At 54.2% G+C, this 42,672-nt stretch carries 36 protein-coding genes; 5 read left to right on the forward strand and 31 right to left on the reverse strand.

Translation table 11 applies throughout. The features are described from left to right. Nucleotides 1–61 precede the first annotated feature (61 nt). The 13 genes from DEP07_RS14265 to DEP07_RS14325 all read right to left on the reverse strand — a co-directional run bounded on the left by DEP07_RS14265 (nucleotide 62) and on the right by DEP07_RS14325 (nucleotide 15,679). Nucleotides 62–1,243, reverse strand: a complete 1,182-nt coding sequence (locus DEP07_RS14265) for an MFS transporter (protein ID WP_173595934.1) — start codon at nucleotides 1,241–1,243, stop codon at nucleotides 62–64. A gap of 161 nt (nucleotides 1,244–1,404) precedes the next feature. Continuing rightward, nucleotides 1,405–2,385, reverse strand: coding sequence for a helix-turn-helix transcriptional regulator (locus DEP07_RS14270; protein WP_167470247.1), 981 nt, complete (start codon nucleotides 2,383–2,385; stop codon nucleotides 1,405–1,407). Nucleotides 2,386–2,434: 49 nt separating this feature from the next. Further along, nucleotides 2,435–2,731, reverse strand: a complete 297-nt coding sequence (locus DEP07_RS14275; RefSeq protein WP_122963346.1) for a hypothetical protein — start codon at nucleotides 2,729–2,731, stop codon at nucleotides 2,435–2,437. A gap of 26 nt (nucleotides 2,732–2,757) precedes the next feature. Next, the gene (locus DEP07_RS14280; RefSeq protein WP_122963347.1) at nucleotides 2,758–4,422 is read right to left on the reverse strand and encodes an SWIM zinc finger family protein; all 1,665 of its coding nucleotides are present in this window, start codon (nucleotides 4,420–4,422) and stop codon (nucleotides 2,758–2,760) included. A 2-nt stretch (nucleotides 4,423–4,424) separates the two neighbouring features. After that, nucleotides 4,425–7,895, reverse strand: coding sequence for a DUF4132 domain-containing protein (locus DEP07_RS14285; protein ID WP_122963348.1), 3,471 nt, complete (start codon nucleotides 7,893–7,895; stop codon nucleotides 4,425–4,427). A gap of 26 nt (nucleotides 7,896–7,921) precedes the next feature. Then, nucleotides 7,922–9,061 (reverse strand): VWA domain-containing protein, encoded by a 1,140-nt coding sequence (locus DEP07_RS14290; RefSeq protein ID WP_122963349.1) that lies wholly within the window; start codon nucleotides 9,059–9,061, stop codon nucleotides 7,922–7,924. Next, the gene (locus tag DEP07_RS14295) at nucleotides 9,046–11,427 is read right to left on the reverse strand and encodes a DUF5682 family protein (protein ID WP_287102636.1); all 2,382 of its coding nucleotides are present in this window, start codon (nucleotides 11,425–11,427) and stop codon (nucleotides 9,046–9,048) included. The genes DEP07_RS14290 and DEP07_RS14295 overlap by 16 nt, the downstream gene beginning before the upstream one ends. Next, nucleotides 11,388–12,488, reverse strand: coding sequence for an ATP-binding protein (locus DEP07_RS14300; RefSeq protein WP_173595930.1), 1,101 nt, complete (start codon nucleotides 12,486–12,488; stop codon nucleotides 11,388–11,390). The genes DEP07_RS14295 and DEP07_RS14300 overlap by 40 nt, the downstream gene beginning before the upstream one ends. Before the next feature lie 96 nt (nucleotides 12,489–12,584). Beyond that, on the reverse strand, nucleotides 12,585–12,995 hold the full coding sequence (locus DEP07_RS14305; protein WP_274875285.1) for a DUF2268 domain-containing putative Zn-dependent protease: 411 nt from the start codon (nucleotides 12,993–12,995) through the stop codon (nucleotides 12,585–12,587). Between the two features lie 52 nt (nucleotides 12,996–13,047). Further along, a complete protein-coding gene (gene kynA / locus DEP07_RS14310) occupies nucleotides 13,048–13,908 on the reverse strand; it encodes a tryptophan 2,3-dioxygenase (RefSeq protein WP_122963353.1) in 861 nt (286 codons plus the stop codon). A 193-nt stretch (nucleotides 13,909–14,101) separates the two neighbouring features. Next, a complete protein-coding gene (locus DEP07_RS14315; RefSeq protein WP_229049908.1) occupies nucleotides 14,102–14,380 on the reverse strand; it encodes a hypothetical protein in 279 nt (92 codons plus the stop codon). A 144-nt stretch (nucleotides 14,381–14,524) separates the two neighbouring features. After that, nucleotides 14,525–14,980 (reverse strand): DUF2716 domain-containing protein, encoded by a 456-nt coding sequence (locus DEP07_RS14320; RefSeq protein WP_122963644.1) that lies wholly within the window; start codon nucleotides 14,978–14,980, stop codon nucleotides 14,525–14,527. 87 nt (nucleotides 14,981–15,067) lie between these two features. Further along, nucleotides 15,068–15,679, reverse strand: a complete 612-nt coding sequence (locus DEP07_RS14325) for a DedA family protein (RefSeq protein WP_173598757.1) — start codon at nucleotides 15,677–15,679, stop codon at nucleotides 15,068–15,070. Between the two features lie 253 nt (nucleotides 15,680–15,932). Between DEP07_RS14325 and DEP07_RS14330 the strand changes: the two genes are divergently transcribed. Both DEP07_RS14330 and DEP07_RS14335 read left to right on the forward strand, forming a co-directional pair. Then, a complete protein-coding gene (locus DEP07_RS14330; protein WP_122963355.1) occupies nucleotides 15,933–16,430 on the forward strand; it encodes a cation:proton antiporter regulatory subunit in 498 nt (165 codons plus the stop codon). Between the two features lies 1 nt (nucleotide 16,431). Beyond that, complete coding sequence (locus tag DEP07_RS14335) at nucleotides 16,432–17,685, forward strand: cation:proton antiporter (RefSeq protein ID WP_122963356.1); 1,254 nt, start codon at nucleotides 16,432–16,434, stop codon at nucleotides 17,683–17,685. Between the two features lie 111 nt (nucleotides 17,686–17,796). Here the strand turns inward: DEP07_RS14335 and DEP07_RS14340 are convergent, their stop codons facing one another. From DEP07_RS14340 to DEP07_RS14355, 4 genes are all read right to left on the reverse strand, one after another. Next, a complete protein-coding gene (locus DEP07_RS14340; RefSeq protein ID WP_287102637.1) occupies nucleotides 17,797–19,422 on the reverse strand; it encodes a SagB family peptide dehydrogenase in 1,626 nt (541 codons plus the stop codon). 27 nt (nucleotides 19,423–19,449) lie between these two features. Then, entirely contained in the window at nucleotides 19,450–21,390 is a 1,941-nt protein-coding gene (locus DEP07_RS14345) for a TOMM precursor leader peptide-binding protein (RefSeq protein ID WP_287102638.1), read from the reverse strand. Next, nucleotides 21,347–23,344: a putative thiazole-containing bacteriocin maturation protein gene (locus tag DEP07_RS14350; protein ID WP_287102639.1), complete on the reverse strand. Its 1,998-nt coding sequence runs from the start codon at nucleotides 23,342–23,344 to the stop codon at nucleotides 21,347–21,349. The genes DEP07_RS14345 and DEP07_RS14350 overlap by 44 nt, the downstream gene beginning before the upstream one ends. A 193-nt stretch (nucleotides 23,345–23,537) precedes the next feature. Continuing rightward, nucleotides 23,538–23,816, reverse strand: coding sequence for a heterocycloanthracin/sonorensin family bacteriocin (locus DEP07_RS14355; RefSeq protein WP_122963360.1), 279 nt, complete (start codon nucleotides 23,814–23,816; stop codon nucleotides 23,538–23,540). Nucleotides 23,817–24,043: 227 nt separating this feature from the next. Between DEP07_RS14355 and DEP07_RS14360 the strand changes: the two genes are divergently transcribed. Further along, nucleotides 24,044–24,679, forward strand: coding sequence for a TVP38/TMEM64 family protein (locus DEP07_RS14360; protein ID WP_167470248.1), 636 nt, complete (start codon nucleotides 24,044–24,046; stop codon nucleotides 24,677–24,679). A 146-nt stretch (nucleotides 24,680–24,825) separates the two neighbouring features. On the opposite strand, the gene DEP07_RS14365 is transcribed toward DEP07_RS14360, so the two are convergent. Both DEP07_RS14365 and DEP07_RS14370 read right to left on the reverse strand, forming a co-directional pair. Next, nucleotides 24,826–25,050, reverse strand: a complete 225-nt coding sequence (locus DEP07_RS14365) for a DNA-binding protein (RefSeq protein WP_173595924.1) — start codon at nucleotides 25,048–25,050, stop codon at nucleotides 24,826–24,828. Nucleotides 25,051–25,071: 21 nt separating this feature from the next. Beyond that, nucleotides 25,072–26,019, reverse strand: coding sequence for a helix-turn-helix transcriptional regulator (locus DEP07_RS14370; protein ID WP_287102641.1), 948 nt, complete (start codon nucleotides 26,017–26,019; stop codon nucleotides 25,072–25,074). A 110-nt stretch (nucleotides 26,020–26,129) separates the two neighbouring features. Between DEP07_RS14370 and DEP07_RS14375 the strand changes: the two genes are divergently transcribed. Both DEP07_RS14375 and DEP07_RS14380 read left to right on the forward strand, forming a co-directional pair. Continuing rightward, entirely contained in the window at nucleotides 26,130–26,945 is an 816-nt protein-coding gene (locus DEP07_RS14375; RefSeq protein WP_242771559.1) for an alpha/beta fold hydrolase, read from the forward strand. 62 nt (nucleotides 26,946–27,007) lie between these two features. Further along, nucleotides 27,008–28,012: a phosphotransferase gene (locus tag DEP07_RS14380; protein ID WP_287102642.1), complete on the forward strand. Its 1,005-nt coding sequence runs from the start codon at nucleotides 27,008–27,010 to the stop codon at nucleotides 28,010–28,012. Nucleotides 28,013–28,235: 223 nt separating this feature from the next. Here DEP07_RS14380 and DEP07_RS14385 read toward each other — a convergent pair whose 3' ends face one another. The 12 genes from DEP07_RS14385 to DEP07_RS14440 all read right to left on the reverse strand — a co-directional run bounded on the left by DEP07_RS14385 (nucleotide 28,236) and on the right by DEP07_RS14440 (nucleotide 42,574). Further along, nucleotides 28,236–28,847 (reverse strand): DUF4304 domain-containing protein, encoded by a 612-nt coding sequence (locus DEP07_RS14385; protein ID WP_122963367.1) that lies wholly within the window; start codon nucleotides 28,845–28,847, stop codon nucleotides 28,236–28,238. Between the two features lie 575 nt (nucleotides 28,848–29,422). Beyond that, a complete protein-coding gene (locus DEP07_RS14390) occupies nucleotides 29,423–29,767 on the reverse strand; it encodes a hypothetical protein (protein WP_122963368.1) in 345 nt (114 codons plus the stop codon). A 33-nt stretch (nucleotides 29,768–29,800) separates the two neighbouring features. After that, nucleotides 29,801–30,376 carry a hypothetical protein gene (locus tag DEP07_RS14395; RefSeq protein WP_287102643.1) on the reverse strand — a complete coding sequence of 192 codons (576 nt, stop codon included), beginning with the start codon at nucleotides 30,374–30,376 and terminating at the stop codon, nucleotides 29,801–29,803. A 116-nt stretch (nucleotides 30,377–30,492) separates the two neighbouring features. Further along, on the reverse strand, nucleotides 30,493–31,971 hold the full coding sequence (locus DEP07_RS14400; RefSeq protein ID WP_122963370.1) for an Lsa family ABC-F type ribosomal protection protein: 1,479 nt from the start codon (nucleotides 31,969–31,971) through the stop codon (nucleotides 30,493–30,495). Nucleotides 31,972–32,309: 338 nt separating this feature from the next. After that, entirely contained in the window at nucleotides 32,310–33,683 is a 1,374-nt protein-coding gene (accC, locus tag DEP07_RS14405) for an acetyl-CoA carboxylase biotin carboxylase subunit (protein ID WP_173595917.1), read from the reverse strand. Between the two features lie 14 nt (nucleotides 33,684–33,697). Beyond that, nucleotides 33,698–34,165 (reverse strand): acetyl-CoA carboxylase biotin carboxyl carrier protein, encoded by a 468-nt coding sequence (locus tag DEP07_RS14410; protein WP_242771564.1) that lies wholly within the window; start codon nucleotides 34,163–34,165, stop codon nucleotides 33,698–33,700. Nucleotides 34,166–34,181: 16 nt separating this feature from the next. Then, a complete protein-coding gene (locus DEP07_RS14415; RefSeq protein WP_217021813.1) occupies nucleotides 34,182–35,732 on the reverse strand; it encodes an acyl-CoA carboxylase subunit beta in 1,551 nt (516 codons plus the stop codon). Between the two features lie 21 nt (nucleotides 35,733–35,753). Further along, nucleotides 35,754–36,800: a methylmalonyl Co-A mutase-associated GTPase MeaB gene (gene meaB / locus DEP07_RS14420; RefSeq protein ID WP_122963374.1), complete on the reverse strand. Its 1,047-nt coding sequence runs from the start codon at nucleotides 36,798–36,800 to the stop codon at nucleotides 35,754–35,756. Beyond that, nucleotides 36,797–38,983 carry a methylmalonyl-CoA mutase gene (scpA, locus tag DEP07_RS14425; protein WP_173595915.1) on the reverse strand — a complete coding sequence of 729 codons (2,187 nt, stop codon included), beginning with the start codon at nucleotides 38,981–38,983 and terminating at the stop codon, nucleotides 36,797–36,799. The genes meaB and scpA overlap by 4 nt, the downstream gene beginning before the upstream one ends. Beyond that, the gene (locus tag DEP07_RS14430; protein ID WP_287102644.1) at nucleotides 38,980–41,103 is read right to left on the reverse strand and encodes a methylmalonyl-CoA mutase family protein; all 2,124 of its coding nucleotides are present in this window, start codon (nucleotides 41,101–41,103) and stop codon (nucleotides 38,980–38,982) included. Before DEP07_RS14430 ends, scpA begins: the two co-directional genes overlap by 4 nt. 28 nt (nucleotides 41,104–41,131) lie before the next feature. After that, on the reverse strand, nucleotides 41,132–41,689 hold the full coding sequence (gene accB / locus DEP07_RS14435; RefSeq protein WP_217021810.1) for an acetyl-CoA carboxylase biotin carboxyl carrier protein: 558 nt from the start codon (nucleotides 41,687–41,689) through the stop codon (nucleotides 41,132–41,134). 237 nt (nucleotides 41,690–41,926) lie between these two features. Continuing rightward, nucleotides 41,927–42,574: a TetR/AcrR family transcriptional regulator gene (locus tag DEP07_RS14440; protein ID WP_167470249.1), complete on the reverse strand. Its 648-nt coding sequence runs from the start codon at nucleotides 42,572–42,574 to the stop codon at nucleotides 41,927–41,929. Between the last annotated feature and the right edge of the window lie 98 nt (nucleotides 42,575–42,672).

Here is a 42,672-nt window from a genome sequence, read left to right on the forward strand (position 1 = left end):
CATGCTGGGCGCACCAAAAAAAAGAGAGATTCGCAATCGAACCTCTCTTCATGAACAGTTCCTAGGAGACGCTGGCTGGCTGACCTCCGCGATGCTTGGCAAACACGAGCAAAGCAACGCACGCCAGCGACAGCGAGCAAACGAGATACGGAATGGACATCTGCCAGCTGTACAGCATCGTCCCCGCCAGCGGGCCGACAAACGAGCCGACACCCTGCGCCGCCCCTGTGTAAGAAGCCACAGCCGACTGTTCTTCCGCCGAAACGGCCAGAGACGCTGCCGTAATATAGCCGGGCAATGTAAATCCGATCCCGATTCCGTGGAAAAGAAAAGCGACGATGTACCAGGCCGGAGCGAGCATAAACAAAGTAAAGGCGACAAACAGCGAGCTCAACCCGATTTTCAGCAGGCGGGCGGGCTGCCATCTGAGATAACGCCCAACCAAAAGCTGCACGACAACGACAATCACACCCGCAACAGACAGGCCGACACCGATCGATTGCGCCGCTGCCTTATCGCTTAATTGAAGCTGATCTTGCATGTAAATCCCGCACGTTACTTGCAGCATGATCATGACGGTGGACAGCAACAGGCCGATCAAGATGTACAAGCGAATGCGCGGATCGGTCATCGAGAGCTTGACCGCTGCTTTCTTCACCTGACCGCCCTTGCTATCCGGCAAAATGATCCCGCTCAAAATAGCGACAACGACAAGCAACGCGGTCGATACATACATCGGGGAAGTGAACCCGATCGGCGTCAAAGCCGCCCCGAGAGCTGGCCCGAGAACAAAGCCCATCCCGCTCGCCCCTCCGAATAACGCCATGCCGGAAGCGCGATTTTGCGCCGTCGTCCATTCCATCAAGTAGCCTTGGGCCATCGTCGGAATCGCCCCGAAGAAAAAGCCGCCAACAGCGCGCAGCGCGAACAACTCCCAATACAGGACAACCGCATTGCCGGGAGTTGCTTTTGCCCAGTCAGCGAGTAAGGCAAAGCTCGCCAAGGTCAGCGTATACCCGAGAATCGCAATGACCATCAAGCGCTTGCGATTGGTGCGCGACCATTTCTCCCATAAAAAACTGCCGACGATCCAGAACAATCCGGTAATCGTCACCAGACTGCCCGACTGGATTTCGCTAAAGCCCAGCGTTCGCGCCAAAAGTCCCAAAATCGGATTGAAGGTAGCGATCGACGTCATCGCGACTAGGACGGTAGCGAAGATCATCCAAAAATGTTTTTTCAATCTGCTTCTCTCCTCTCATTCCTTTGCAAGCTGCAACGACTTGACGCTGCCGCCCATCTGATAGTGATTATCACTCGCGAAGCCGTCGCGCCTCTACCTGTAGCGGTTGTTTTTCTGCCTGCAAAAGAAGAAAAACAACCCGAACGTCGCTCGGGTTGTTGTTAGGAGAACTGCCGTCTTACGTATTCACTTGGGTTCATGCCGTATTGCTTGCGAAAAGCTGCCGTAAAATTGCTCGCATTGCTGTACCCGACAGCAGCGGCTGCCTGCCCGATGGTGAGCTGTTCCGTCTCCATGAGCGCCAGCGCTTTTTCCATCCGCGCCTGCCGAACCTGTTCGAAAATGCTCATGCCGTACATCTCGCGAAAGCCTTGCTTGAGCTTGCTCTCATTCATCCCCGCCATGCGGGACAGCTGGCGAATGCTGTACGGGTTCTCCAAGTTTTGCACAATCGTTGCCTGCACGCGAGCCAGCATCTCCACATCCTGCTTGCGCAAGTTGACGCTGCTGCGCGCTTTTGCCGTGCCGGGACTTTGGCTGACCAGCGCGATGATTTCCATCGCCTTGCTCTCCATGTACAACCGTTTGAGCGGCCCCTGGTACGTGCAAAAGAACATATCGTGGATGCATTTCTGAATCGCTGGTGACGTGTCATAAGGCTCTACGCCGCCCTGATGCCGATTCAAAAACGCTTCGAAAATCGAGCCATCCTCGCTTTGTTCGGAATAGCTGAGAAAATGCTCGGGACTCATGCGAATCTCCACGTGCTGGTTGCGAATCCCCGCTTTTCGTTCCAGGTACACCTTCTCGTCTGCCAAAAAGACGACGCTGCCTTCCTTGCTTGCGATCTGCTTTTCCTTGCCGTTCCAGGCGCAATACGTCTGGCCGCTCAAGCTGTAATTCAACTCCAGCAGCTGGAAGTTTTCCTGAATCGTGTACTTCATGTCTTCTTCCAGCAACAAGTCGGTCATGACGATCTCCATGCCAGGGCGAATCCGCAGCCGAGTGATGCCGCCCGAGCCGATATGCGCGGGAGCGATCGCCTGTTGTTCCCAGGAACGGTCAAGCAAAGTCGCCTGCATGGACGCCAGAAACTGCGGGAAATATTCTTGCATATCCGATAACTGTATATGGAATTTCATCGTCATCTATCCTTCCCCGTAACGGAAGGGAGCGGCTGGTCGTGCCCCTTCAGTCTGCCACTGCTTGTGACAGAGGCTTTTTCATCATGTTGACGTATTGTACCATATACAAATATCGTTCGGTCAACAACTCAACTCCCGCTTTTGCGTCGCGCATATAGTGGCCGCCCGCCTCGGCCAGACGTGCGATCAGCTCGGCAAGAAAGTCCATCCCGTATTCCCGCGCACTCGCTTCGAGGCGGGCGAGCGTTGCCAGGTCAGCAGACTCGAATTTGCGGATGCCTTTGAGCAGCATGCGCTCTACCCAATCTTCCAGTTTTTCGCGAAAAGCAAAAATCTCCTCCATGTGCGAATCCTCACACTCCACTGCCGTTATAAATCAAGCTTCAAGCTCGTCAATGATTTGCCTTGCAGCATGCTGATCGGGTACAGCTCATCCCCTCTGACTTGAACAAGCCAATACACGTCCCGCAGCTCCAGCAGCCGCTTGTTGTTTTCCAGATAGCGAATCGTTTTGTCGAACTCGCCCTGGTACGGAATGACAAGCGGGATGCTCTCGCCGTCGTGCGCTTCGACCGTAATGATCAGCTGCTGCGTGGCTGCTTCATAAAACACTTGCAGAACGGACTTCGTTGGGAGCAAAAAGACGTGCTCTGTCGCCTGCTCAAACAAGACGCCTGCTCCCTCGCCCATGCGCTCGGCCAAATCGCGGCACAGCGTCTCGCCCAGATCGAGTTCCTCGATGTTTTCCCTCGGCAACACGACAAGCTTCGTCTCATCGCTCGATGACAGCCGCTGCTCCCGGTTCGTCTTCGCACTCGTCAGGCTCACCTGGGAATGGGACAGCTCCTCCATCGTCACCAGTCCGCCCCATGGCGCCTTGCTTTTGTAGCTCGTCGCATACGTAAAGCTCGTTCCCTCGTAATAGACAGGCCGGGCCTCGGTATACGTGTAAATGCGTTTGTCTGCCAGCGAGAAAAAGTAATACGTCACACCCTTGTAGCCGGAGCGCGTCTCCCATGGATTGGCCCCCAGCGCGTACAGCGTCAGGTGCGGCACTGTGTGGTATTTGCTTTTAAAGCTGCCCAGCAGCTGTTTTTTCAGCTCCGGACGCTCGCTTTTTTCCAGGGCAGCCAGCCCCAGGTAGACGCGGGCCAGTCTGTCTAACAGCACGTCTTGCGAAAACTTCACGTGGCGCTGGAAAAACAGGCCAAGCTCTCCTTTGATCCCGCGCAAATCTTTTTCCAAGGCAGGCAAGTTCCCGTTATGGGCCGCAATCGCCAAAAGCTCGAAGCGCGTACAAACCGTCTCCGGCAGCTTCGCCAATCCGATTCCGAGCACTTCGGCCAGCAAAGCTCTCGCCTCCGCCGCCACCTCTGCGTCATAGCTGACATCCGTGATGTCTGCCTGCAACGCTTCCCGGTCGTCGATCTCATGGACGAGACGATAGCGCAAGAGGCATTCCAGCTTGTGAATGCAGTTGCCTTTTGCCTTGCAACTGCACATCGCCCGGCTCAGATCGGCTTCCTGGTCGAACGAAACTTCGACCTGTTGAAGCTGCAGCGTCACGGTCAAAAAGGACGTTTCCGCAACTTCCAGCGCCTCGCCGTACTCTAAGCGGAACAGCACTTCCTCGATCTGTGCCGCGGTAAAAGCCTGCAAAAAATCGGACGGATGAAGCTGCAACAACCAGCCAAAGTCAGGCTTGAATACGGCAGGCTCATCACCCGCGTCACCCATGCCAGCTGCTGGCTGATGCTGTGTGGCGTAAGCGACGATCGCCAGGATGACATGCTTGCATATTTTATCTGACGGGCACGAGCAGGAAAAACGCTCGATGTCTCCGTACAACAGGCACACGCTGTCATCCGACAGCGCGCACCTGACATGATCATCCATGAACTCATACGAAACCGTAACGCCCTTCTCGATTTCCTTGCATGCGCGATTGTAAAGGCCCTTGTTGGCATACTTGATCAAATATTCCTCGTTGCACAGTCCGATCCATCGCTGAAAATCGCTTTTGAAATCTGCCATGATTACTTCCCGGTAGCACGCACGACATCGTAGAGCGTTTCACTGAAAATCCGCGCCGGAAGCGTCGCCAGCTTCAAACGGTCGATCGGCTTGAAGTACATGTACTTGTACTGGCTGTCGTCATTCGGGTAAAAAGCGAGGCTCTCCAAAGTGACGTCATCCATGCCGTCGTAGTACGAAATGCTCGCTCCGCTGATTTTCAGCTCGGCCACGACATTGCCGTACAGCTTGTAAAACTCGTAGTAGAAGCCCGCATCCTGCGGAGTGCCTTTGATCCAGCCGTATTTCTCCATCGTTTTGGCAAAAGCGGTTGGCGTGTAGGCGCCGTCCGGGAGCCGCAGCACTTCGTCCGCTTTCAGTTCTTCTTCTGTCGGCAGGAACAGTTCGCGGTTCAATTGGTCAAACGGCTGGGAAATTTCGTAATCTTCCAGCTGAGTGCGCCAGCCTGCCAGCGTCTCTTCGTCCAGCTCCAGCGGATGCACCAGGCCGATTTGCGCTTGTTCTGGCAACTCGTATTCGTCCTCGTCAACGGTGTTGAACGTTCCGTCATCCATATAGCGGAAAGTGGCCGCGAGCGAACCGTCCTCGTAAACGCCCCAGATCAGGCCAATCGCGAATTTTTGCATCAGCACATTTTCCACAAACAGGCGGTTCCACGCTTCTGTCGTCCAGTAGCGCGACTTGGACAACGATTCTTCCAGTCGCAGCGCCTGCAGCTTGACCATGCTTTTCAGGTCTTTTTTCAACTGGGCAAAAGTCGCTCGTGCCTCTTCCGCCAGCTGCTGATCGTCTTTTTGCGTCGGAGCAGGCAAATTTTTGACCGCCTTGCCCGTGCTGTCGTTGGTCACTTCCAGCTCCAGCTCGTTGCTGACTTTTACCGTAAACGTGCGTTCGCCATAAGAGAAAACTTGCTTGCCGGACGCATCGAAGCCAAGCTGGGTAACCAGCCGATCTTCCAGTTCTTCCGCTGAAATTTTCAGGTTGGCCGCCGCCATGCCCAGCGCTTCCTCTGCCGCAGAGCGGACTTGCTTGTTTTTGATCGTCCGTTTGATCGAATCGATCTGCCGCAGCGCTGCCAAATCTTCCGAGAAGGACAACGCCCGCACTCCTTCTGCGGCGAGCGCTCCGCGGGAGTAGTCCGTCCATTCCTTGATCATCTGGCTGATCGTATCGACCGTCCGTCTGTCACCGAGCGCAATCGCGAGCGGCATGACCCATTTTTCTTTTGCCACCGCTCCCTGGTCGAGCCACGCACGAAGCACTTCGGCAACAAAATCGGCGGCCGACGCGGCGGTGAACTGAGCTTTCAGCAGCAACACGTGCGGAGATGGGGCCGTTGGCGATTCCAGCGATTGCGTCAAAATGTACTCGATCAGCTCTTTGCCCAGCTCGTTGCCTTGCTCGTCGCGCAGTTGCGGGAGCAGTTCGATCGGCAGCCATTTGATCCGGGCGAGCTTGCGCTTGTCGATCAGATTGCCCAAGTTGGCGATGCTGGCATCTGGCCCTTGGCCGTCTGCCTCGATCAAGTTTTCGAGCAGCGCCTTGAATTTGCTGTTTTTCTCCTTTTGCAACAGGTCCGCAAAAATGTCTTTGCGGTTATCCAAGGTGCGAATCGCATCAAGCGCCCACTCCTTGACTTTCGCTTTCTTTTCCGTGGTGTACACTTCTACGCACAGTTCCTCGTCCTTCGCGTGCAACAAAGCCGCATTGGCGAGTCCCGTCACTTTTTTCGACGAATCGGACAGACCGAGGCGAATGGCCTGGTTGCGCACCTCGCGCGACACAGGCTGGTTGGCGTCCAGAAGCGTTTCCAGCACAAACAGGCGAACTTCTGTATCAAACTTGTCGAATGCGTCGAGGCATATTTGCGGATAGGCGCGAACGAGCGACTGATAGTGCTCTGCTTTGACTTCTACGTGGTAGTAGAGAGAATTTTTGATCGCCAAAATTTGGTGAACAAGCTGTTTGATATCTGTCTCAGGATCTTGTTCGTACATGCCTACCAGCTTGATCAAGTCGTTCTGGAAAGCATGGACGTAGCACATATGTCCAACCATGCGCCCCGACTTGCCGACGAATTTGCTCATCGCCGCCGTGAGTCGAGCTACAAAAGGATGCTCCACTGGCAAGAAGCTGAGCAAAATCATTTGCTGTCTGACGCGGTCGAAATCTTCCAGATGGACGTTTGCCAGCGCTTCTTCCAGCGTGTCTTTGCCCTCCAAATAATTGGCCAGCTTTTGCGTTCCTTTCATCCGGCGCAGCGCATCCAGCGCAATCGCTTCCAGCGTCGTGTCCGCAGTGGACAGGTCGACTCCCTGATCGGTCAGCTTTTTGTACAAATACCCTTTCACAATCGGAATCGCAGCGATGTCCAGGGCGCGTCTGGATTTGCCGAGGTCAGCCAGCACGACCTTTTCCAGCTGCTCCCAATTGGTAGGCGGCTGGAGCAAGTGGCTTCGCATGGCTAAAAGCAAGTCGTATGGCTCCTCCATCTTCACGAGCTCGCGCAGGCGGACGTCGTGATCCAAAATGTCGAGCGGGTACAGCTCGAACATCACTTGCAAAGCCGCGAGCAGCTCGCGGTCGCTCTCTTCAGGCTCCGCGAGAAACGCTGTCATTCCGCCCTTGACATGCATCCGGTAATACGCCAGGCTGAGCATGATTTCGAAGTAGCGCTTCAAATGCCTCTGATTAAGCAAAGAGCTTTCCGGTGTAGATTCATCCGGGAAATGCGTCTCGCGCAATTGCGCTTTTTTCTCCTTGCAGTACGCCGGATAGAGCGACTCGCTGGTCAACGTGTTGCTGTTGACTGGCAGCACGGCAACTTTTTTGGCCATTTGCCATATTTCCGCGACGTATGCACGGGTATCGCCCGTCACCAGGTGGTAGTAAACAGGCTCAAGCTTCTCTCCCAATGATTCCAGCAGGTTTGGCGAGATAGCGTAGGCGTAGGCGAGCAAAAGGATGTGCTTGGAGCGCGCAAAGACAGAAGTGTAGTCCCGGCTGATGCTTGCCCGGTAGTCTTCCACCGTTTTGCGCAAAAACTCGCGGAACAACGGCATACCGAACTGCTCCACAGTCTTTTTCATCGCGTCATACGATTTTTGCTCGACAGCCAGAAGCTCTTGCAGGCGGCTTGCATCCACGTCGACGTCGCGCAACTCAATCGCATCCAGGAAGCAGCGCTCCATGACGTTTTGCTTTTCGTAAAAGCGGTGGCTGGTCTTGTACAATACTTCCGCGGCACGATAAAAAGCGGTCTCGTCTCCGCGCTTTTTCAGTTTGTCCAACTGCGGCATGAGCGCATATCCGTAATAGCGCTGATCTTCGACAATCGGCGGGCATTCGTTTGTCTCTTGCGTCAAGTAGTCCGAGATGCTGTCGATCAAATGAGCGTTCTGCGGGCTGTCTGATTTGTAGCGCTCCAAAAATGTCCCAATGATCGGATGGGCGTCGAGTTTTTTCAGTACCATCTGGCTTCCTCCCTTGTCTTCCCCGTTTATTTGATGATCTTGCCAATCCATTGCGATAGCTGGTCAGGCGTAAGCGCAGCGACGTGCGCGCCCATGTCCGCAAGCACGCGGGCAGCATGCTTGTTGTATGTAGCGTTTCCGTTGAAATCAAGCGCGGTCAGCACGAGAAACTTGCAGCCTGAATCGATGATCTCTTTGCTTTGGCGGTACATCTCTTTGATCGGATAACCTTCCTCCAGGTCGCTGACCAAAATGAAGATCGTCTTGGACGGATTCTCCAAAAGCGACTTGCCGTAGCGGAGCGCCTGCGCAATGTGAGTCCCCCCGCCCAGTTGCACGCTCATCAGCACATCGACCGGGTCATCCAGCCTGTCGCTCAAATCGACGACCTTGGTGTCGAAAATGACCAGGTTCGTTTTCAGCGCCGCCAGCTTGTAAAAAATGCTCGCCATCACGGCGCTGTAAATGACCGAGTCCATCATGCTGCCGCTCTCGTCGACGACGATCACGATGTTCCATTTGTTGTGGTGCTGGATGTTGCTGTGAAAATACAGCTCGTCGATCACAAAGCGCTTGTTGGCCCGGTCGTAGTTTTTCAAGTTTTTGCGAATCGTTTTGTGGACGTCCAGATTGCGCATCGTTTTCGTGTAGCCGCGCCGGAAACGGTTGCGCTTGCCCACGATGCTCGTCTGGATTTCCGCTTCCAGTTGGCGGCGCAGCTCCTCGACGACTTTGCGGACGATTTCCTTGGCGCTTCTGACGACCTCGCCCTTCATCCTGCCCTTGAACTGGAGGATGTTTTTCAGCAGGGTCATGTTTGGCTCAAGGCTTTCCAGCACTTTTTTGTCTGTAAGCAGCTCGGTCATGTTGTAGCGCTCCAGCGCCTGCTTTTCCAAAATTTCCACCGTTTCTTTCGGGAATAGCTTGCGGATTTTTTGCAGCCAGGTCGGCACCGTCAGCGTGGAGCCTTCCCGGCCGCCTTCTTTGCGGTAGCCTTGCTCTTCGCCGTGCTCCCGGCCGTACAGGAAATCGAGGATCGAATCCAGCTCGCGGTAGGCAAAATCGGAGCGGCTGTAGTCACCGCACTCTTCCAGCGCATCTTCTGCCTGCGCGCCTAACAGAAGCCGCCAGCGGTTCATGGCTTCCCGCTTCAAATGAGGTTCCATCTGGCAAACTCCCCCCTGATCCTGTCGTCAAGCAACCGCGCCCGCTGCAAAACTGGCTCGGCAACGGCTGGAGCCGTCATTTCTTCGGCTGTCGTCTCGAACAACGCCCCGACTTTTTCCGCCAGCATGCTGATTTCCATTGGTCCGAAAAACGCGAAAGCCAGCCGAAGCTGCGGCACAAGCTGCAAAAAACTGTCGTAGTCGAGCCTGATAATCATCTGGTTCAAATCGGACAAGATGCTGTCATCGTCAAACAAATAATCCCGGCCGACGAGGAAAACACCGTGCAAGTAGGCGGCGGTGTGCTGCATCTTTTCCGGTGTGCCGAACATGTAAGCCCGTGCCCTGACGCTGATCTCCCCGCGCTCCAAGGCACCAAGATTGCACAAAATCGCGGCGGCGGCCCCTTCCAGCATCGCTGGCAACGTCGGAACCGCAAGCAGCGTCTCCAGTTGGTCGAGAAAAATGTCACGGGAAGCTTCCGCCTGTTTTTGCTCGCTGATCATGTACAAAAATTTGAACTGCTCGGCGATTTCCGGGCATTCGTCAGGGTTGGGGCTGCTCAGCTCGGAAATTTTCGCCACAGCCTGGTAGTACACCTCATCGACAAGCGACTCCAGCCGTGCCGTGTCTGTCAATCCGAACAAGCGCCTTTGCTCGTGCAAAATCGAAAGTGTTTTCAACGTTTTGCACAAGGACAAAAAGTGTCCGTCTTCCCTGACTGCCGACACGACAGCTGCAAACAACCGCTCGCCAAGCTTCTCCAGTCCCATGACAACCGCCATGAGCAGCCATTTCGCCAACATGTGGCTTTGGTGCTGCGGCAGTTCCATCATCATTTCTTCCAGCTTTTGCGCCGCCGCTTCTTTCACGGTTCCGCCGTAGACAGAAGCCTCGATCAACCGCGCCTCCACGTAGGAAGAATAGCTGTAGCGCCACGTCTCGCGCACGAGATTGACGTACTTGTCGTTCAGCCAGTCCGGCCCGGCTTCCTTCGTGCAAAACTCCGTGCCCAAAAAGTGGACACAGTGCAAAAAACGGCTCGCTTCCCTGTGCGATCGCTTGGCGTACAATTCCAACACTTTTTGGTTGCGCCCCGTTGTCGTAATCGTCAGTTTGAACGCTTTGCACGTTTCCTTAAAATCGCGGACAATCGGGACGTCGAGGTCGTTGGGCGCCACTTCGCCGATGCCTTCGCCTGTCATCAGCTCGCGCAGTGTCTCGATCGGCTTCGCGGTGGCGATGGAACGCTCGCCTTTTGTAAAGGCAGACAGCACGGAGTCTTGCAGCTCATACGCCCCGCCCTCCGACTTTTCGCGCATCACGGCAAGTCCGCTGATCAGGCTGTACGCCTCAATCGCATCTGCCGTCGAGACGATCTCGCCCTTTTCGCGCAGCCGCTTCACGAGTTGCGCCAAGTACGACAGCGCGCTTTTTGAAAAAGGCGTCTGCTCCTTTTTCCCCATGGCATTCCATACTGTCTCGTAATAGTGGACGTACGGCATGCCGCTGGCGTAGCCATTCAGCTGGTCGGCTTCCTGGTAGGTGTACACCATCGGATATATTTTTTCGTCTTTGACTTTTTGAATCTTGTAAGCCGTCTTTCGGCTCTCCAAAAGCCCGTATGTATGAAACCCGCCCGTCACCACGAGAATTTTTTGATATTTCTCTTTGGCTTCTGCAATTTTTTGGCGCATATGCGCTTCGCGGATCAAGTCTCCCTCTGCTTCGAGCGTGGCGTCGTCGTAACATTTTCGCGACAAATAGCAGTAGGCGAACACGTCTTTGACAAACTCTCGCGTCGGCTTGCGAATGCCTTCGACCTCGAAAACCCGCTCCCACAGTTCGTCGAAGTTGCGGCATCTCATCGTTTCGCACAGCCGGGCAATAAATTGCGACCCGGCCAGCATCCGCTCATCGTGGTAGGAGAGCTTCTGGTTCTGCTTTTTCAGATCGTGTCCGTCTTCCATGCTCTCCAGCCGACTGCCGTAGCCAAGATCGATGAAAGCGGCGGGAATCTCCCTGCGCTTTGCCTCGACGAGGGCCACATACTCCGGCGAATAGGTGAGAAACGGGAAATAGCAGACGTATTTTTTCTCGCCCGAAGCGTAGGCGTAGTAGATGCTTACGGGCGGCTTCGTCTGCTCAGCCGTCAATATCGGGATGAGATGGTTGCTGTTGTCCGGCCCTTCGATCAAGATGATCTGCGGCTCGTATTCCGCAATCGTCTTTTGCAGATGAAAGGCGCAAGCAGGACTGTGGTGCCTGATCGGAAAATAGACGACCTGCTTCGCCAGATCGTATACTTCCTGCTCGACCAGCCTGTTTATTTGATCCATTTCTTCTCGTTGTAGTACGCTCCCCATAGGCCCTCTTCCTTTGCCCGTTCTTTGACCACCTTCGTGAAGTACGTTTTCAGCACGCCAGCATCCTTCTGGTTCTCCTTGACGACAGCTCCCTGCAAATTTTGCACGAGTCGCTCCATCGTCATCGGCTTGCCTTCGTAGTAATGAGCGGTCATCGCGCTTTGCACGTACACCGATACAGCTTCAGCCGTGCTCATCACCGATTGTGGCGAGTCGATTTTGTAGCCTTCCTTCGTCTGCCCTGTGCGCAGTTCCATGAAAGTCGTCGCCAAAATTTCCACGACATCGCGGTCGATCTCGATATCCACGCCGCTGCGCTGCAAGATCATTTTCGCCTGCGATTCGATAATTTGCGCTTCCATTTTCACGTGATTGATCGGCGCAATCGTCTCGAAGTTGAACCGACGCTTGAGGGCGCTGCTCATCTCGTTGACGCCCTTGTCTCTCAGGTTGGCGGTGGCGATAATATTGAATCCGGGCTTGGCAAACAAAATGCCGTCCGCAAGCTCGGGAATGTTCATGACTTTGTCGCTCAAAATACTGATCAACACGTCTTGCACTTCAAAAGGGCAGCGAGTGATTTCCTCAAACCGGGTAATAATGCCTTTGTTCATCCCCGTGTACAAAGGCGATGGAACCAAAGCTTGCAAAGAAGGACCTTTGTCCAGCAGCATGGCGTAGTTCCACGAGTATTTGATCATGTCTTCGGTCGTGCCTGCCGTACCTTGAATCGTGTTGGTGCTCGTGCCGCTAATGGCAGCAGACAGCAGTTCGCTCAGCATGGTCTTGGCTGTTCCCGGTTCGCCGACCAGCATCAGGCCGCGGTTTCCAGCAAGTGTCACAATCGCTCTTTCGATCAGGGCATCGTCGCCGTAAAACTTCTTCGTGATCTCGATTGCCTCTCCCTCGTAGGGAAGCGGTTTGTCAGCACCCAAGATAAAGTCGCGGACCGCTCGTGGCGACATTTGCCAGTTTGGCGGCTTTGCTCCCGTATCGTTGGCCCGCAACGCATTAAGCTGCGCTGCGTACAAGACTTCCATAGGCGGCTTCATCGTTTCCATCCAAATGCCCACTCCGTTTCCGCTTTTTGTCGTGCAATCATTTCTCGACGTTCTTCTGAAAATGGGACTGCGACTGCTTACAGTCCACAAAATGGCTCATCTAAAAAATAATAAGCAAAATGATCTTGGTAAATGAAGGGTATTTGTGCCCAATATTAGGAAGAATATGTGAAAATTTGCGCTTGGAGTCCTGTTGCGCGGTAATTTGGGGTGGGATGTTTGCACTTCGCGGAGCAGCTCTTCCGGTGAGGTCGCGGTCCATTGCTCTACTGTCAAGTCGGGATGATCATGTAAAAACGTCTGTACCAGCCTGTAGCCTTCGCTGTAGCCGAACACTTGCGGAATGCCATCCTGGCCGCCAAACATGATCTTTTGCTGCAACGCAAGCTGGGTGGAGTCCAGATGCTGTAGCATGGTGCGCCTGCTTTCTACCTGTTCGTCGTCCGGGAAGGTATCGATGATATTGAAAAGAGCCGTTTCAATAGAAACAAGCGTGACCGAACACATCTGTCCGCACGCCTGTATGGTGTAGCCTTTTACAGTTCTCTCCTGGTTGGTCCTACAGCTGCGTGCGCAAGCTCCACAGCTCAGGGAAGAAACGATGGTCCAGCGCTCTGCGCAAATAGCCGACGCCGGAAGAACCGCCCGTTCCCTGCTTTTGTCCAATAATCCGCTCCACGGTCGTCATATGATTGAAGCGCCACTGCTGCTGCTGGCTGGCGATATCGACAAGCTTTTCCGCCAGCTCGTACAAATCCCAATATTGATTCACATTGCGGTACACGGTCAGCCATGCTTGCTCGACACTATGATTCGGCTGGTACGGCTGCGACCAGTCGCGTTCCAGGCACTCGGCGTCAATCGGCAAGCCCCGCGCCGCCATCTCCTTGATCGCCGCATCGTAAATGCTGGGAGCATGTAAAACCGCGTCCAGCTTGGCATGAAGCTCAGGCTGATGCTCGTACACAGCCAGCACATGGCCGTTCTTGTAGCCAAGCGTAAATTCGATCAGCCTGTTTTGAAACGATTGAAAACCGGACGAATGCCCCAACTTGTCGCGGAACTGCAAGTAATCCGCAGGTGTGAGCGTCGAGAGCACGTCCCACGATTTGATCAACTGCTGCTGAATCCGCGACACCCGGGAAAACATTTTGAAGGCAGGCTCCAGCTCGTGCTTCGAAATACAGTCCATGGCAGCGCCCAATTCATGCAAAATTTGCTTCATCCACAGCTCGCTTACCTGGTGAATAATGATGAACAGCATCTCGTCATGATGAGTGGAGAGCCGCTCCTGACTCGCCAAAATCTTGTCCAGATGCAAATAGTCGCCGTACGTCATTTCTTTTTGAAAATCGGTATGGATTTCCTTTTCCAGCGAGGTCTTGTCTTGTTCGTTGCTTTCGTGTTGGTGGGGATTCATCTGTGATGGCCTCCTTTTTTGGGTGGAGAGGGAATGGATGTGATGTATGCGCTTTCATAAGTTGTGTTTAAATTCTGATAGCACTATGTTTTATTTCTTCTTGGGCGGGTTTGTTCCTGCTGGTTTTGGCGGATTTTTGCCGAGTGGACTTTCTGGAGGTACTAGGTAGCGTGCGTCTTGCAAAAAATTGGTCTTAGACGTTACAGGAAGCGATAAAACCGTTTTTAATGAAGCGAGTATCTTCCATAAAGAAGAAATCGGCATAAAACTTCATTTTCTTGGCTGTTTGCAGTTTATTTAATCTGCCAGTTATCATTCGCTTGATTCCAAGAGAGCTACGTTCGCCAGCCGCGTGAACTTCTACGTAAATCTCCCAGTAATCATAGTTTGGAAAATCCTCTTCCCAAATTTTCGAGATTTGTTTACCTTCTCGCGCTAATCGAATTATTTTTTCAGAATCTCTTTGATCCATTCTGATCCCTCCAAGGAGTCGTTTCTGTATCTCTTGTACTATTCGTTGAATATTTCCAAATACCTACATCATTCGACTGATATAAAACGACAAAACCTCCTGATCAGATGATCAAGAGGCATGGTAAGACCTGCTGCGCACTAGCTACCCAAATATAGTTGGTCGATCAGCTTCAAACTGATGAATGAGCGTCTCTCCAAACAAACTAATGGAATGTTCCCAAGGGTGCCCTAAATATCCCCACTTAAAATCTTTTTGCAAAAAGAAACAATAGTCCCCATCTGGGTAAAACCCTATCCTTGCCCCGACATCGCCGCGCTCCCGATGCGGATAATAGAGGTAGCATTGGTGCTGCCAATCCAGTGCGTAGATATATTCTTCCGGCACAGTGATCGCTCTTAGACAGCTAATGCACTTTTCCTCAAGATCATCGATATCTGCATCCGTATATTCAGTAACATCATAAGTAACGAAAGGGGACGGTAACCGAAAGGAAGGCCAATCACTGCTATGGATACTTGGTTTAAATTTGAAATCCTCGTACATTTTATCCCAAGCCAGACGATACTGATCACTCGTCATAGGAATCCAACTATTCATGTTACATCCCCCCAAAATCGATTCTCCCGCAACAACAAGAAAAGTGGCTCTTAACCAACAACCAAACAACTCCCCAAACCCAACCACTCACCCTCCACCCCGACGCTTCCGCACAAACACCACCAAAAAACCCACCCCTACTACACCAATCCCTATGTACACAAACTTCGAATACACATCCATCACGTGCAAAACCTGCTCCCACGACTCGCCAAGCAGCGCCCCCACCAGCACCAGGGCAATATTCCACAGCAACGTCCCGATCGTCGTAAACAGCAAAAACAACGGCAAGCCCATCCCGGTCATGCCAGCCGGGATGGAAATGAGACTGCGCACGAGCGGAATCATCCGGCAGAACAGGATCGTCCAGTAGCCGTATTTGTCAAACCAGGCGTCCGCCTTCTGGATGTCTGTCTTCTTGATCCGCAGCAAGTGCCCGTACCGCTCCACGACCTTTTCGATTTTGCTCACATCCAGATAGCGGCCAATTGCGTACAGCAGGACCGCCCCCAGCACCGAGCCCAATGTCGCCGCCAAAATGACACCAGGCACCGTCAAGGTCGTGCGCGTCGTCATAAAGCCGCCGAACGTCAAAATGACTTCTGACGGGATCGGCGGAAACACGTTTTCCAGCGCCATCATCAGGAAAATGCCCAGATAGCTGTATTGTTCAATAAAATGCGTCAGCCAGTTTTGCATGCTACCCCTCTTTTATCTCATCCGAAGCTTTTTCTTCAAGTATAGAGACGATTTCCTTCCAGTTCAAATGGAAAGCGAACCGAAGGAAGCAAAAGTTTGCCCGCCTGAATCAGACCTCAAATGAAATGTGTCATATTTTTTGCAAACTGTTTCGAAATGTAGACTTTTCGCATCATTTAAGTATATGATTATATTAGCAAACAATTATTTGTTTGTCGAAATTAGTGGATTCCACTTTTAGGAGGCGTACACAATGTTGAATATCAGGGAATCGGATTTGCCGGGAATCGGGCGCAAATACCAGGTGGAGACAAGAAACGGCGACAAGCTGATTATTATCCTCCACGACGACGGACAAAGGGAGATTTACCATTTTGACAAAGACGACTGGGATGAAAGCATCTCCATGGTCACTCTGGATGATCAGGAATCGCGCCAGCTGGCCGGAATTATTGGCGGGATGACCTACAAGCCAAAAGCGCTGGAAACGATTGAGATGGCTCTCGACCAGCTCGTGATTGAATGGTACAAAATCGAGCCGGGGGCCGCGTGCATCGGAAAATCCATCGGGGAACTGGACATTCGCCAGCGAACAGGGGCTACGATCATCGCCATTATCGAGAAAAACCAAAAGCAAAAAGTGAGTCCGGGACCGGAATGCGTCCTGACGGCAGGCGTTACGTTAGTTGTGGCAGGCGAGAGAGGGCAGGTGAAAGTGTTAAAATCTACACTCATAACAGGGGGGGCTTGATTTGGAACACATCGTCTTTGAAATTGGTCTGGCTATCGGTTTAATCGCAATTGCCGGGTTTATCTCGCAAAAACTCCGCTTTTCCATCGTACCGTTCTACATCCTCATCGGCATGGCCGTAGGGCCGCACGCCGCCTCGATCGGCTTGATCGATTTTCGATTTATTGAAAGCGAACCGCTCATTGACTTCATGGGTCGGATGGGTGTTTTGTTCCTCTTGTTTTACGTCGGGCTCGAATTTTCGGTTGGCCGTCTGATCAAGGCAGGACGCTCTATTGCGATCGGCGGCACTATCTATATAGGCATCAACTTTACGCTTGGTCTGCTCTTCGGCTACTTTGCCGGGGTTCCGTTCAAAGAAATTCTCATCATTGCCGGAATTACGACCATCTCCTCTACCGCTATCGTGGCAAAAGTGCTGGTCGATCTCAAACGGACCGCCAATCCGGAGACGGAAATGATTCTCGGAATGATCATGTTTGACGATTTGTTCCTCGCTGTTTACTTGTCGATCATGTCCGGTCTCGTGCTCAGCGGTGCAACTTCTGTCGTTGGCGTGCTCACCTCTGCGCTGATTGCACTCGGCTATATGCTTCTGTTCATCATTGTCGGGCGCAAGCTGGTTCCGTTGCTCAATCGCGGGCTCAATATCAAATCGAATGAACTTTTCATGTTGACGGTCTTTGCAGGTCTGTTCCTCGTAGCCGGCTTCTCGGAAACCATCCACGTAGCCGAGGCGATTGGAGCCTTGCTCGTCGGTCTGGTCCTTGCAGAAACGGTCCATATGAAGAGAATTGAGCACATGATTCTCCCCTTCCGCGACTTTTTTGGCGCCATGTTCTTTTTCAGCTTCGGCTTATCCATTGATCCGCTTCAACTTGGCGGAGCGGTCTGGCTTTCCCTGGCAGCCGTCGCCATTACCCTGATCGGGAACTACACGGCAGGGCTTTTGGCTGGCCGCAGCGCAGGCTTGTCGGCACGCGCCTCCTCGAATATCGGGTTGACGATTACCGCACGCGGGGAATTTTCCATTCTCATTGCAAATATGGGCAAGGCAGGCGGACTGTTGGAAATTTTGCAGCCATTTACGGCGCTTTACGTACTCATTCTGGCGATTCTTGGCCCCGTATTGACCAAAGAGTCCAAGCATATCCACAATTTGCTGTGCAAAGTGGTTCCTCTGGAGAAAATGTTCCAAAAAAGAGGCGCAACCGCTCCGGCTGCCGCGCAAAAAACGGAGAACCATTCGGGATAACCACACTTTGACGCCAGCACTCTGCAACTAGCTGTACACAAAAAAACAGGATGCCCCCGCTGCGAACATACACGTCACGGGAGTGATCCTGTTTTTTTGACTTCTCCTTTTCTAGCCATGCAAGCTCCCCTGCAACCGCGCCCGCTGGCGGTAAAAGCCGACAGGCACTTGGATGAGACACGTCTTGCTTTCCTGCGGCAAGCCGTAAATCTCGTCGCTGCTCGCCACATCGTACCCAAGCAACGGATGTCCGCCCAATCCGCAGGAAAAGGCAGCGAGCAATAGCGCGTGCAAGGCGATCCCCGCCTGCATCTGCTGAATGCGATAGCCGCGATACCCCCAGCGCTCCAGCAGATGGTTGCTTTCCCCTGCGATATGAAAGCAAAGCGGCACCTGGTACAGACTGACATTGTCGAGGGTCATTCCGGCTTGCAGCTCTGCCCGCTGGTCGCCGTGCCGCCGCTGTGTCAACAAGCCGCTTGCGGGAGCGCAAAAGTACGCTCCGTCCTCCAGTTCGTCCACCTGGTGAAGACAGACGCAATACGCCAAACATCCGTTGTTCTCGTGTCCCAGGTCATGCTGGTAGTGCAAGGCTGTATACGCACGCCGCACAAGCGTTTCCAACTCTTCTCGCGTCAGCTTGCCCGCGACAAAATCCAGCTCCGGCGAAATTCGGCTGCGGCAAAATTCCGCGAAATCCAGCGCTGGCAGCCTGTCTTTTGCCGCTTCTGTCTCTCCGGGCTTTCCCCGCAGTTTTCCGCTGTCTTTTTCCGCACCAAACAGTCTTTCCCTGACAAAACAGTCCGTTGACTCATACAGCGCAGCCTGGTGCATCTGGCGTAGCAAAGGGTAGTCTTTTCGCGCGTTCGAACCGATCTGATGGCAGTGGCTCAACGGCTGTAGCGATTGCACGAGCTGTTCCGCCGAGACAGGCTCTTGCGCATCCGCGCTGCTCTCAGTCAATGTTAATACCGAGGCTGCCGTTGTCTCGCCTGTCTGCTGCGGATTCAATGCCAGCCCAAGCGGCAGGATTGCATACACGCTTTCTTCGTTCCCGTCCAAGCCGAGCAGCCCGTTGACAGCCCGATCCAGAAACAAGTAGTGGACACTGGCCTGAATGCCATACTTATCGGCCAAAGCCAGCCATTGCCCGAGCAGCACACCCGTATCCAACCCTTGCAAACGGTACGAGAAAAGATCGTATTTAAAAGCATTTTTCCAAAAGTAAGTGGACACGAAAACAACTCCAAAGCAGTCGCGTAGCGCAAAGCGCTGGCCGAGCGAGCTGGTTACATAATCAGCGAAGTCTCCCTCGCGCAACAGAACGAGGCGATGATGCGCCACATCGTAATGATAAATCCCTTGCCTCAAATACGAGAGCTTCAGATACAAATACACCTCGTTCGGGTACAGCGCTCCGCCGGAAGGAATCGCCCTGCGGTACGACTGAACGAAAAAGCTCTCTTCTTCCGGGGCCCCTTGCCCGAAAGTCATCTGGCTGACTTTTGTCAATCCGTACGCGTAATAAAGCATGCTGCCCAGTTGGACAAGCGACGGCTCCCCTGTGATCTGTTCGCCTGTGAGCGACAAAGCGACTTCCCCGGGCAGCGTTACGGCAGGCAAGCCTTTGTACAGCTTGTATGGCAGTGGCGCATCGTCCCAATTCACTTCCAGATCGGGCGGCCGGACTTTTTCGGTAGCAAAATGCAAGTCGTGCAAAAACGTCGCAAGCTTCATCACTCGCCCTCCCTTTGTGCCATGCTTTTACGGAAACGGGTGAGGATGCGGGTTCAACTGATCCAAAGCAAGCGGTTGTTTGGCATAGCCTAGCGTGACAGGCACGTGCAGCACGCGTTTCAGATTGGTCACTCGCGTCTGATGCTGTCCGAACGTCATGGGCAGCATTCCCGGAATCAGTACGCGCACGCAGGACAACCCGATGCGGCTCACTTCCGGTGTCGTCTGGTCGATGACAATGACGTCGAGCTCCAGCTTGCGAAACACTTGCAAAATGTCCTTCAGGTCGTCTGTCAAATCGGTGTGGCCGCCTTGCCAGGAAAAAGCTTCCGCAAAAGACTGCATCGGTCTGTTGTTCCCAAGCAAAAAGTCGAGACGCTCTGCCGCCTCTGGCAAGCCGTAAAGCATGGCGTGGTCATCCATTTTTTTCACCAGCGACGAGTCGTGGTACATCCGCAAATACGCGGCGCGATTCGCTTCAAATTTGTCGTGCAGCGTATTCAGCATGGCAGCCGTCTCGTGAAGGGCGCCCTTGACGGCGCGAACCGGATCAGGGTGCGCACCACCCGCGCAGACGAGATGCAGTCCTGTCTGTTTCTTATTTTTCGCGATCGTCCACACGCTGGGAATCCCGTTTTCCATCGTCGCGTTGTACAAAAACAGCTCGTAGTCGGTGACAGACTGGAGCCGTGCGATCATCAGTTCCAGCTCCGTATCGCCAGATGTGTGCGGATCGAGTCGCGGCAGCGGCAGTTGCGCATACCACGTCAGCAAAAACGCATCGCGCTCCACCACTTCCATGATTCCGTAAAAGATCGCTTCCTCCAGACTGCCGCCGATCGCACAGCCATTCGACGTCTCAAATACGGTGCCGTCACCGAAGCCAAGGCTGTAGTAAGCCATCCGTTCGGGAACGAGCACGGGCCGCTCGCGGATGCAGGAATAGCCCCAAACCCAGTTTAACGGCCGTTTCGGATCAAACGGTTGAAAAGGAAATCCCGGCAGCGCATACTGCTCTTTTGAATGGACGCCGGCAGTGACCGGATTGAGCGCCTGCTCCCCCAGGTTGGCGTAACAATCGTAGACGACTGTCTTTTTGCCGCGCGGCGTCAGTCCGCAATATCGTTCCAGCCCTTCCAAAATCGCCGTCCCTTCACTATGGACGTAAGAATGGGAGCGGCCTGCCGTCGCTTCGTCATGGGGGAACAAAGGCAAATTGACGCTGACATCGGAAAAGACGGAGACAAGGTCGCGCATTTTCCCGTTAAAAAAGCCTGTTCTCGCATCTACATAGTCGGAGCGGAGCGCTTGCTTCCAATCGTCCAGCGACTTCACGCGGTAGCTTGTCGAGGAAGGCTTGGGATTCGGCTGCCAAGTAAATGTGGCCAGTTCTGGCGCGTCATCCGGCAGACGCCCGCAATGACCGCAAAGCGGATCAGCCAGGAAAAAGTGCCGGGAGCTTGCCAGCGTCTGCAAGTCGAGCAATTGGATATGTTCGTGCAGACGGGCTTGCTGGCGGCTGGCTATTCGCTGTACCTCGTCAATTACATAGTGACACACCTGCCATAATCCCGTTCGCGACGACCACACGTCGACTGCCGTTCCGCCTTCCTCTGTAAGCTGGAACTGGTACTCCCACATTTCTTTGCGATCGCGTCCAGCCATGAGCCGCCGCATGTCCGCGCACTGGGAACAGCCAGGCACGCCCGGACGAACGAGCGGCCCGATCACGGCTTCGCCAAACGAAACGAACGCCCTCAGCCACGGAATCCCGGATGCCTGGAAAAGCTTTTCCGCTTCCGTATGCTCATGCGGCCGCCATCCGTCTTGCAGCACAAGCGCCAAATCAATCTGTTCGTCGATCGGTTTCAGCACGCGCTGGCGCTGCACGCGATATTGTTTCGGAAGCTGCATGAAGACGAGATCAGCCAGCAGTCCTTCGCCCACAATCATAATCTCCATGCTCATGTCCCTCCTCCGCTCGCAATGCAAGGGCGATCACCCTTGACAAATCTTCCTGCAAAAACGTCTCTACAGCCGCATTGCGCAGCACAGGCACCAGCCGTTCCTTGGCAAGGACGTCCCGCGCCTGCTGCCAAAGTGTTTCCTCGCTCTCCGGAAAAGGCGGAAGTTCCACTTGCTGTTCACGCTCATCCAGAGCAACCTCCAGAGCCTTTACCGCATAGGCGATTTGCTCATCCGGCACTCCTTGGCTGTTTTGCAGCGCCGTTTGCAGTGCCTTGCGCAACGCGAGCGTATCGTGCAAGCCTACGCTGCCGTACCAACCGTTCTCCGTCCCTACCCAGTACACCGGAAATCCGCACAAATCCGCTCCTTTGGCGATTTTATGCCCTTGCTTCTGGAGCGCCAGCGCACGCGCGTAAAACAAACACGGCTCGTCTTGCCCCGTCCACTGCACGAGAGCGGCTGCTGGCGGCTGCTCCCGCACTTCTTTTGCCAATACAGCTTGCAAATAGTGCTCCAAAGCCCGGCACGCTGCTTCTGCCGCCGATTCTCCCGCGCCAATCGCAAAACCGATCTCCCCCGCACTGTCCGGCATAGAGGGGGCATCATCGTGCAGATGAATGCCAGCCGCCTGGATGCCGCATGCGCTCATCAGGCGCGAAACGTACATCTCCGTCCCTGCCAATCCCGCTTCCTTGCGCGCTTCCTCATGCGTATACCCCGGGCAAATGCGGACAGGCAACAGCTCGGCGGGACCAACCGCAACGGGATCGACTGCCTGCACCTGACACTGGGAGAGCGGAAGTTGTATCAGCTCGCCTTCCTCCCACGTGTGAAAAATGCCGACGTCAGGCGAGGTCCAGGACTGAAAAGCCGCAAGCAAGCCGTCCTTTGGCGATGTAGTCTCTGCGAAAAACGACTGTTCATCAACAGGCAAAAAGCGCGGTTTGCTTTTGACGAGAGGATGCGGCATGGCCGTTCGCCAGCTCCCGGTGAGCGTATCCAGATCGAGCAGAAAAAGCTTGCCCGCCGACTCTGCCTTCACCACGCCAGTCACATGCTTGAACCATTCCATGACCGCCGCGTTTGCCAACAGAGCGGCTGACGTAGCTGTAAAAGGATGATCTTCTGCATTCCCGCTCAAAAAGACCCGGTGGAAGCGGCGTACGACCGAATCGAGGCACACGGGCGAAGACGGCTGCATCACCGGGCCTGCAATGCCCTTTTGCAAAAGCAAAAACACAGGAATGAACACAATGCCCCGCTCCTGGCAAAGCGCATACACCAGCTCCATCTCGCTGCGATCCCCGGAATCTGAGCCGTACAGCACCGCAGAAACTGGCGCCAGCGTCTTTTCCCAGCAGGCCCGGCTTTGCTCGCGCACGGTTAGCTCTGTCAGCTTGGCCTCGTCATCTTTTTTCCGGACATGTGCATGCAGCTCGGTCAGGCGAGCTTTGTTGACCAGGCTCGCGTCCGTGACGGCGTAATGAACATGCGGGCACCCCGATTCCCACAGCGCATGGATCAGCGCGGGCACAAAGCTCCCGCTCCCTGCAACGAGCGGCTTTTGCTGCCGATACGTCTGGAAAGCATGACCGCCCGAGCCAATCAGGTGATCCAAAAAGGCAATTTGTGCCGAAAACTGCTCCACCACCGCGGGAGAAAGCTCATGCGGCAAATGCTGGCTGACATCTTGGGCAAACCCGTTTTCCAGCAAAAGACTGGCGATTTTATGAATCTGAGCCTGGTACTCCGCTGGCAAATCGTCCGTAATTTCCGCCAGCGTGTGCTCTCCGTTGAAAATGGGCACCAGCTGCGAAACCCATTGATCGATCATTTCTCCTTCCATCCGAAACGTCCCGACGTTATTGCGAAAATACACGCTGCCATCGGGATTGGGCAAAAAGAACGTATCCCGCTTCACTGCAAGACGCATCGCTCGGTTCAGTTTGACCATGCTCCTCCTCCTTGCTTGGCTGCGCTCGCCACTTTATGTGCCATGAAGGTGCCACCGTCATTGTATGAGCGGCTCTTTGTCCGACATGCTATTGCAAATAATGCCGGGAGCACGCTAAAAAAGCCCCAGCCTGGCGCAAGCCAAACCGGAGCTTTGGTTGTGTTGTTGCCGCTGCCAGGATGAGATTCCCCGGCTAAACGCAACGCGCACACGACGTACACGGAAAAAAGCACGGGAAGAAACACGTACCGAAGCAACTGCATGAACAGCTGCACGAACAACTGCAAGAGCAGTTGCACCTTGCACAACCACCACATCGACCGCAACCGCCGCAGCCTCCACATCGCCCATGACCGCATCGGCCGCGCACCAGCATCGTTTCTTTCTCACTGTTTTTATCCCAGGGGGTCACTCGATCCGCCTTAAATTCAGAAGCTTTCAGTTTCTTCAGCTCTTTTTTGAACTCATTCATTACCAATCACCTCCGCCACTGCATGTAGCTACTCTACATTTATGTGGGGACACTAGGTATTCGTTCCATCCACGACCGCCCATTTTTCGGGTGTGCTGTCGATCCAGGCACAGGCCATGCGTATGCTTCCACACGGACAAGGTGTAAAAATCGGGTCGCTGGCTATAATGTTGTTGATTACCATGCGCTTTCTTTCAAGTGCACGGGAGCGAGGAAAGGGGATCATCATGAAAAAGTGGCTGCTCTTGTTCCTGTATGCGCTCATTTTTGCCATCGGCTTTGTATACAGAGACGTTTTGCTGAACTGGCTCTCCAGCGATTCGCCCGACCTGTTGCCGTTCATGTTTTTGGCTGCCGTTTTTCTCGGCTTGTTTCCCGTTATTCCGTTTGGGATTTTCGCAGGCATGATGGGAGCCAAATTCGGGCCATTTTGGGGCACGCTGATCAACTGGACAGGCTCTGTCGGCTCGGCGTTCCTGTTTTTTCTGTTCATACGCTACGGCTACCAGAAAGCCGGGCGCGATTATTTGACGAAATCTCCCCGGTTGGCTCTGTTTACGCGTGCATTTGAGCAAAACGCCTTCATCGCCGTGCTGTTCGCCCGACTCATCCCGATCATTCCCTCTCCGGTGATCAATATATATGCGGGAATCAGTGCCATCCCGATTTTGTCCTTTGCGCTGGCTACCGCCATCGGAAAAATCCCGACCATGCTGGTGTTCGCCTTTTTGGGCGACCAGCTGTTTCATAATGCCCAGCGCTCGTTCTGGACGCTGTTGTGTTACGCTGGCTTTCTCGGTCTTGCCTATCTTCTCTACCGCGTCTGGCAGGGGCGCAGCAAGAAAGTGAAGGCTCCTTCCTAGTCGTACAGGGCGGCCCACAGGAAACAGACTGATTTCCAAAGACGAAACCGGAATCTCGGGCCGCCACCGACACCCTCATCAGACCAGAATGGCAGGCAAGCGGCTTTTGCGCTAGTACATATTCTTTTCCCGGCGTAACGCCGACATCATGGACGAGTCTCGCTAAACGACATTCCTTTGTCAGCGAGCGCACGTCTGAGCTGTTCAAGTGCTTTTGGCCCCATCCCGTGCAGCTTGCGCACATCTGCCTCGCTCACTGCCGTCAACTGTTTCAACTGATGGTAGCCTGCGTTCGCAAGCGCTCTTTTCGCAGGCTTCGCCAGCTCTTTTGGCAAATCGCTTTCCCGGTCTTCCGCATTTGTGCCCGTCATCTCTGCGCCCCCTTCCCCTCGTTATGGATATTTGCCAGAAAGCTCCGCCAAATAGCTTCTCATGCTTGCCAAAAGCTCCGGTGAATGAGTAACCGTCGCTTCCCGCCCCAGGCCGATGAAAAAGGCGGCGAAAAAATCGCGGTCGCTCTCTGCAATCTGGCCCGAAAGCGATCCTGTTCCATCCGGGCGAATCGTCAGCATCGAGGCAGACCAACGCTCCGCTTCGCACTTTTGCACTCCCACCCTTGTCAGTTCCGCACGGATCGCGATGCTGTTCTTTTCTTCTCCCGCAAGTCTGGACTCCCGATTGTCCAAATGAATATCCCACAAATCAAGCGGTTCTGCCTCTGCGCACTCGACAGCCGCTTGAATCCGGTCGCAGCGAAAGACGCAATAGCTGCCAGTTTGAAAACAATAGGCTGGACAGTACCACAGGCCATTTTGCGTGTAAATCCCGATTGGCTGAATGCGACGATTGGTTTGTTTTTCCCGGGATTCGTATGCGATCGCGAGCACCTTTTGGTTCACGGCTGCATCCAAAAGAATCGACAAGTGCGGAGAATCTGCCTGCCTTTTCGGTGTGACAAAATCAACGCGGTGTCTCATCTCGTCGATCCGCTCGCGGACATCTGGCGGCATGTAAGCGTAAAACTTGCTCGTGGCCGACGCCGCTTCCGCTGCAAAAGGCAAGGCGGAGTAATGGCGAAGCGATTGGATCGCAAAAAAGATGGCGACGGCTTCTTCCTCGGAAAAGGCGATAGGCGGCAAAATTCGCTCTTTCAGGACGCGGTAGCCGCCGTGCGGCCCTACTTCGGAATAAAGCGGCACGCCCCACTCGGATAATTCCTGCAAATCTCGCAAAATCGTTCGCTGCGACACGCCAAATTCTTGCGCCAGCTCGCCGACGGTAAATTTGCGTTTCCGGTTGACCGTCATTAATAGTTCCAGCAGTCTTTGTGTTTTCGCCATATCGGTTTCGTCCTTTTTATCTATGACAGCTTTTGTCATGATTATCTGTTATCGTCAAGATAAAGTCCAGTCAGGTGCTCTTTTGGGCACACCATAAGGAGGAATATGCCTTGACCACACAACACCAAGCAGCAACCCGCAAATACTTTTCATCGCAAAACTTGCGTCTCTCTTATCTCGACTTTGGCGGCGACAGCCCCAACGTGCTGCTTTGCTTGCACGGTCACATGAATGATGGGCGTGTGTTTGCGGAATTTGCCAGCAAACTGAGCGGCTGGCGCGTCATTAGCCTGGATCAGCGCGGCCATGGCTGGAGTGAGCATTCGCCGGAAAAAGACTACTCCCGCAACGCCTACGTGCAGGACATTCTCGCTTTCGTCCAAAACGAACTTGGCGGGCAGCAAATCGCCTTGCTCGGCCATTCTCTTGGCGGCCTCAATGCTTATCAATTCGCTGCGCGTTACCCGGCGTATGTAAAAGCGCTGATCGTGGAAGATATCGGAACCGAAATCCATGTTGACCTGTCCTTTGTCGAGCGCCTGCCGCAACGCTCCGCTTCCCTCGAAGAACTGAAACAATCGCTGCGGCAAGTTGGCGTGCGCGCCGTGGATTATTTTGCGGAAAGCGTGTTGGAGGACGAGCACGGCTGCGCTTTTCGCTCTGATCTGTCTGGCATGCGCATCTCGCAGGAGCATTGCAACGGCGAATGGTGGACAGATTGGCTGGCCTCTGCATGCCCCGCTCTGCTCATTCACGGCAAACACAGCTTTGTGATGGACGAAGCACATGCCAAGCTGATGGCCGAACGCAGAGCGAACACCCGGCTTGCCGTGTTTGCCGAGTGCGGGCACGATATTCATTCGTCTGATCCAGACGGGTTTCAGCGGGAAGTACAAGTATTTCTGGACGAGATCGCCCGCTCATAAAAAGGATTTGCGCCTCCTCAAACGAAATCGTATGGAGTTCATCCAAGGACGGGAGGCGCTCCATGAACAACCATTCCCGCTCGCCCGCTGCCGCAGAAGCGATTTTGGCTGACCTGACAGCAGCGGTTCAGCGCTATTTCGGCTTGCACATCCGGGAAGCCACACCGATCAACCGGGGCTGGCTCAATTTGAAATGGCACATTCGGACAGAGGAAGGCACGTATTTGTTGAAGCAATACAACCAAAAAAGGTTTGCTTTATACGATCCGACTGATTTGGCTGTCGCTTTTTCCGAGCAAGCGAGACTGCATGCCGCGGGCCTGCCCTGCCCGCTGCTGTTCGCTCATGACGGACGATTTTTGCTGGAATCCGCTCACGGAGAGCGCTTTCTGGTCATGGAATTTTGCGAGGGGCAGTTGGTGTCGCCGGGGAAAGCTTCACAGGCGCAGATGTACGATCTGGGCCGGGTGACCGGGCAGATGCACCGTTTGCTGAACGATGGATCGATTGCGATTGCAGGCCGGAAACAGCCGCAGTTCGTTCCCCCGGAGCGGGCACAGCGACTGGCCCATTGGCACTCTGTTTGGCAAAATGTGCAGCATGCGGGGAAAACCGAGCTGCAAGGATTCGTAGAACAGCAAATCATCGCGACGGAAAAGCTTGAGCTGTCGCCTTTCGAAGCTTTGCACAGCGGATGGGCTCACCGCGATTTATGGGTGGACAACTTGCTGTTCGCTGCGGATCGCGTCACCGCCGTGCTCGACTTTGACCGGATGAAATACGACTACCCACAGCTCGATGTGGCGAGAGCGATCCTGTCTTGCGCGCTGGACGAGCAGCTTGACCCGGCGCTTGCGCGGGCATTCCTATCCGGCTACAAGGAAGTGCGCCCAGTGGAACATGGCTATTTGACGACTGGAATCCAGCTGTTGTGGTACTTGGAAAGCGTTTGGTGGATTACGGCAGACATGGATCGGCACAGTGCCCCGCCCGCCCGTTTTGCCAAAGAAATGATCTGGCTCGCTAAGCATCTCGACAGCTTGCCTGATTTGTTGGGTGATTTTTAGTTTTACAGAATAGAATTATGGTTAACTTTATGTTGCAAATACTAAAAGCGGTTACTGCTCGTTAACGCGTAATAAGCAAAGTGCAAAGAGCCTCCATTTGATGTGGAGGCTTCTCTGTCTTTTCGGTTATGGCTCATGACTTTGCTTCCTTTTGCTATCGTTCTGCACTTCAGTCAGCTACCGTTCCCCGCAAGGTTCACCTCCTAAAACTAAAAGGTTCCCCCTACAGCTTCGTAAACTCCACTCCATACTGTTTAAATATCGCCTCATATTGCTTTTCAAATATCGTCCATCGCTGTTCTGCCCCATGCTTTTCCTGCAACGCCTGCAAATACTGTTTGGCCGCTGCTACATCATTCGTTTGCAACAGCAAATGAAAGCTCTCTTCGCCCAAATGCAAAAACGGGCCTGACGTGTAATAATCCACGATGGACCTGGCACTGGTCATCGTACGATAGAATTGAACAACTTGTTGCAGTCCACTTAACAGCGTTTTGCGTACGTCATCCATTTTCGTATCAGCAGTGATGGCAAAGCGGTCTGGAGCCACCTCGGCAATTTCCCTGATTCTTGCCCTGAAATGACAATCTGCTTCTTTCGGCTCAGTCAAAACGTCCTTCGCTTGGATCTGCGCCAGCTCCGCCGAATAAATGCCGCAGTTCACATAAAACATGAGATGATCAGCTGAATTGCCAGCGGATTTTTGGAAGTTGAGCATGTAAATGAGATTGTCTGTTATTTTGTAGAAATTCAAACTTTTCTTGACAAAGCCATGCTGCGCAAGGAACGGCTTCACGTCCTGCTTGATCATCTCGTTAAAAAGCTGTTGCAACATACTCCCCCCTGGAAGATACAATTTGTCCATATTATAGCATTTATTTGGCAGCTATCTCACGAAAGGTGCAGCGTATGCCCCTTTCGCCATTGCTTCGATTGGGGAAAGGTGGAAAAATCGGAATCTGAATCAGGAGAAAAACCGTTTAGTAACGGTGCTCCGCCTGTCCGTTCGGCAAAAAATGATCTGGCTGTGCTGATGCCGCAACCTCTCGACAGCTTGACCGACAAATGAGCAGTCGCTGTCTACAGAATGTTATTATGGTAAACAAAAAACGATTTGCAGCTGCCCGCAATCCGTAAAGCGACGCCTGCACTCTTCAACGTATACAATCACTGCTCCATAAAAAAACAGCGGTCAACCTGGAGTATGCTGCTGTCATTCCTCCTTGTTGACCGCTGTTCGTTTCTATCACCTTATGGCTCGCCAATATTGTGTGTGCAAGAAGCTGTCTTCGTGCACAAGAGGCTGCCTTCGTGTACAAGAAGCTATTTCCGTGCACAAGAAGCTGTCTCCGTGCACAAGAAGCTGTCTCCGTGCACAAGAAGCTATCTCCACTTCCAAGACGCTACTACCTACTTGCCTTTTGAAAAAAGCACATCCCCCCGCCACTCAAAACTGAGCGGCGTCCCTTTCTTCTCCGGCTCCCACCCTTGCTGCACGGCTTCGGCGATGATCGCCTCCACATCGGAAGGCTTGATCGCTCGCCGCTCCTGTGCAAGCGGCGAATCGCCTGCCTGCTCCGTCGCCGCAGACATTACGGGCACGTCCGCCTTCATGTACACCCGGATCAGCTGCCCGGCCTCCCCGGCGCTCTGAATCGTCACGACAAGCATTCCTTGCCCCGCTGAGCTGACGACCCAGCGGTACGTTTTTTGCTGAACCGTTATGCTCCGCGTTCCTTTTTTCGGTAAAGCCATGTACTCCTCCTGACTTTTCTCGCCCGTTACAGACTACGGGCTGTTTTCATGATGCATCTGCTCCTGCGACCGCTCGCCTGCAACCGGCAGCGCAAATGTCAGCGACTGAAACCAGGCGAAAACGATAATGAGCAGGAGCGCGCTGACCACCGGATGCCTTAGTTTGCCAAAGACGCTTGCTTTATTCGCTTGCTCCACTCCATGCCATCGCTCCATCAGCAACAGACACGCCGTATACAGCATCGCCAAGAAAAACAACAGCGGCTCTGCCTGCTCCAGCGTCATCATCTCGCCGAGCATCGCGCCCATCATGCCAGCCATCAACCCGGATAGCGTCCCTTCCACAATCGTCAGCACGGACAAGCGCAAGCCGAAGACGAATCCGGCAAAAGCGCCGCAAGTCATCCCCCACAGCGTGGAGCGGGACAGATTCCCCTGGAACAGCAGACCGAAAAGCAGACCTGTCAACAAGCCCACCAGCATGGCGACAGCCATCGCGCTCACCATTCCGTGCATCGGCTGGATGTGCGCCCTCCTTCGCCAAACCAAGCCGGTAAACCAGACGTACCCGATCAGTACGAACGCAAATATTTGCCAAACGGCGCTCATGATACCACCTCTACGTATATGTCCCTCCCTACACCGTATGTCCACGAGTGGCAAAACAGGACAAGAACGCGCGGCGAATCAAAGAGATAGCCGACAAAACGGGCACGCCTGACACGTCACAGCTCAACCACTTTCGTCGCGATGTTTTGGCAAAACTCCCGGTCATGCTCGACAAACAAAATCGTCGGCGCATGCTCCAAAAGCAGCTCCTCCAACTGCATGCGCGACAGCACATCGATAAAGTTCAACGGCTCATCCCAAACGTACAAATGCGCCCGCTCGGAAAGACTTTTCGCGATCAGCACCTTTTTCTTTTGCCCGCCGCTGAACGAAGCCATGTCTTTTTCGAATTGCGTCCGGGAAAAATCCAGCTTGCGCAAAATGGCTTTGAACAAGCTTTCGTCTATGTCGTTGCTTTTCGCATAGGCCGTCAAGCTGCCCTGCAAATGCGACGTATCCTGGGAGACGTAAGAGATTTTCAACTGGCTTCCTTGGCGAAACGTTCCCGTGTAGCTCACGTCCTCGCCGCAAATCAGCTTGAGAATGCTCGATTTCCCCGAACCATTTTTCCCGGACAGAGCAATTCGCTCGCCTTGTGAAATAGAAAAACGAACGCTGCCCGTCACCTGCTTATCTCCGTAGAAAATCGCCACATCTTCCAGTTCGATCAGGCGATCTTTATGATACGTCAGCGGAGAGATTTTCAGTGCTTCGCTCTGCTCCACATTTTTCAGCAGCTTCGCCTTGTCTTCGATAGCCGAATGCTGCCTTTGCTCGATCGATTTGGAGCGCTTCATCATTTTCGCTGCCTTGTGACCAATATAGCCTTTGTCGACTTTGGAGCCGGAATTGGTCGTACCGTTTTTCGTTTTTTCCACCTCATGCGACCAGCCGCTGGTGCGCTTCGCGGACTCGGACAGGCGTTTGATGTCTTTTTTCAGCCGCTCGTTTTCAGCCAGCTCAAAGTGATCCTGGCGCTGCTTGTTTTCCCACCAGGTCGAGAAGTTGCCTTTTTGAATCTCGATGTTGGTTTTGTTGATCGACAAAATATGGTCGACGCAATTGTCGAGGAAGGCGCGGTCATGAGACACGAGAATAAAGCCGTGCTTGGTCTGCAAATAGTCGCTGACCAGCTTCCTGCCTTCCATGTCCAGATGGTTCGTCGGCTCGTCAATGAGCAGGAAGCTGTTTTCCTTCAAAAACAAGGCGGCGAGAAGCACCTTGGTCTGTTCGCCGTTGGACAGCGTAGCAAACGGCCGATACAAAACTTCCTCGTCGATTTGCAAATAAGAGAACTCGCGCAAAAGCTCCCACTCCATATAGTCAGGGATTACTTCGCTAATGACATCCGCTGTGTTTTGCTGCTTGTTTTCAATCAGGTACGGAAAATATTCAAACGTCACCTGGGAAGAGATCGTTCCGCTGTACTCGTGGCGACCGAGCAACAGCTGGAGAAACGTCGTCTTTCCCCTTCCGTTTCGTCCGGTAAAGCCGAGCTTCCAGTCCGTATCAATCTGGAAGCTGACATTTTCAAAAATGTGATCAAAACTGCCGTCGTAGGCAAAAGTCAAATTCGTCACTTTGATGGTCGACATACAATCGTCCTCCTTGGAAAAAATCAAAAAGAGCTGCAAGAAAGTTACTCTCTCGCAGCTCAAATACATATAACAAACCAAACCCCAGCAAGGAGTCAGATTGCATATACCGTTTGAGTGAACAGATGTCGTAACTTTCTTGCGTATAAGGAAATAAACATGCGAAATCCATCGCAATCGTTTTCCTTTACTAGCAAGAAAGCTTCCTACATCGGCTTCAACTCCAGTCATCAAAGTAACCTCATCTTACCATATCTGCTAACACCATTCAACCGCAAGCAGGCTTGACCGCCACTAGAGTACGTTTCCCATTGCCAGCAAGCAACCATCCTCACGCTTTACTTGCCGGAAACAGGCTCGCTTTCTTTCAGATCGAGCGGATTTTTCTCCAAAAAGTTGGTAGCGAATTGGCCGGAGACAAAATCCGGATGCTCCAGCAATTTTTCGTGAAACGGTACTGTCGTGTGCACGCCTTCGATCACAAATTCGCGCAAGGCGCGCTTCATGCGGGCCAGCGCTTCCTCGCGGCTGCCACCCCACACAATCAGCTTGGCGACCATCGAATCGTAAAAAGGCGAGATGTCATAGCCCGGATAAACAGCGCTGTCCACGCGCACGCCGTAGCCGCCTGGAGGCAAGTAATTGGTCACTTTTCCCGGCGACGGCATGAAGTTTTTTGCAGGATTTTCCGCGTTGATCCGGCATTCGATGGCCCAGCCGTTGATCTTCACCTCATCCTGGGTAAAAGACAGCGGATTGCCCGCGGCGACGGAGATTTGCTCTTTGATCAGGTCGATCCCGGTAATCATTTCGGTGACCGGATGCTCTACCTGAATGCGCGTGTTCATTTCCATGAAGTAAAACTGCCCGTGACGATCGAGCAAAAATTCCACCGTACCTGCTCCGTGGTAAGAAACAGCTTTTGCCGCTGCCACGGCAGCTTGCCCCATCCGCTCGCGCAATTCCTGATCCAGCGCTGGCGATGGCGCTTCCTCCACCAGCTTTTGATGGCGGCGCTGAATCGAGCAATCCCGTTCGCCGAGGTGGACGACATTCCCATGCTTGTCGCCCATGACCTGAATCTCTACGTGACGCGGCTCCTCGACGTACTTTTCCAAATACACGCCCGCGTTGCCAAAAGCGGTTTCCGCTTCTTTTTGCGCCTGGCGAATCGCTTTTTCCAGTTCCTCGGCGTCATAAGCGACGCGCATGCCGCGACCGCCTCCCCCCGCCGTAGCTTTGACGATCACAGGGTAGCCGATTTCCCCGGCCACTTGCACTGCTTCCTCGATGTCGTCGATCAATCCGTCTGTTCCCGGAACGAGCGGAACATTGGCAGCACTCATCGTTGCTTTCGCGACGGCTTTGTCGCCCATTTTCGTAATCGCTTCGGGATCTGGCCCGATGAACGTGATGGAGCAATCTTGGCAAAGCTGGGCAAACGAAGCGTTTTCCGCCAAAAAGCCGTAGCCGGGATGAATCGCATCCACCCCTGTGAGCAAAGCGACCGTCATGATGCGGGGCATGTTCAAATAGCTCTCCCTGGACTCTTTCGGCCCGATGCAGTAAGCTTCATCTGCCAGCTCGACATGCAGCGCTTCGCGGTCAGCTTCCGAGTAGATCGCTACCGTAGCGATTCCCAACTCCTGGCACGCTCGAATAATGCGCACGGCGATTTCGCCGCGATTGGCAACCAATACTTTCCTGAACATAGGAACGCTCCTTCTTACTGTGGCTTGACAACAAGCAACGGTTTTCCGTAATCGACCAATTGACCATCCTGCACCAACATTTCGGCCACAACCCCATTCGCTGTGGAAACGATGTCGGAGGACAGTTGCAAAGCGTCGACCGTGCAGCGGCCGATCACATCATCTGCCTTGATCGTCTGCCCGACCTTCACCTGGGCGTAAAACAGTCCGACTGACGTGGACAGGACGAGCTGAGGTGTTTTTTCCGGCGCGGGAGTTTCCTGCTCCTTCTCGACGGCAAGTGTCGCTGTTTCAATTGTAGCGGCGGCTTGCTGGTAGCCTTGATCCACCTCGTCTGTCTGAACCGGAAACGGCGTCGCGCTCACTGCCGCAGGCTCGCTTTTTTTGATGACGATTCGCTCTTTGCCCTTTTCCCATTCCAGCTCCTCGATGGACGACTGGTTGACCAGCTTGATCAATTCACGCAGTTCATGCAGCTTCATGCAAGATGCTCCCCTCTTACAATGGGATGTTCCCATGCTTTTTGTACGGACGGTCTTCCTGCTTGTTTCTGAGCATCTCCAACGCCTGGGCGACCTTCATCCGGGTTTCCCGCGGGTCGATGACGTCGTCGACCATGCCGAGGCTTGCCGCCACGTACGGATTGGCGAATTTCTCGCGGTAGAGCGCGATTTTTTCCGCGCGGGTTGCCGCCGGATTTTCGCTGCTCTCGATTTCTTTTGCGAAAATGACGTTCGCAGCACCTTCTGGGCCCATGACGGCAATTTCCGCATTTGGCCAGGCGTAGACGATATCTGCGCCAATCGACTTGGAATTGAGCGCCACGTATGCGCCGCCGTACGCTTTGCGCAAAATGACGGTAATTTTCGGCACGGTCGCTTCCGAGTACGCATACAAAATCTTCGCCCCGTGGCGGATGATTCCTCCGTGCTCCTGGTTGATCCCCGGGAAAAAGCCGGAGACATCCTCAAAGGTCAACAGCGGGATGTTGAAGCAATCGCAGAAGCGGATGAACCTGGCCAGCTTGTCGGAAGAATGAATGTCGAGTCCGCCCGCCATTACTTTCGGCTGGTTGGCGATGATCCCGACACTGTGTCCGTCGATCCGCGCCAGTCCGATGACGATGTTGCGAGCAAAATTCGGCTGCACTTCCATGAAGTCGCCCTGATCCACGATTTTTTCGATCACTTTGCGAACGTCATACACTTTCGTGCTCTCGGCCGGAACCAGCTCCAGCAGCTCTTCCTGCCATTCTTCGCCGCCCGCAGCTTCGAGGACAGGAGCGCGGTCGCGGTTGTTTTGCGGCAGGAAGCTGAGCAGCCTGCGCACTGATTCCAGCACCTCTTGCTCGGATTCGGCCGTAAAGTGGGCATTGCCACTGACCGTGGAGTGGACGCGCGCGCCGCCCAAGTCTTCCGCGGAAATTTTCTCGCCTGTTACTGTCTCGATCACTTTTGGTCCGGTGATGAACATTTGGCTCGTCTTTTCGACCATGAACACGAAGTCGGTAATGGCCGGAGAGTAGACCGCTCCGCCCGCGCAAGGCCCCAAAATAACCGAGATTTGCGGGATCACCCCGGAGTAGATCGCATTGCGGTAAAAAATCGTGCCGTATCCGTCCAGGGAACTGACGCCTTCCTGAATGCGTGCGCCGCCGGAGTCGTTCAATCCGATGAACGGAGCGCCGTTTTTCGCAGCCAAATCCATGACTTTGGCGATCTTCATGGCGTGCATCTCGCCGAGCGCACCGCCAAATACAGTGAAGTCCTGCGCGAACAAGTAAACAGGGCGACCGTTAATTTTGCCGTATCCGGTTACGACGCCTTCGCCCGGCGCTTCCATCTGATCCAGTCCGAAATGCGTCGCTCTGTGCTCGACGAACGGATTCAACTCCATGAACGTATCCGGGTCGAGCAACAGCTCGATCCGCTCGCGGGCAGTCAGCTTGCCGCGGTTATGCTGGGCATCAATCCGGGCGTCACCGCCGCCCAGCTCGATTTTGAATTTTCGCTCCATCAAGTCATCGATTTTTTTGTGCATGTCGCTCATCGTCCGACCTTCTTCCTCTCTCTATTTCATGATCGCTTTTTCGAAAATGGCTACAAGCTGTTGTACCGCGCTCGTCGGCGACAATTGTCCGCTCGTCACGGATTGCTCGATGGCCGGGAGCATCTTGGCTACTTGCGGATTGCCAAAAAACGTAGTGCGCAAGTAGTCTTGGGCCATGCTGTGCATCCAGTCGAGCAGTTGCGCCTTGCGCCGGGCCTCGAAGCTGCCCGATAGTCCCGTCACATGGCGAAATGCGCCAACGACCTCCCATATGTCCGCGATGCCTTCTCCGGTCACCGCCGAGCACATGTACGCTTTCGTCTCCCAGCCGGACGTAGCCGGCTGCAAGTAGTGCAGCACCCGGTTGTACTCGCCTTTGGCAATCAAAGCCCGCGTGCGGTTCTCCCCGTCCGCTTTGTTGATCAACAGCGCGTCGGCAATTTCCATGATCCCCTTTTTGATCCCTTGCAGCTCGTCGCCAGCTCCGGTCAGCATCAACAGCAGGAAGAAATCGACCATCGATCGGACGGTCGTCTCGCTCTGTCCGACGCCAACCGTCTCGACCAAAATGACATCGTAGCCAGCCGCTTCGCAAATCAGCATCGTTTCCCGCGTCTTCCGGTTGACCCCGCCCAGCGTCCCTCCGGTAGCGGACGGGCGGATGAACGCGTTCGGGTTGCGCGAGAGCAGCTCCATCCGCGTCTTGTCGCCGAGAATGCTCCCGCGCGTGACGGTACTGCTCGGATCGACCGCAAGCACAGCCACCCGATGGCCTTTTTCGCACAGCATCGTGCCAAATGCCTCGATAAACGTGCTTTTGCCTGCTCCCGGCACTCCCGACACCCCGATGCGAATCGATTGCCCGGTGTGGGGCAAAAGCTGGCGGATCACTTCCTGCGCCATGTCCATATGGGCGGCGGAATTGCTCTCGACCAGCGTGATGGCCTGGGCGAGCACGGTCCGGTTGTTTGCCCGCACGCCCTCGACGTACTGCTCGACAGAAAGGCGCGGGAGGCGGACTTTGGAAGAAAAGTTCAGGGATGTTTTGCCGTCTCCACCGCCGCTCATAGGCCGGCAGCCTCCAGTCGATGTACGATTTCCTGCAAAACGTGCTGGGCTGCTACCGGAATGACGGTTCCCGGACCGAAGATGGCGGCAGCGCCATGCTCGCGCAAAAAGGCGTAATCCTGCGGCGGAATGACCCCGCCGATGACGACGACGATATCTTCGCGGCCCAACTTTTTCAGCTCCTCCACGAGTTGCGGCAGCAATGTCTTGTGTCCGGCAGCGAGCGAGCTGAAGCCGATCACATGCACGTCGTTTTCCACCGCTTGTTTTGCCGTTTCCTCCGGTGTCTGGAACAACGGCCCGATATCGACATCAAAGCCCAGGTCGGCAAAAGCGGTCGCGATGACTTTTGCTCCCCGGTCGTGCCCGTCCTGGCCCATCTTGGCGATCATGATGCGCGGACGCCGCCCTTCCCACTGCTCAAATTCATCCGCCATTTTGCGCACCGCTGCCACTTCATCCGCATCGGCGTACTCTGCACTGTAGACGCCGCTGATCGAGCGGATCACCGCTTTGTGCCGTCCGACCACCTTTTCATACGCATCCGAGATTTCGCCGAGCGACGCCCTTGCCCGCGCCGCTTCAATCGCCAGCGCCAGCAAATTGCCTTCGCCCGTTCGCGCACACTCGGTGATAGCAGACAGTGCCGCCTGCACCCGCGCCTCGTCTCGATTTTCGCGAAGCTCTTGCAATCGGCGGATTTGCGCTTCGCGTACCGCTGTGTTGTCGACTTCGAGAATTTCCAGCGGGTCTTCCTTGTCCAGACGGTACTTGTTCACACCGATGATAGCTTCTTTCGCCGAATCGATATGCGCCTGGCGTCTGGCTGCCGCTTCCTCGATTTTCATTTTGGGCAATCCCGTCTCAATCGCTTTCGCCATGCCGCCCAAAGCTTCGATCTCCTCGATGTGCGCCCACGCTTTTTCCACGAGCTGCGCTGTCAGCGACTCGACGTAGTACGAGCCTGCCCACGGGTCCACGACCTTCGTAATCTGGGTTTCGTCCTGCAAAAACAACTGTGTGTTGCGGGCGATTCGCGCGGAAAAGTCGGTCGGAAGCGCAATCGCCTCATCGAGCGCATTCGTATGCAGCGACTGCGTATGTCCGAGCGCCGCCGCCATCGCTTCCACGCACGTCCGCACGACGTTGTTGTACGGGTCTTGCTCGGTCAGGCTCCAGCCGGATGTTTGCGAGTGCGTGCGCAACGCCATCGACTTTTCGTTTTTCGGGTTGAACTGCTTGATCAGGCTCGCCCAAATCAGGCGTGCCGCCCGCATTTTCGCTACCTCCATGAAGTAGTTCATGCCAATCGCCCAGAAAAACGACAGGCGCGGTGCGAAAGCGTCAATGTCGATGCCAGCCGCAAGCCCCGTTCGCACGTATTCCAAACCGTCCGCGAGCGTATACGCCAGCTCGATGTCCGCTGTCGCGCCTGCTTCTTGCAGATGGTAGCCGGAAATACTGATGCTGTTGAACTTGGGCATGTGCTTCGAGGTGTAGGCGAAGATGTCGGAAATAATTTTCATCGACGCCTCTGGCGGGTAAATGTACGTATTGCGCACCATGTATTCTTTCAAAATGTCGTTTTGAATCGTCCCGGTCAGCTCAGCCTGCGATACGCCCTGCTCCTCCGCCGCCACGATGTAAAAGGCCATGATCGGCAATACCGCTCCGTTCATCGTCATGGAAACAGACATTTTATCCAGCGGAATCCCGTCGAACAAAATTTTCATGTCGAGAATCGAGTCTACAGCCACTCCCGCCTTGCCGACATCCCCGACTACGCGCGGGTGGTCGGAATCGTATCCGCGGTGCGTGGCGAGGTCAAAGGCAATCGACAGCCCTTTTTGTCCGGCAGCCAGGTTGCGGCGATAAAAGGCGTTGCTCTCCTCTGCCGTGGAAAATCCGGCATACTGGCGCACGGTCCAAGGCTGGGTGACGTACATCGTCGGATACGGGCCGCGGAAATAAGGAGGCAGGCCCGGCATGTAGCCCAGATGCGTCATGTCTTGCACATCTTCTTTTGTATAAACAGGCTTGACGGGGATTTGCTCCATCGTCTGCCACAACTGCTGCTCCGCAAACTCAAACGCCTTTGCCCCGGCAAAAGCCTCCGCCGGAAACAAGTCGGAGATGTCCCGCCTGGACGAATACGGCATTTTGGAAAAATCAGGTCTCTTCATCGTGAGCTCACTCCTGTCCGCTCCTGAAGTTCTCGCAGCATCTGATAGCAATTGGAGCGCAGATGAATGCAATCATCCACTCCAGCCGCTTTGTACTGCGCCAGCTGCTCGGCATCCGGCAATCCAGCCAAAAGCACGGTCATATCCGGAGCCGCCTGCTTGATCGCCTGGGCGAGTGGCGGCACCAGCTCGGGATAGCTTGCATCGTCGGAGCAAATGACGGTAATCCGCGCTCCCGATGCGATTGCCGCTTGTGCCGCCTCTGCTGCCGAGCTGTACGCTGCTGTTCGCAGCGCTGCAAAACCGCCGACGGCAAAAAACTCTGCGGCAAAGTCCGCTCGCGCCTTATGCTTGGCGACAGGGCCAAGCGCCGCCAGAAACACGGATGGCCGCTGCCCTGTTTTCCCTGCGTACGCTTCCGCTTGCTTGCGCAATGTTTCGAAAGCTTCAGCCGCCCGGTGAACGCGAAGCGGAGCAATCACCGTCGACGCTTGCTTGCCTGCGGTCAGCGCCTTGGCAATATCGCCTACGGTCGCGCCGTCAAGCGCTGCTTTTGCCGCCGCTTCCACCCAATCAGCCGTATGTTGCGCCAGCTTTTCCAAAGCTTCTGCGGCATCAGCCGGATTTTTTTGGCTGCGGTATGCGCGCAATTCCGCGACTCGCTGCTTGTGAAGCGCTGGGTTGGCTGGACGCGTGAGCAGCTGCTCCGCAGGATTCGGATACATGTTGGTGCCGACGATGCGGCTTTTGCGCTCTTGGATGTCTTTTTGCTTGCGGGCCGCTGTCTGGGCAATCGTTTCTTGCACGAAGCCGGACTCCAAAGCACGAAGCAAGCCGCCCTGCTCCTCTACTTGCACAAACAGCTCCCACGCCTTTTTCGCCAATTCGTCCGTGAGCCACTCGACATACCAGGAGCCGCCAGCAGGGTCAGCGACTTTTGCCAGGTGCGCCTCCTGTTCCAAAATGATTTGTGTATTGCGTGCGATCCGGCGGGAAAACTCGTTGGCTGGACGAATCGCTTCGTCAAAAGCAGATACATGCAAGCTGTCGACGCCGCCAACAATCGCAGAAAACGCTTCCGTAGTTGCGCGCAGCATGTTGACGTACGGGTCGCAGACCGTTTTCGTCCAAGCCGCTGTGCGGGCGTGAATCGCTATTTTTTGCGCCTCGACCGAACCGCCGTACGCGTCCACAATATTCGCCCACAGCATTTTCACGGCCCGAAGCTTGGCAATTTCCATGAACACATCGGAACCGACCGCAAAAGAAAACTGCATCCGGCCCGCCACTTCTTCAATCGAAAGGCCGCGGTCAAGCATCGCCTGAATATACTCGACGCCCGTTGCCAGCGAAAAAGCCAGCTCGGCCACAGCATGACCGCCGCTCTCGCAATACGGATTGCCCTGAACGAGAATCGTTTTGAGCTTGGGCGCATGCTGACTGGCCCAACTCGTCATTTTCGCCATCGCGGCAAAAGCAGTGTCAAGCGAGTGCGGAAGCTGTCCTTCCACGAGCAACGGCGTCAGCGGGTCTTGCCCGATGCATCCCCGCAAGTTTGCCGGACTGTGGCCGCTCGCCTTCATATGAGCGAACAGCAGGGAAAAGACTGGCAAGCCTAATGCTCCCGACTGCACGAACAAAGGCAGCTCTTCCAAATTCAGTCCGCGCAAAGCTTCCCCCAGTTCTTCCAGCGCAAAAATGGACAAGCCGTCTTTACCGATGTCTTCCGGCAGTGCTTCATCTGGATCAAGCCCTGCGCGCACAGCGCGATCAAATACGATGTGCAGCGCCGTTTGCCCGCGAGCCAAATCTGTCAATGCCGCTTCATGAAACGATTTCGCGTCCGGGGCCGCCATTTCCTGGCAGACCTCCCAGCGCCCAGCCTGCTGATCCAGCGGACTTCTCGTTCCCCTGACAAAAGGAGCCTCGCCTGGCACCCCTCGTCGTGGCAATGTTGCGACATCTTCCGCCCGATAGATCGGCTGGCGGATAATTCCTTCCTGTGTTTTGGTCAACAGCTTGGCATCGAAGGCAGCTCCCTTCAACGATTTTTCGGCCGCCTCCCGCCATTGCTCGTACGTCGGCACAGGAAATTGCGTAAACAGTGTATCTTTATTCACGATCCAGACCTCCCCTCATTCGCCGATTCTACTCGGCAAGCTTCACCAAAAACAGCGGCTGGCCGTGGTCAACCAGTTGGCCGTTTTGTACCAGTATCGAAACGATTTCCCCTTTGACCTCTGCTTCAATCTCGTTGAACAGCTTCATGGCTTCCACGATACAGACAATGCTGGACGGCTCCACGCGATCGTGTACCGCTACATACGGTGGCGCATCCTCGGCAGAAGCCGCGTAAAAGGTCCCGACCATCGGGGAGGTGATTTTATGCAAGTTTTCCGTCTTTTCTGCGGGATGAGCTGTTGCCTCCTGCCGCTTTGTTGCTACAGGTTCTGTTTGGAGCGGTTGAGTTCCTGCTTTTTGCGGCAGGTTGACGACGGATGAAGCTGGCTTGGCAGTGACCGCTGGCAACGTCGGCGCAGTGACCGCTGGCAACGTCGACGCAGTCACGGCAGCAACGCTTGCTGTTTGCCCGGCAGTCCGGCGTTTGATGCGCAAACGGGATTCGTCATCGCTGACATCGATAGACTCTATGTCTGTCTGCTCCAGCAGCTTGACCAGTTCTCTCAGTTCATAGATCGAAAACATACGTATTCCTCCCATGTCCCGACTCATTGTGGCTGATTTGCCAACGAACCGACTGGTTGGTCTGTGATGAATGCGCAAGACCGACCAGTTGGTCTTTTAAACATTATAGCAAATGTCTGAATCGTCGTACAGACCAACCAGTCAGTCTGAATGATACATCGCTGACCGGACCGTGAAGCGACTATGCCTCTGCTCCCATTTTTAGCAATGACGAGTAGTCGCCTGATCCATATTCGTTTACAACAATTTGAACGGCGCTTCGGGCGAAGCCAGGAAAAAGCGGTTGAAGTCCGGATTTTTCATCGCTTCTGGCTTCAGGACGGAATGCAGAACCATGTCGGCGTAAATGTCCGCAATCTGCTCGATCGAATACGTCCCTGTTTTTTGATACCATTTGTAAATCCAGTTGACCATGCCGAAAATCGCCATAGAGACGATTGGCACAGGCAGCTCCGGCCGGAACTCGCCCGATTTGATCCCGTCGGAAATGACGGTAAACATGATTTGCTTGTAGCGGTCCCGCTTCGTTTCAATATCAGTGAAATACTCCGGGGTCAAAAACAGGCTTTCCTGATAAAAGATCGTGACCTGCGAGCGGTACAGATCGATCATCATCACAAACGATTTGACGATTGCTTGCAGGCGCTCGGTTGGCGTATCCCACTTCTCGTACGCTTCTTCCGCTTTTTCCAGCACGTACGTAATGAACTGGTCGTGAATGATGTAGAGCAGTTCATCCTTGGACTTGAAGTTGTGGTAAAAGCCTCCCTTGGAGGTGCCGCTTTCTTTGACGATCTGGTCGACGGTGACCCGGTGGTAGCCATGTGCTTCAAACAGGCGCATGGCCGTATCAATAATTCGTTCCCTGATTGATTTTTCGCTCATTATCTTCACCCGTGATCATTATAGCATAGAAATTCTTTTGCCGAAGGACGTTTGCATGCGCATGTGTATTCGCGCTAATCGAGTAGGAGGGGGCGACT

The organism is Brevibacillus sp., from assembly GCF_003521185.1.
GTDB classification, from domain to species: Bacteria; Bacillota; Bacilli; order Brevibacillales; family Brevibacillaceae; genus Brevibacillus; species Brevibacillus parabrevis.

Excerpts from the sequence above, each read along its gene's own strand:
- DEP07_RS14270 (WP_167470247.1), bottom strand. The coding sequence starts at position 2,385 with ATGAAATTCCATATACAGTTATCGGATATGCAAGAATATTTCCCGCAG.
- DEP07_RS14275 (WP_122963346.1), bottom strand. The coding sequence starts at position 2,731 with ATGGAGGAGATTTTTGCTTTTCGCGAAAAACTGGAAGATTGGGTAGAG.
- DEP07_RS14280 (WP_122963347.1), bottom strand. The coding sequence starts at position 4,422 with ATGGCAGATTTCAAAAGCGATTTTCAGCGATGGATCGGACTGTGCAAC.
- DEP07_RS14285 (WP_122963348.1), bottom strand. The coding sequence starts at position 7,895 with ATGGTACTGAAAAAACTCGACGCCCATCCGATCATTGGGACATTTTTG.
- DEP07_RS14290 (WP_122963349.1), bottom strand. The coding sequence starts at position 9,061 with ATGGAACCTCATTTGAAGCGGGAAGCCATGAACCGCTGGCGGCTTCTG.
- DEP07_RS14295 (WP_287102636.1), bottom strand. The coding sequence starts at position 11,427 with ATGGGGAGCGTACTACAACGAGAAGAAATGGATCAAATAAACAGGCTG.
- DEP07_RS14300 (WP_173595930.1), bottom strand. The coding sequence starts at position 12,488 with ATGGAAACGATGAAGCCGCCTATGGAAGTCTTGTACGCAGCGCAGCTT.
- DEP07_RS14305 (WP_274875285.1), bottom strand. The coding sequence starts at position 12,995 with ATGTGTTCGGTCACGCTTGTTTCTATTGAAACGGCTCTTTTCAATATC.
- kynA (WP_122963353.1), bottom strand. The coding sequence starts at position 13,908 with ATGAATCCCCACCAACACGAAAGCAACGAACAAGACAAGACCTCGCTG.
- DEP07_RS14315 (WP_229049908.1), bottom strand. The coding sequence starts at position 14,380 with ATGGATCAAAGAGATTCTGAAAAAATAATTCGATTAGCGCGAGAAGGT.
- DEP07_RS14320 (WP_122963644.1), bottom strand. The coding sequence starts at position 14,980 with ATGAATAGTTGGATTCCTATGACGAGTGATCAGTATCGTCTGGCTTGG.
- DEP07_RS14325 (WP_173598757.1), bottom strand. The coding sequence starts at position 15,679 with ATGCAAAACTGGCTGACGCATTTTATTGAACAATACAGCTATCTGGGC.
- DEP07_RS14330 (WP_122963355.1), top strand. The coding sequence starts at position 15,933 with ATGTTGAATATCAGGGAATCGGATTTGCCGGGAATCGGGCGCAAATAC.
- DEP07_RS14340 (WP_287102637.1), bottom strand. The coding sequence starts at position 19,422 with ATGAAGCTTGCGACGTTTTTGCACGACTTGCATTTTGCTACCGAAAAA.
- DEP07_RS14345 (WP_287102638.1), bottom strand. The coding sequence starts at position 21,390 with ATGAGCATGGAGATTATGATTGTGGGCGAAGGACTGCTGGCTGATCTC.
- DEP07_RS14350 (WP_287102639.1), bottom strand. The coding sequence starts at position 23,344 with ATGGTCAAACTGAACCGAGCGATGCGTCTTGCAGTGAAGCGGGATACG.
- DEP07_RS14355 (WP_122963360.1), bottom strand. The coding sequence starts at position 23,816 with ATGAATGAGTTCAAAAAAGAGCTGAAGAAACTGAAAGCTTCTGAATTT.
- DEP07_RS14360 (WP_167470248.1), top strand. The coding sequence starts at position 24,044 with ATGAAAAAGTGGCTGCTCTTGTTCCTGTATGCGCTCATTTTTGCCATC.
- DEP07_RS14365 (WP_173595924.1), bottom strand. The coding sequence starts at position 25,050 with ATGACGGGCACAAATGCGGAAGACCGGGAAAGCGATTTGCCAAAAGAG.
- DEP07_RS14370 (WP_287102641.1), bottom strand. The coding sequence starts at position 26,019 with ATGGCGAAAACACAAAGACTGCTGGAACTATTAATGACGGTCAACCGG.
- DEP07_RS14380 (WP_287102642.1), top strand. The coding sequence starts at position 27,008 with ATGAACAACCATTCCCGCTCGCCCGCTGCCGCAGAAGCGATTTTGGCT.
- DEP07_RS14385 (WP_122963367.1), bottom strand. The coding sequence starts at position 28,847 with ATGTTGCAACAGCTTTTTAACGAGATGATCAAGCAGGACGTGAAGCCG.
- DEP07_RS14390 (WP_122963368.1), bottom strand. The coding sequence starts at position 29,767 with ATGGCTTTACCGAAAAAAGGAACGCGGAGCATAACGGTTCAGCAAAAA.
- DEP07_RS14395 (WP_287102643.1), bottom strand. The coding sequence starts at position 30,376 with ATGAGCGCCGTTTGGCAAATATTTGCGTTCGTACTGATCGGGTACGTC.
- DEP07_RS14400 (WP_122963370.1), bottom strand. The coding sequence starts at position 31,971 with ATGTCGACCATCAAAGTGACGAATTTGACTTTTGCCTACGACGGCAGT.
- accC (WP_173595917.1), bottom strand. The coding sequence starts at position 33,683 with ATGTTCAGGAAAGTATTGGTTGCCAATCGCGGCGAAATCGCCGTGCGC.
- DEP07_RS14410 (WP_242771564.1), bottom strand. The coding sequence starts at position 34,165 with ATGAAGCTGCATGAACTGCGTGAATTGATCAAGCTGGTCAACCAGTCG.
- DEP07_RS14415 (WP_217021813.1), bottom strand. The coding sequence starts at position 35,732 with ATGAGCGACATGCACAAAAAAATCGATGACTTGATGGAGCGAAAATTC.
- meaB (WP_122963374.1), bottom strand. The coding sequence starts at position 36,800 with ATGAGCGGCGGTGGAGACGGCAAAACATCCCTGAACTTTTCTTCCAAA.
- scpA (WP_173595915.1), bottom strand. The coding sequence starts at position 38,983 with ATGAAGAGACCTGATTTTTCCAAAATGCCGTATTCGTCCAGGCGGGAC.
- accB (WP_217021810.1), bottom strand. The coding sequence starts at position 41,689 with ATGTTTTCGATCTATGAACTGAGAGAACTGGTCAAGCTGCTGGAGCAG.
- DEP07_RS14440 (WP_167470249.1), bottom strand. The coding sequence starts at position 42,574 with ATGAGCGAAAAATCAATCAGGGAACGAATTATTGATACGGCCATGCGC.